The following is a 56,519-nucleotide window of genomic DNA, read 5'->3' as shown; positions in this document are numbered from 1 at the left end:
ATCGGCGCGCGGATGCGCACGCCGGCGACCTCAGTGTCGAAGGCGCGCTCGTATTCGCCGTCGTAATGAGCGACGTCGGTCGAGGTGCCGCCCATATCGAAGCCGATGACTTTTTCGAAGCCGGCGAGCTTCGCCGTCTCGACCATGCCGACGACGCCGCCGGCCGGGCCGGACAGCAGCGCGTCCTTGCCCTGGAACATGTCGGCGGCGGTCAGGCCGCCCGACGACATCATGAACATCAGACGCGGGCCGGCGCCCAGCTCTTCCGCCACACGCTGCACATAGCGCGACAGGATCGGCGACAGATAGGCATCGACCACGGCGGTGTCGCCGCGGCCGACCAGCTTGATCAGCGGCGAGACCTCGTGGCTGACTGAAATCTGGCTGAATCCGATCTTGCGGCAGACTTTTGCCACGGCTTTTTCGTGATCCGGGTATTTCCAGGCATGCATGAAGACGATGGCGACCGCGTCGATGCCATCGGCCCTGGCCTGCTCGATCGCCGGGCGGCAGGCCGCGATGTCGAGCAGCCGCTCGACGCAGCCGTCGGCGCGCACGCGTTCATCGACCTCGATCACCCGCTCATAGAGCTGCTCGGGCAGGATGATCTCCTTGGCGAAGATGTCCGGCCGCGCCTGATAGGCGATGCGCAATGCGTCGCGAAAACCCTTGCTGATGAGCAGCAGCACGCGGTCGCCCTTGCGCTCGAGCAGCGCATTGGTGGCAACGGTCGTGCCCATTTTGACGTCGCCGATCGCGTCGGCGGAAATGACGGCGCCGGCCTTCAGACCCAACAGCTCGCGGATGCCCTGAATGGCGGCGTCCGCATAGGCCTCGGGATTCTCGGACAGGAGTTTTCGAGGGTGCAGCCGGCCTTGCGGATCACGGCCGATGATGTCGGTGAAAGTGCCGCCGCGGTCGATCCAAAAATCCCATTTCCGTGTTTCCGCGGCTGCCGGCATTCTGCTTGTCCACCCATATCTGCGTGCGCATGTTCTGTTAGTTCGGGATTTCCCCGCCAGCAATTGCAAGTTGATGTTACATATCGAAATGCAACGTTACGAAACCGGCGAGCCTGCTGATGCATTTCCTCTGCGACCGCTCACCGAAACGTGAGCGTCTGTTGAAGGAGAGATACCATGAAGAAGCTCATCTTGGCGTCTGTTTCGGCGCTCGCCCTGCTGGGGGTCGCGGCTTGCAGCGACAATGGCACCGACAATACCACCACCCAGAGCACCAATCCGCCGGCCAACGAGCAGCCGATGAAGCCTGCTTCGCCCGACGCTTCGAAGCCCGCTGAACCGGCTCCGGCAACAAATCCGGCTCCTGCCGCGCCTGCGCAGTAAGAGCCGACCACATAGATGCAAGGAAGGCCGGCAATGCCGGCCTTCCTTTTTGCTCCATCGCTCCCGAAGATCGCCATTACCTGCGGCATTGTCCAGGCTTGATAGAACCGCCCGGTTCGCTCTATGAAGCCGGCATGTCGATTTGGGACCGCCTTGGCGACTTCATCGCTCGTGTTTCGTCGTCGGCGTCCTCGGGCGTCGCGGATGTCGTGGAAGCCGTGCGCACCGTGTTTTCCGGCGATCCGGACCTGCGCCGGCGCGTTGCCTTCTCTGTGGCCATGATCGCGCTGTCCGCCAAGATGGCCAAGGCAGACGGCATCGTCACCCAGGACGAGGTGCGCGCCTTCCAGGAAATCTTCGAGGTGCCGCCGAGCGAGACACGCAACGTGGCGCGCCTGTACGATATCGCCAAGCAGGATGTCGCCGGATTCGAGATCTATGCCCAGCGCATGGCGCAGCTATGCGGCTCCGGCCATGCAAACTGCATGATGCTGGAAGACATTCTCGACGGGTTGTTCCACATCGCCAAGGCGGATGGCCTCATCCACGAGCAGGAAGGGCAATTCCTGCATCGGATCGCGGAGATTTTTCAGATCGACGAGGTGCATTACGAGGCGATCCTGTCCAGGCACGTCGATCTTGGCGCCGCCGATCCCTATGTCGTCCTGGGGATCGAGCGGGGCAGGCCGTTCGAGGAGATCAGGAAACGCTATCGCAAGCTGATCTCGGACAATCATCCCGATCGGCTTATCGCGCGCGGCTTGCCGCAGGAATTCATCAAGATCGCCACGACCAGGGTCGCCGCGATCAATGCCGCCTATGAGATGATCGAGCGGGGCCTCAGGCACGCATGAGCGGTTTTCTGCCCGACCATCCAGAGGCGGAGGTTCGGGTCTCGCCCAATTTCGGCCCGCGCCGCGAGACGCTTCGGCCCGACATGATCGTGCTGCACTATACCGGCATGGCAAGCGGCGCCGGTGCCGAGGCGTGGCTGTGCGACCCGGCGAGCGAGGTATCCTCGCACTACCTCGTTCATGAGGACGGCCGTGTCGTGCAAATGGTGCGCGAGAGCGATCGCGCCTGGCATGCCGGCAAGAGTTCCTGGCTCGGGCGAACCGACATCAACTCCTGCTCGGTCGGCATCGAGATCGTCAATCCCGGGCACACGCTGGGCTACAAGGCCTTCCCGCGGCGGCAGATCGGCGCCGTGATCGAGTTGTGCGCGGGTATCGCGGAACGCCATTCCATTCCCGCGGCAAGGGTGCTCGCCCATTCGGACGTGGCGCCGGGCCGCAAGGTCGATCCGGGCGAGAAATTCCCCTGGAAAGCACTGTTCGCGGCCGGTGTCGGTCACCTCGTGCCGGCGGCGCCGATAAAGGCGGGCGCTGCGCTGAAGGCCGGCGATGCCGGCTTGGATATCGAGGCGCTGCAATCGATGCTGGCGCTCTATGGCTATGGTGTCGAGACATCGGGTGTTTATGACCGGCAGACGGAAATCGTGGTGGCGGCCTTCCAGCGACATTTCCGCCGGCGGCTGGTCGACGGCGTGGCGGACAATTCGACGATCCGCACGCTGCAGAGGCTCCTGGCTTCCGTAAAGGCAACTCCCGTCAAATAGTTGCGCCGGGATCGTTAAATTACAATCTGTCACTCAAAGTGAATTGCGCCGCCTTCATTGCCGCCAATTCCGCCTGCAAATGCCCGTCCCGCAAGTTGTCGGGCGTCTATCCCCCCAAGACACCCGATGTTGAGTTGACCCAACTGCGCGAAGTTCTTCGCGCGGCTCTAACAGAACAGGACTACATGCAAAAATTGACCGTTGTAGCGGCAGCCGTTGCTGCCGGAGTGATAAGTTTTGCCTTCAACCAGGCCAACAGTGCCCCGTTGAGCCCCAGGGCGGACAACGGCTTCGCAGCCGTGACCCCAAAGGCCGCCTCGAGCCCCAAGACGGCAAAAACCGCGCGGGCTGCTCCGGCAAGGGTTCAGAAGGCCGCCGCAACCCGGGTGACAAAATCGACGGCGAAGCGCGCAAGGCGCGGCGGAAAGGCTATCGATCTCACCACAACGGCCTCTATCCCTCGCGGCAGGATCGCAGTGGCGACGCCGGCTGCAGCCGGTGACGGCCAGTATTCGGCGATCATCGCCCGTTATGCCGCGAGCTATGGCGTGCCGGTGTCCCTGGCCAAGGCCGTCATCAAGATCGAAAGCAACTATCGGCCGAACATGGTCGGCGGCGCCGGCGAGATCGGCCTGATGCAGATCAAGCCGGCGACGGCGCGCATGATGGGTTATACCGGTTCGGCCAAGGGATTGTTCGATCCCGACACCAACATCAAATACGGCATGAAGTACCTCGCTATGGCGCGGGACCTTGGCGGCGGCACCACCTGCGGCACGATCCTGAAATACAATGCCGGCCATGGAGCGACGCGGATGAACCCGGTCTCTGCCGCCTATTGCAGCAAGGTGAAGGTGCAGATGGTGGCGCTGGGCTCGCCGGCCTGATGCTATGCAGCGCGGCGGATTTGGGAAACGCGCGCTTTATGCACGTCGTTGCCCCAATCCTCCGCGCATTTGGGACGAGGCGCTTTTTCGTTTGCGTTTTCAGGCGGGAATCCCTTTATACGCGCTTGCCAGCTGGCCGGGCGGCCGCGCCCGCGAGAACCGAAAGGTTGCGGGTGAGGAAAGTCCGGGCTCCATGGAGACACGGTGCCGGCTAACGGCCGGCGGGGGCGACCCCAGGGAAAGTGCCACAGAAAGCAAACCGCCGCGGTTTCGGCCACGGCAAGGGTGAAAGGGTGGGGTAAGAGCCCACCGCGCGACTGGCAACAGGAGCGGCAGGGCAAACCCCACCGGGAGCAAAACCGAATAGGGGCGGTGCGAGGGGAAACCTTCGAGGGCTGTTTCCGGCTCACCGTCCGGGTAGGTTGCGTGAGGCGCATGGCAACATGTGCCCAAGATGAATGGCCGCCACGTTCTCGCCGCGAGGCGAGGGCCATACAGAACCCGGCTTACAGGCCAGCTGGCAATTTTTCTCCCCACGGCGATAGCGATAGAAAATCAAAAGGTTGCGCCGGAAGGCGCAGCTTTGGATTCAGCGTCCGTGTCCCGGCTCCGAGTGCGGGCATAGATTCGTTCAACTGCCGACCTTGTCCAACGACGCCTCGATCGCCTGCCAAAGCTCCTCGACCGGCTCGCAACCCACCGACAGGCGCACGAAGCCCGGCGGCACGGCGTCGCCGCGCTTCGAGCGCCGCTCGGCCGAGGTGTGCACGCCGCCGAAGGAAGTCGCCGATTCAATCAGCGCGCAATTGTCGATGAACGCCTCGGCCTTCTGTTCCGAGGCCAGTTCGAACGAGATCAGGGAGCCGAAGCGATCCATCTGGGCGCGGGCCAGATTGTGCGAGGCGTCGCCCTCGAGCCCGGGATAGCGCAGGCCGCTGACCGCGCGGTGATCCTTCAGCCGCCGCGCGATGGTTTCGGCTGACGAACACATCCGGTCGAAACGCACCTCCAGCGTTTCCAGCCCGCGATGCACAAGCCAGGCCTCGAAGGGGCCGGGAATACCTCCGACCAGGCTGCGCCAGTCGGTCACCTTGGCGATGATGTCGGCATCGCGGCTCGCGACATGGCCGAAAAGCACGTCGGAGTGACCGTTCACCGCCTTGGTGTCGGCGGAGACGACGATGTCGGCGCCGAGGTCGAGCGGACGCTGGCCGAAGGGCGTCATCGTCGTGTTGTCGACGACCAGCAGTCCATCCTGCCTGTGAACGGCTTCGGCCACCGCCGTGATATCGCAGATGTCCAGCCGGGGATTTGACGGCGTCTCGGCAAAAACCAGCCGGTAACCATCGAAGCCGCCGTCGAGGAAGGTTGGCGTCGGCCTGGTGTCGCAGGCAATGCCGAGGGGGTTGAGAAAGCGCTCGGCCATGGCGCGCGTGGCGTGATAGCCGTCTGACGGCAAAAGCACGCGGTCGCCTGATTTCAGCAGCGCGAAAAACACCGACGAGATTGCGCCCATTCCGGACGGGAAGGCGACGCACTGCGCGCCTTCGAGGTGGCCAAGCGCGTGCTCGACGGCGCGCCAGGTCGGATTGTCGTAGCGGCCATACTGATCGAAGCCGACTTCTGCGCCCGGCGTGTGGAAGATCGATGCCATGGTCAGCGGCAGAGGGATCGGGTCGCCCTTGGCGAAATCGCGGCTGCGCAAATGGGCAAGCGCCGCGGCGCGGGACTTCGCTTTCTCGGACATCAGGCTTCATCCCTTCGGCTGAATAGAAATTGCCCGCGACGCTATGCGTGCCGGCTGTTTGGGGCAAGCAGCGTCCTTTTGGGCCAGAGGGCTCTAAACGCTTCGTTAGGCTTAATGGACGATAAAGACGAGACGTGCCTTCAGCCTGCGCTTTGTGGTTGTGATGCGCGTGTTTGTGATGCCTGTTCCCGTTGACGCCCATAGTACCCCATGATATCCCGTTCACATCATCAAGCTTTCGTTCCGCGTCAGGGTGAAGCGTACGCCAATCGGGCAGCCGCGGCGGCTGCGCGTTTGCCGGTTTTCGCCCCGGTGAATGAAGCGATTTGCCGCGAGCGCGGCGAGGGCGCGGAGAACAACATGGGAAGGGGTGCGGCGGCGGAAGCGGCTGTAGCGTTCATTGGACCGATTTCTGTCAAACGCGGTAAACAGGATCGATGCGAAGGGGCGGGTCTCCGTTCCGGCGCATTTCCGCGCGGTGGTTCAGAAACGCGGCTATTCGGAGCTTTACGCGCTGCGCTGCCTGGACCTGCCGGCCATGGATGTCGGTGGACTCGACCTGCTCGACCGCTACGAGCAGCGGATCGCGCTGGAGGATCCCTTTCTGCAGACGGCGGACGACATGTCGTTCTTCTGCCACGGCGACGGGACGTTCCTGAAGCTCGATCAGGATGGCCGCATCACCATGAGCGACTTCATCCGCGAGCATACGGGCATCTCGAACGAGGTGGCCTTTGTCGGCCGCGGCAATTTCTTTCAGATCTGGGAGCCGGGACGGCTTTCCGCCTATGGGGCGCAGGCGCGCGCCAGGCTTTTGCAGCTTCGGCAGGGGACGAAGCCCGGGGAGCGATCGGAATGATGGCTGGCCACGGCGATGATCCTCACGCCGTTGGCGGACCGGCCCGCCACATTCCGGTCCTCCTTGCCGAGGTGCTCGACGCGCTCGCGCCGAAGGCCGGCGAGACGATCGTCGATGGGACATTCGGCGCCGGCGGCTACACCAGCGCGATCCTCGATCGCGGCGCCTCCGTCGTTGCCATCGACCGCGACCCGGATGCGATCGCGGCGGGCAGGGCGCTGGAGCGGCAGGCCGGCGGCCGGCTGAGGCTTGTCCAGGCGCCGTTCTCGGCGCTGGACGAACATGTCGAGGGCGCCGACGGCGTGGTGCTCGACATCGGTGTTTCCTCCATGCAGCTCGACCAGGCGGAGCGCGGCTTTTCCTTTCGCGCCGATGGGCCGCTCGACATGCGCATGGCGCGGTCGGGGCTTTCCGCCGCCGACGTTGTCAACACCTTCAAGGCCGGCGACCTTGCCCGCATCTTGGGCTTTCTCGGCGAGGAGCGCCATGCCGGCCGCATCGCGCGCATGATCGAGAGCCGGCGTGAGAAGAAGCCCTTCGAGCGCACGCTCGATCTCGCCGACGCCATTGAAACGCATATCGGGAGAGGGCCGAAGGACAAGATCCATCCGGCCACGCGCGTCTTCCAGGCGTTGCGCATCTTCGTCAATGACGAGCTTGGCGAGCTTGCAAGGGCGCTGCTGGCGGCCGAGCGGGCACTGAAGCCCGGTGGCCGGCTTGCCGTGGTGACCTTTCACTCCCTGGAAGACCGCATCGTCAAGCGCTTCATCGCCGACCGTTCCGAAGCCGCCAGCGGCTCGCGACACATGCCAGACGCACCCCAGCGCGATCCGACTTTCCGTAAAGCTGGCGGCGGTGTGACGCCGGGGGAGGCCGAGACAGCGGCCAACCCGCGAGCGCGCTCGGCCAGGCTGCGCGCTGCGATCCGCACAGATGCCCCGGCGCGTGCGGGCGATTTTTCGATCTTCGGCCTTCCAAAGCTTCCCGCCGTCGAACGGCCGGGAGAGAGGTGAGCACGTGTTTCGTACCAGCGACATAGTCCTGATCGCCGTCATGGTCTCGGCCGCGGCCCTGACCTACAAGACCAAGCGCGAGGCCGAGGAGCAACTGGCGGCCGTGCAGAAGATCCAGGCACAGATCCGCTACGAGGAAGACACGATCGATCTCCTCAAGGCGGATTGGAGCCTGCTTACCCAGCCATCGCGGCTGCAGAAGCTTGCCGACATCTACAAGAGCCAGCTCGGGCTCGAACCGGTCGGCGCCCGCCAGATCGGCGGCCTTGACGACATTCCGGTGAAACCGGTGACCATCGAGGACCTCTCCTCGCAGCGGCTTGGCGGCATGGCCGATAGTTCCGGCAATGGACCAGCGGACGACAAGGATCCGGTCGTCACGGGGAGCACTGTGCAATGATCGGCAGGCTTCCAAGGATCGGTGAGCTGCTGAAGCGTCGGAAGAAGACCGCCGAGGACGGCTCGATCGTCGTCGACGCGGCGCGCAAGGCGACGGGCGGCAAGGCCAGGACCCGCATCGTCATGACGATGGCGGTGTTCTTCACCCTCTATTCGACGATTGCCGGCCGGCTTGTCTATCTCGGCCTGCAGAATCCGGACCTGTCCGACGGCCCACAGAGCAGGGTCACCGCGTCGCGTCCCGATATCGTCGACCGTAACGGCGAGGTGCTGGCGACCGACATCAAGACAGCGTCGCTGTTTGCCGAACCGCGGCGCATCGTCGATGCCGACGAAGCGATCGAGAAATTGTCGACCGTGCTGCCGGAGATCGACTACGAGCAGACCTACCGCAAGCTCAAGAGCGGCGCCGGCTTCGTCTGGCTGCAGCGCCAGCTAACGCCGAAGCAGCAGGCCGACATCATGGCGCTGGGCGTTCCCGGCCTCGGCTTCCGCACCGAAAAGCGCCGCTTCTATCCGAGCGGCGAGACCTCGTCCTATATCGTCGGCCTGACCAATATCGACAACCAGGGCATCTCTGGCATGGAGAAGTATATCGACGAGCAGGGGCTGAGCGACCTGCAGGCGTCGGGCCTTGCCATCGCCAAGGACCTCAAGCCGGTCAGGCTTTCGATCGATCTGCGCGTCCAGCATGTGGTGCGCGATGAGATCGCCGCCGGGCTGGAGCGCTATCGCGCCATGGGCGCCGGCGCCGTCGTGCTGAACATCAAGACGGGCGAAGTGATGGCGATGGCCTCGGTGCCGGACTTCGACCCGAACAATCCCTACAATGCCCAGGACAAGGACCGGCTGAACCGCATGTCGGCGGGCCTCTACGAGATGGGCTCGACCTTCAAGAGCTTTACCTCGGCGATGGCGCTCGATTCCGGCAAGGCGACGATGAACAGCCGCTTCGACGCGTCGCATCCGATCCGGGTCGGCCATCAGGCCATTCACGATTTCCACGGCAAGAACCGCGTGCTGTCGCTGCCGGAGGTGTTCCTCTATTCGTCCAACATCGGCTCGGCCAGGGAGGCAGAGCTTGTCGGCATCGAGGGGCACCGCGAATTCCTGCATCGCCTCGGCATCCTCGACAGGATGCAGACCGAACTGCCGGAGGTCGCGCGCCCGACCGAACCCAAGGTCTGGAAACAGGTCAATTCGTTCACCATCGCCTTCGGCCATGGCGTGTCGACGACGCCGCTGCAAGCCGCCGTCGGCTGCGCGGCGCTGATGCAGGGCTATCTGATCCAGCCGACATTCCTGGTCCGCAGCGAACAGGAGGCGATGGCGGTGGCCAAGAAAGTGGTCAGCGACAAGACGGTCGAAGGCATGCGCTATCTCTATACGCTCAATGCCGAGAAGGGCTCGGCCAGAAACGCCAGGGCCCCTGGCTACCGCGTTGGCGGCAAGACCGGAACGGCCGAGAAGGTCATCAACGGCCGTTACTCCAAGGAGTTGAATTTCAACACCTTCGTCGCCGCCTTCCCGATGGACGATCCGCAATTTCTGGTGTTCACGATCGCCGACGCCCCGCATCCGGAAAAGCCGGGGATGACGGACGTCGCCGCCAACAATGCGGGGGTTATCGCCGGCAATATCATCAGGCGCTCGGCGGCCATGCTTGGCGTGAAGCCAGATTTCAGCCATGAAAATGGTGCAACGCTGGTTTCCTATCAGTGATTCTTGGGGCGCGCCGGCAACTGCGCGCTATTTTGTTGCAGTGAACGGGACTCAATGCATCTAAAAGATCTAGCCGGTATCCTGCCTGTCGAGGGAACAGCTTCCCGCGATCTGGAGGTTACCGGACTTTCCTCCGATTCCCGCACGGCCAAGACCGGCGTCGTCTTCTTTGCGCTTGCCGGCAGCAAGGCCGATGGCGCCGCCTATGCCGCCGATGCCGCCAGCCGGGGTGCCACCGCAATCGTCACAGGCAAGGGCGCGGCGGTGTCCGGCCTGTCGATCCCGGTTCTTGCCGTCGATGATCCGCGCCATGCGCTGGCGCTCGCCGCCGCCCGCTTCTTTGGCCGCCAGCCTGAGACCATGGTCGCCGTCACCGGCACCGCCGGCAAGACATCCGTCGCCGCCTTCACCCGCCAGATCTGGGAGCAGGCGGGGTTCGCCGCCGCCTCGATCGGCACGACCGGCGTGGTGGCGCCCGGCCGCAACGAATATGGCTCGCTGACCACGCCCGACCCGGTGGCGCTGCACCGGTTGCTCAAGGAACTGGCGGATGCCGGCGTGACCCATGCCTCGATGGAAGCCTCCAGCCACGGCCTCGACCAGCGTCGTCTCGACGGCGTGAAGCTTGCGGCCGGCGCCTTCACCAATCTCGGCCGCGACCACATGGACTACCATCCGACGGTCGAGGATTATCACCGCGCCAAGCTGCGCCTGTTCGACACGCTGCTGCCGAAGGGCGCGCCCGCGATCGTCTTTGCCGACGACCCGTGGTCGGAGCCGACCATCAAAGCCGCAAAGGCGGCGGGTCTCAACGTCCTGACCGTCGGCCGCCATGGCGATTTCCTGACGCTGAAGCGGGTCGAGCACGAGCGCCATCGCCAGCGCGCCGAGGTCGTGGCCGACGCCGTGCTCTACGAAGTAGACCTGCCTTTGGCCGGCGATTTCCAGATCGCCAACGCGCTGGTCTCGGCCGGGCTTGCCATCGCGACTGGAACGCCGATGGATAAAGCTTTGGCCGCCCTGGAAAAATTGAAGGGTGCGCCCGGCCGGCTCGACCTCGTCGGCGCCACCGCCGCCGGCGCTCCTGTCTATGTCGACTATGCCCACAAGCCCGACGCGCTGGAGAACGTGCTGACCTCGGTCCGGCCTTTCACCACGGGCCGCGTCGTCGTGGTGTTCGGCTGCGGCGGCGACCGCGATCGGGGGAAAAGGCCGATCATGGGCGAGATCGCGACGCGGCTCGCCGACATCGTCATCGTCACCGACGACAATCCCCGCACGGAAGTGCCCGAGACCATCCGCGCGGCCATCCTCGCCGCGGCGCCCGGCGCTATCGAGATCGGCGACCGCCGCAAGGCGATCCATGAGGCGGTGGCGATGCTGCGCGCCGGCGATACGCTCATCGTCGCCGGCAAGGGGCATGAGGAAGGCCAGACCATCGGCGCTCAGACCTTCCACTTCTCCGACCACGAGGAAGTGCGCGATGCGCTGAAGGAGCGCGCCGCATGAACCTGCTGTGGACGTCGGAAGCGCTGGTCGAAGCCATGGAAGGCAGGCCCATCGGCTCGCTGCCGGCGGGCATCACCGGTATTTCGATCGACAGCCGCAGCCTGGAGCCGGGAAACGCCTTCTTCGCCATCAAGGGCGAGGCGATGGACGGCCATGATTTCGCGACAGCCGCGGTCAAGGCCGGAGCGGCCGTGCTGGTCGTCGCCGAGGGCAAGCTGCCCTCGCTCGGCCGGCTGACGGCGCCGATGATCGTCGTTCCAGATGTGCTTGCGGCACTCGAGAAACTCGGCGTCGCGGCCCGGGCGCGTTCGAGGGCCCGGATCATTGCCGTCACCGGCTCGGCCGGCAAGACGACCACCAAGGAAGCGCTGCGCCATGTGCTGTCGGCGGTCGGCAAGGTGCACGCCTCGGCGCAGTCGTTCAACAACCATTGGGGCGTGCCGCTGACGCTGGCGCGCATGCCGCAGGATTGCGACTACGCGGTCTTCGAGATCGGCATGAACCATCCGGGCGAGATCAGGCCGCTGGTCAAGATGGTCAGGCCGCATGTCGCCATCGTGACGATGATCGCCGCCGCGCATCTCGGCTTCTTCAAGAATCTGGACGAGATCGCCAGGGCGAAGGCGGAGATCTTCGAGGGCTTGGAGCCCGACGGCGCCGCGGTGCTCAATCGTGACGACCAGCGCTGGAAGCTGCTTGAGAAGATGGCGAAGGAGGCCGGCGTCGAGCACGTCTTCGGCTTCGGCGAGAATGCCCGTTCAACCTTCCGACTGACCGGCTGCGAGCTCTCCGCCGATCACTCAGACATCACCGCCAAAATCGGCAAGCAGGATGTTGCAGCGCGTGTCGGGGCTCCCGGTCGCCACATGGTGCAGAATGTATTGGCCGTGCTGGGTGCTGCCAAGCTCGTCGGCGCCGATCTCGACAGGGTTGCGGCGGCGCTTGCCGACCTGTCGGCCGAACGCGGGCGTGGCCGGCGCCATGTCCTGCACCATCCAGACGGGCCGATCACGCTGATCGACGAGAGCTACAACGCCAATCCGGCGTCGATGGCGGCGGCGATGGCGCTACTCAACGCCACGCCCGTCTCGGGCGAGGGCCGGCGCATCGCGGTGCTGGGCGACATGCTGGAGCTCGGCAGCCATTCGGTGAAGCTTCATGCGGCGCTCGCCGAACTGATCGTCGGCACCGGCACGCGCAACGTCTTTCTCGGCGGGCCGGAAATGCAGGCGCTGGCCGAGGTTTTGCCGGCCGAAGTCCAGACCGAGTACCGGGCAGGCGTCGAGGAACTGAAACCGATCGTGATCGCTGCGCTCAGGCCCGGCGACGTGGTGATGGTCAAATCGTCGAAAGGCATCGGGTTTTCAAAGCTGGTCGACGCATTGCTCGGCAAATTTCCGGCGGAAGCCACAAACATTAAGCCGGCCTAGGTCGGGCTCCGGGGGACGGAAGGACCATGTTCACACTGCTCGTCGATTTCGCGGACAAGATCTCGTTCTTCAACGTCTTCCGCTACATCACCTTCCGCACCGGCGGCGCGCTGATCACCTCAGCGCTGATCGTCTTCATTTTCGGGCCGACGATCATCAATTCGCTGCGCCTGCGTCAAGGCAAGGGCCAGCCGATTCGCGCCGATGGCCCGCAGACGCATTTCAAGAAGGCTGGAACGCCGACCATGGGTGGGCTGATGATCCTGTCAGGCATCATCGGTTCGTCGCTTTTATGGGCAAATCTTTCCAGCATCTATGTCTGGGTTGTGCTGCTGGTCACCGTCGGCTTCGGCTCGATCGGCTTCTATGACGACTATCTCAAGGTCACCAAGCAGTCGCATCTGGGCTTCTCCGGCAAGGCGAGGCTGGCGATCGAATTCGTCATCGCGGCCATCGCCGCGTGGGTGATCATGCATAATGGCCAGGCGCCGTTCTCGTCGTCCCTGACCTTCCCCTTCGCCAAGGAGTTGCTGATCAACCTCGGCTGGTTCTTCGTGCCGTTCTCCTGCTTCGTCATCGTCGGCGCCGGCAATGCGGTCAACCTGACCGACGGCCTCGACGGCCTGGCGATCGTGCCGATCATGATCGCGGCGGCGTCTTTCGGAGTCATCGCCTATCTCTCGGGCAACGCGGTCTTCGCCGAATATCTGCAGATCCATTTCGTTCCCGGCACCGGTGAGCTCGCCGTCGTGCTCGGCGCGGTGATCGGCGCCGGGCTCGGCTTCCTCTGGTTCAACGCCCCGCCGGCCGCGATCTTCATGGGCGACACCGGCTCGCTGGCGATGGGCGGCCTCATCGGCACCATCGCCGTCGCTACCAAGCACGAGATCGTGCTGGTCATCGTCGGCGGCCTGTTCGTGGTCGAGATCTTCTCGGTCATCATCCAGGTCGGCTACTTCAAGATGACCGGCAAGCGCGTCTTCCTGATGGCGCCGATCCATCACCATTTCGAAAAGCTCGGCTGGACCGAAAGCCAGGTGGTGATCCGCTTCTGGATCATTGCCGTCATCCTGGCGCTGGTCGGCCTCTCCACTCTCAAGCTCAGATAGGACCAGCCCGCTTGATCCCCGCCGCTTCGTTCTCAGGCAAACGCGTTTCGCTCTTCGGGCTCGGCGGCTCGGGGATAGCCACCGCGCATGCGCTGATCGCGGGCGGCGCCGAGGTGCTGGCCTGGGACGACAATCCTGAAAGCGTCGCCCGGGCAGCGGCCGCGGGCATCGCGACGGGCGATCTGCGCACCGCCGACTGGCCGCGCTTCGCCGCCTTCGTGCTGTCGCCAGGGGTGCCGTTGACGCATCCGAAGCCGCATTGGACGGTGGAGCTGGCGCGCGGCGCCGGCGTCGAGGTGATCGGCGATATCGAGCTGTTCTGCCGCGAGCGCATCAGCGACGCGCCGGCAGCACCCTTCATCGCGATCACAGGCACCAACGGCAAGTCGACGACCACGGCTCTGACGGCGCATATATTGAAGTCGGCGGGCCGTGACACGCAAATGGGCGGCAATATCGGCCGCGCCATCATGACGCTCGATCCGCCCGAACCGAAGCGGCACTATGTGGTGGAGTGCTCCTCCTATCAGATCGACCTCGCGCCCTCGATCAACCCGACCGCCGGCATCCTGCTGAACCTGACGCCCGATCATCTCGACCGGCACGGCACGATGGCGCATTACGCCTCGATCAAGGAAAGGCTGGTCGCCGGCTCGGACACCGCGATCGTCGGCGTCGACGATTCCTGGGGCGCCCAGATCGCTGACCGACTCGAGCGGGCAGGGCGGCAGGTCATCCGCATTTCCAAGCGCCTGCCGCTGACCGACGGCTATTTCGCCGACGGCACCAATCTGATGGAAGCCGTGCATGGCCGCTACAGCCGCGTCGCCTTCCTCGAAGGTATCGGCTCGCTGCGCGGCCAGCACAATGCCCAGAACGCGCTGGCCGCCGTGGTCGCCTGCCTCAAGGTCGGGCTCGAGCTCGGCGAGATCCAGGCAGGGCTCGAAAGCTTCCCCGGGCTGGCGCACCGCATGGAACAGGTCGGCCGCAAGGGCCATGTGCTGTTCGTCAACGATTCCAAGGCGACCAACGCCGACGCGGCTGCACCCGCGCTGTCAAGCTTCCCCAGCCGCATCTACTGGATCGCCGGCGGCCTGCCCAAGGAGGGCGGCATCGAGCCGCTGCGCGGCTTCTTCCCGCGCATCGCCAAGGCTTATCTGATCGGCGAGGCGGCGCCCGCCTTCGCGGCGACGCTGGGCGAAGCGGTGCCCTACGAGATATCGGGAACGCTGGCGGCGGCGGTCGAGCATGCCGCCCATGACGCGGCGAGCGACGCCGGCGGCGAGGCGGTGGTGCTGCTTTCGCCGGCCTGCGCCAGTTTCGACCAGTTCAAGAATTTCGAAGTTCGCGGCGAAGCCTTCAGGCAAGCTGCGACTGCTATTGATGGTGTGAAACCCATCGGAGGGCCACGTTGATGCAAAGCCGTCTCGACAAAAGTCCTGTCGCCACCTGGTGGTGGACCATCGATCGCTGGTTTTTGGCGGCGTTCCTGTCGCTGATGGGGCTGGGCATCGTGTTGTCCTTCGCCGCCAGCCCGGCGGTCGCTGAACGCATCGGCCTCAGCAGCTTTCACTTCGCCACCAGGCAGATCATCTTCACCATCCCGGCGCTTGTCGTGATGCTGGCGGTCTCCTTCCTGCAAGCGAGGCAGATAAGGCGCATGTCGCTGGTGCTGATCTGTGTCATGCTGGTGCTGATGGTGGCGGTGCTCTACGTCGGCGTCGAAGTGAAGGGTGCACGCCGCTGGGTGTCGCTCGCCGGCCTGTCCATCCAGCCGTCCGAGTTCCTCAAGCCGGCCTTCGTCATCATCTGCGCGTGGCTGTTTGCCGAGCATAAGCGCCAGCTCGATATCCCCGGCAACCTGTTCGCCCTCTTGCTTCTGGTTCTCGTGGTTTCTCTTCTGGTCGCTCAGCCCGATCTTGGCCAGACCATGCTGGTCACCGGCACCTGGGGCGTTATGTTCTTCATGGCCGGCCTGCCGTGGCTGTGGATCATGGCCCTCGGCATCACCGGTGCGACCGGCCTGTTCGCCGCCTATACGGTGTTCCCGCACGTTGCCTTGCGCATCAACAAGTTCCTGACCGGCGAGGGCGATACGTTTCAGGTCGATATGGGGCGCGAGGCGCTGATCAACGGCAGCTGGTTCGGCGTCGGGCCGGGTGAGGGAACCGTGAAGCGCATCGTTCCGGATGCCCATACCGACTTCGTGTTCTCGGTCGCGGGCGAGGAGTTCGGCCTGATCATGTGCTTCTTCATCATGTCGATCTTCGCCTTCATCGTGCTGCGCGGCCTGAGCATCGCGCTCAAGGAGCATGACGATTTCACCCGCTACGCGGTGGGCGGTCTTGTCACCATCTTCGGCTTGCAGTCGGCCATCAACATGTGCGTGAACCTGCAGCTGATGCCCGCCAAGGGCATGACGCTGCCCTTCATCTCCTATGGCGGCTCCTCGCAGATCGCCATCGCCGTCTCGATGGGCATGGTGCTGGCATTGACGCGCAAGCGTCCGGAAAAGCGCAAGCAGATGGGCTTCGTCCTCGCGCAGCGCGCAATCCCGGCGGAATGAGGCGGGATGGCGAAGGGTGTCATCCTGCTTGCAGCCGGCGGAACGGGCGGACACCTGTTTCCGGCCGAGGCGCTCGCGCATGAGCTGATCGAACGCGGCTGGAAGGTGCATCTTGCCACGGACCGGCGCGCGGAGCGCTATTCCGGACAGTTTCCCGCCGCCGACATCCACGCGATCCCGTCGGCGACACTGGGCTCGAAAAACCCGGTCGCCGTGGTCTCGGCTTTCTGGAAGATCTGGCAGGGCGTGCGCGAAGCAAGCCGGATCATCGCCCGGATCAAGCCGGAGGCGGTCGTCGGCTTCGGCGGCTATCCGACGCTGCCGCCGCTCTATGCGGCGACAAGGCGCAAGGTGCCGACGCTGGTCCACGAGCAGAACGCCGTCATGGGCCGCGCCAACAAGGCGCTTGCCGGCCGCGTCGACGCGATTGCCGGCGGCTTCCTGCCGGAAGGCGCGAGCGCCAATGGCGCAAAGACGGTAACCACCGGCAATCCGGTCAGGCCGCAGGTGCTCGAGGCAGCGAAGACGCCCTATGCGGCATCGAACGAAGGCGAGCCGTTCCGCCTGCTGGTGTTCGGCGGCAGCCAGGGCGCGCAGTTCTTTTCCGATGCGGTTCCGGCGGCGGTCGCGCTGTTGCCGCAAGACCTGCGCAAGCGCCTGGTGATCACCCAGCAGGCGCGCGCGGAGGATGTGGCGCGGGTGAAGGCGGCTTATGCCGAGCTCGGCGTCGACGTCCAGGTCTCGCCCTTCTTTACCGACATGGCGGCGCGCATGGCGGCGGCGCATCTGGTGATGTCGCGCTCCGGCGCCTCCACGGTTTCGGAGATCGCGGTCATCGGCCGGCCGGCGCTGCTGGTTCCCTATCCGCACGCGCTCGACCACGATCAGGCGGCGAATGCCGCGGCCCTTGCCGCAGCCGGCGGCGCCGAGCTCCATCCGCAGTCTACGCTGTCGGCGGAGCGGATTGCGCAACTGGTCGGCGCACTGATGCAGGACCCGGATCGGCTGGTGGCCATGGCCGCCGCTGCCCATTCGGCCGGGAAACCGAACGCGGCGCGGTTGCTCGCCGATCTGACAGAGGCTATTGCGTCCGGCAAAACGGTTTCGGACTATAGGAGGACGCGCGCATGAAGATGCCGCAGACGATCGGCCTTGTGCATTTCATCGGCATTGGCGGCATCGGCATGAGCGGCATCGCCGAGGTGCTGCACAATCTCGGCTACAAGGTGCAGGGTTCCGACCAGGCCGATGGCGCCAATGTGCAGCGGCTGCGCGACAAGGGCATCGAATGCTTCGTCGGCCACAAGGCGGAAAATCTCGGCGATGCCGAAGTCGTCGTCGTTTCGACCGCGATCAAGAAATCCAACCCCGAGCTCAAGGCCGCGCGCGAGAAGCTTTTGCCGATCGTGCGCCGGGCCGAGATGCTGGCCGAGCTGATGCGTTTCCGCCAGGCGGTCGCCATCGGCGGCACGCACGGCAAGACGACGACCACCTCGATGGTGGCGACGCTGCTCGAAGCCGGCGGGCTCGACCCGACCGTCATCAATGGCGGCATCATCAACGCCTATGGCACCAACGCGCGGATGGGCGACGGGGAGTGGATGGTAGTCGAAGCGGACGAAAGCGACGGCACCTTCCTCAAGCTGCCGGCGGACATCGCCGTCGTCACAAATATCGATCCCGAACACCTCGACCACTATGGCAGCTTCGACAAGGTACGCGAGGCCTTCCGTCAGTTCGTCGAGAACGTGCCGTTCTACGGCTTCGGCGTGATGTGCACGGACCATCCGGAGGTGCAGGCGCTGGTCGGCCGCATCGAGGACCGCCGCGTCATCACCTATGGCGAGAACGCGCAGGCCGATGTTCGCTTTACCAACCATCGCATGCTGGGCGCGACCTCGGAATTCGACGTGGTGATCCGCGACCGCAAGGGGCGCGGGACCGCGACGATAACCGGCCTGCGCCTGCCGATGCCGGGCAAGCATAATGTCTCCAACGCGACGGCGGCGATCGCGGTCGCGCACGAACTCGGCCTGTCGGATGAAGCGATCAAGAAAGGTCTGTCGTCCTTCGCCGGCGTCAAGCGGCGGTTCACACACACCGGCTCGTGGAACGGTGTCGAGGTGTTCGACGATTACGGCCATCATCCGGTGGAGATCGCGGCGGTGCTGAAGGCCGCGCGCAGCGCCACCAAAGGGCGCGTGATTGCCATCGCGCAACCGCATCGCTTCACCAGGCTGCACGATCTGTTCAACGAATTCTCCGTCTGCTTCAACGACGCGGATACGGTGATGGTGGCGCCGGTCTATGCGGCAGGCGAGGAGCCTATCGAAGGCGTGACCTCCGATGCGCTGGTTGCGCGCATCCGTTCCGGCGGCCATCGCGACGCGCGCTATATCGATGGCCCGGCGGCGATCGCGCCAGCCATTCGCGAGCTCGCCAAGCCCGGCGATTTCGTCGTCTTCCTCGGCGCCGGCAACATCACGCAATGGGCTTACGCGCTGCCCAAGGAACTTGGCGGGACGCCCTCATGATGCGCGGCCAGGATCTTATCAACAAACTCGGCGACAAGCTTTCGGGCCTGCGCGGCCGCATCACGCCGAACGCCGAGATGGACAAGATCACCTGGTTCCGCGCCGGCGGCCTGGCGGAGGCGCTGTTCCAGCCGGCCGACGAGGAAGACCTCGCCGCCTTCCTGCGCGCCGTGCCGGAAGAGGTGCCGGTCATGGTGGTGGGCGTCGGCTCGAACCTCCTGGTGCGAGACGGCGGCATTCCGGGTTTCGTCGTCAGGCTCTCGGCCAAGGGTTTCGGCGAGGCCGAGGCCACCGGACCGACCACGATCAAAGCCGGTGCGGCGACGCCTGACAAGCGTGTCGCGGCCGTGGCGTATGAAGCCGGCATCGGCGGCTTCCATTTCTACCACGGCATCCCCGGCGCCGTTGGCGGTGCGCTCAGGATGAATGCGGGCGCCAACGGCGTCGAGACCCGGGAACGGGTCGTCGAGGTGACGGCGCTGGACCGCAAGGGCAATCTCCACACGCTCAGCAATGCCGATATGGGTTATGCCTACCGCCACTCGTCCGCGCCCGCCGGACTGATCTTCACCTCCGCCATTTTCGAAGGGTTTCCGGAAGACAAGGCGGCGATCAAGGCGGCAATGGATGCGGTGCAGAACCATCGCGAGACGGTGCAACCGATCCGCGAGAAAACCGGCGGCTCAACCTTCAAGAATCCGGAAGGCACCTCCGCCTGGAAGGAAATCGACAAGGCCGGCTGCCGCGGGCTGATGATCGGCGGCGCGCAGATGTCGCCGATGCATTGCAACTTCATGATCAACACCGGCACCGCGACCGGCTATGATCTCGAATATCTTGGCGAGACGGTGCGCGCGCGTGTGCTCGAGAATTCCGGCATCCGGCTGCATTGGGAAATCAAGCGCCTCGGCAATTTCCGGCCTGGACATGAGGTGCAGGAGTTCCTCGGACAGCTGCTTTAGCGCCTGTTGAAGTTCATGTGATGCTTGAACTTCCGCACCTCGCGGCGGCGTCAACCGTTGCTGCAAAGACTCAACAACACACTTTTCTCGGCTGTTTTCGAGGAAAGTGAATCTCTCGGAATCATAGGCACTTGCCAGCGAATCAACTCTCTGATTCTCTGCCCTGAAGCGTTTCCTGATTTGAGTCGTTCAACGCGTTCAGCCGCGTTTTCCGTCTGGGGGGCAACCTGCCGGAAGACTCGGACTCAATGCTTGGGAATGCGGTGCGGGAATATCGGTTGCAGGCCCGGCGTGAGAGGGGATGACGGGAAATGAAGAAGAAGCATGTGGCTGTTCTCCTCGGTGGATTTTCCTCGGAGCGGCCCGTGTCTCTGTCCTCGGGGAAGGCGTGTGCGGATGCGCTCGAGACTGAAGGCTATCAGGTTACCCGCGTCGATGTTTCGCGCGATGTCGGGTCCGTGCTTGCGGAGCTCAAGCCTGACGTCGCCTTCAATGCGTTGCATGGCCCGTTCGGCGAGGACGGCACCATCCAGGGAATTCTCGAATATCTCGCAATTCCCTACACCCATTCGGGCGTGCTCGCTTCAGCGCTGGCTATGAACAAGGAACAGGCCAAGAAGGTTGCCAAAGCGGCCGGCATTCCGGTCGCGGAATCCAAGGTGGTCAATCGCTTCGCCATCAAGGACGTGCATCCGATGAAGCCGCCTTATGTGGTCAAGCCGGTCAATGAGGGGTCGAGCTTCGGTGTCGTCATCGTGCATGAGGGGCAGTCGCATCCGCCGCAGGTGATCGGCTCAACCGAATGGCAATATGGCGAGACCGTCATGGTTGAGCGCTACATCCATGGGCGCGAATTGACCTGCGCGGTGATGGGCGATGTGGCGCTCGGCGTCTGCGAGATCATCCCGACCGGGCATTCCTTCTACGACTACGACTCAAAATACGTGCCCGGCGGATCAAAACACGAAATCCCTGCTAAAATTTCACCGAATATTTACCAAAAAATACAGACACTGGCCCTCAAGGCTCATCTTGCCATTGGTTGCCGGGGCGTCTCCCGATCGGACTTCCGTTACGACGACCGTCACTCCGAAAACGGCGAGGTTGTCTGGCTCGAGGTCAACACTCAGCCGGGCATGACGCCGACGTCTCTGGTGCCCGAAATCGCCGCGCAAGCGGGACACTCGTTCGGCGATTTGTTGAGTTGGATGGTGGAGGACGCTTCGTGTCTGCGTTGAGGTGGGGACAGGGTAATGGCGGCAACGCGGCTGGTCCCGCGCTGTTCGGCGTGCCGCTGTCATTCGACCGTTTCGTCTTGCCGCGTCAGCTTCGCCGGCCGGTGCGCGTGCTGGCGCGCCTGTGCGGTGGCGAGTATGAGGCGCCGCGCTTTTCGGCGGCGATCCTTTCCGCCGCGCTCATCGCGTCGAGCAGCGCCTATGGCGCTTTTCTTGGCGGCTACTCCGACAGCGTCGTGCAGGGCATCACGGCCCGCACCGGCTTTGCCGTCGACCAGATCAAGGTGGTCGGCAACCGTCAGACATCCGAGATCGATGTGCTCGACCGGCTCGGCCTCGACGGCTGGACCTCGCTGATCGGCTTCGATGCCGAGGCTGCGCGCGAGCGCATCGCGACGCTGCCCTGGGTCGAGGGCGCGGCGGTGCGCAAGATCTACCCTCATACGCTGGAAGTGCGCATCGAGGAGCGCGAGCCCTTCGCGCTCTGGCAGCAGGGCGCATCAGTTTCGGTGATCGAGCGGTCCGGCGAGGTGATCGCGCCGTTCTCGGGCGGCAAGCAGGCGCTGCTGCCGTTGATCATCGGTAGCGGCGCGCCGGCCATGGCGCCGGCCTTCCTCGACAAGATCAAGCGCTATCCCGAGCTGGCGGCCCGGGTCAAAGGTTATATCCGTGTCGGCGAGCGGCGCTGGGACCTGAGGCTTGAGAACGGCATCACGATCAAGCTCCCGGAAGACGATGAGGACCAGGCGATCGCCGAGCTCGTCAAGATCGACCATGACAACGGGCTTTTGATGCGCGACATCGCCGCCGTCGACATGCGGCTCCCCGACCGGCTGGTCGTGGAGCTCTCGCCGGAGGCGGCCACGCAGCGCGAAGCCGCGCTCAGCGACAAGCCGAAGAACCTGGCCAAGCGCAAGACGGGGACGAAGATATGAGCTGGCTTGGCGGCGGCAGCGACGCTTCTTCGCGCCGGTCGGGCATCCTCACGGTGCTCGACGTCGGCTCCAGCAAGGTTTGCTGCGTGGTGGCGAAGCTCAAGCCCAACGAGGACGGCAAGCTTCTGCGCGGACGCTCGCATCGTATCCAGGTGATCGGCATCGGCCACCAGAAATCGCAGGGCGTGAAGTCCGGCGTCGTGGTGGACCTCGATCGCGCTGAGCATGCCATCCGGCTTGCCGTCGACGCCGCCGAGCGCATGGCCGGGCTCACGGTCGATTCCCTCATCGTCAACATGACGGCGGGCCGGCTGAAGAGCGAAGCCTTTTCGGCGACGATCAATCTCGGTGGTCATCAGGTCGAGGAAGTCGACATCAAGCGCGTCCTCGCGGCCGGCGCCAAGCAGGCGCTGAGGGCCGAGCGCGAAGTGATCCATTCGCTGCCGGTCGGCTTCTCGCTCGACGGCGAGCGCGGCATGCGCGACCCGCGCGGCATGGTAGGCGACGCACTCGGCGTCGACATGCATGTGCTGACGGGCGACGCGGCGCCGATGCGGAATCTCGAGCTTTGCATTAACCGCTCGCATCTGTCGGTCGAGCGCATGGTGGCGACGCCCTATGCCAGCGGGCTTGCCTCGCTGGTCGACGACGAACTCGAAATGGGCGCCGCCTGCATCGACATGGGCGGCGGCACGACGACCATCTCGGTCTTCTCGGAAGGCAAGTTCATCCATGGCGACGCCATCGCCATCGGCGGCAACCATGTGACGCTCGACATGGCCAAGGGCCTGTCGACCTCGCTCGATGCCGCGGAGCGGCTGAAGGTGATGCATGGCTCAGCGCTGCCCGGAAGCGCCGACGACCGCGACCTCGTCTCGATCCAGCCGATCGGCGAGGAAGGCGATGTGCCGTCGCAGATACCGCGCTCGGTGATGACGCGCATCATCCGTGCGCGCATCGACGAAACGCTCGAGCTTTTGCGCGATCGGCTGAACAAGTCCGGCTACGGCAATGCCGTGGGAAAACGCGTCGTGCTCACCGGAGGCGCCAGCCAGCTCGCCGGCCTGCCGGAAGCGGCGCGCCGCATTCTCGGGCGCAATGTGCGCATCGGCCGTCCGCTCGGCGTGGCGGGCCTGCCGGAGGCGGCGAAGGGACCGGCGTTCTCGACCCCGGTCGGACTGATGATCTACCCGCAGATGGCGAGCTTCGAGAGCCATTCGGCGAAAGGACTTTCCGGTTTCAGGATGACCGGAACGGGCGGAAGACTGCATCGCATGAGTCAGTGGTTGAGAGACAGTTTTTAATTTGACGGGGACAGCCCCATAGGCGGCCGCAGCGGCGAGGCGGCGGGAAAGGCAAAGGACGGAGACAATGACCATCAATCTGCAAAAGCCGGACATCACCGAGCTCAAGCCCCGCATCACCGTGTTCGGTGTCGGCGGCGGCGGCGGCAATGCCGTCAACAACATGATCACCGCCGGTCTGCGCGGGGTCGAATTTGTCGTCGCCAACACCGACGCCCAGGCGCTGACCATGTCGAAGGCCGAGCGGCTGATCCAGCTCGGCGCGCATGTCACCGAAGGCCTCGGCGCCGGCTCTCAGCCGGAAGTCGGCCGCGCGGCGGCGGAAGAGTGCATCGACGAGATCATCGATCATCTGTCCAACACCCATATGTGCTTCGTCACCGCCGGCATGGGCGGCGGTACCGGCACGGGCGCCGCCCCGGTCGTTGCCCGCGCGGCGCGCGAGAAGGGCATCCTCACCGTCGGCGTCGTCACCAAGCCGTTCCACTTCGAGGGCCAGCGCCGCATGAAGACGGCCGACATGGGCATCGAGGAACTGCAGAAATGCGTCGACACCCTGATCGTCATCCCCAACCAGAACCTGTTCCGGCTGGCCAATGACAAGACCACCTTCGCCGATGCCTTCGCCATGGCCGACCAGGTGCTCTATTCGGGCGTCGCCTGCATCACCGACCTGATGGTCAAGGAAGGCCTGATCAATCTCGACTTCGCCGACGTGCGCTCGGTTATGCGCGAGATGGGCAAGGCGATGATGGGCACCGGCGAAGCTTCGGGCGAGGGGCGCGCGATGGCCGCTGCCGAAGCCGCGATCGCCAACCCGCTGCTCGACGAGACCTCGATGAAGGGCGCCAAGGGCCTGCTGATCTCGATCACCGGCGGCCGCGATCTCACGCTGTTCGAGGTGGACGAGGCCGCGACCCGCATCCGCGAGGAGGTCGACCAGGACGCCAACATCATCCTGGGCGCCACCTTCGACGAGGAACTGGAGGGCGTGATCCGCGTGTCGGTCGTTGCCACCGGCATCGACAAGTCGGCGGCCGAAATCGCCGCGGCGCCGATCTCGATCCGCGCTCCGCAGAAGCCGGCCGCCCGTCCGGCGGCGGCTCCGGCCGCTGAAATCCGTCCGGCACCGGTTCCGCAGCAGGTCTACGAGCCGCGCGCGGTCGATCCGGTCGCCGAGGCGATCCAGCTTGCCGAGGCAAACGCAGCCGCCATGGCGCAGCCGCGCCCCGCGCCGGTCGACGACTTCCGGCCGCAGAGCAAGATCTTCCAGGCTCCGCCAGCCCAGCCGCAACCGCAGCCGCAGCCGGTGATGCAGCCGCAGGTCATGCAGCAGCCCGCACCGCAGCGCGAGATGCCGCAGCCGGTGACCGCCGCTCCGCAGCGTATGCCACGCGTGGAGGATTTCCCGCCGGTGGTGAGGGCTGAGGTCGAAGCCAAGACCCGCCCGGCGGACCATGAGAACAGCGGTCCGATGGGGCTGATCAAGCGGCTGACCAACGGCCTGACCCGCCGTGAGGAAGAGCCGGCCCGGCTCCAGCCGGCGCAGCCGCGCGAACCGAAGCTGCGCCAGGCAGCGCCCGAGATGCGCCGCCTCGCCAGCCAGGATCCTGCGCTCTACGCGCCGCGCCGCGGCCAGCTCGACGACCAGGGCCGGCTGACGCCGCAGGCCCGCACGGTCCAGGAAGATGATCAGCTGGAAATTCCGGCCTTCCTGCGCCGCCAGGCCAACTGAGCGATACGGCGCACCGCCGATCGTTAACGATATATAACGGTTGTTAACAGGCAGACGAGAAATCGTCTGCCTGTTGTTTTTGTAAAAACCATGGAAAACAATGGCTTATCAGCTGTTTCTGACGCAATCCCGTGGTTACACGGGGTAAGAAACCGTGATTTGGAGTCTACAGGGCGGGCCACTATCTTCGCCACGGACTAAAGTCGGTTTGCCGGGATTCGGGGAGTAGCCCTGCCTGCCGATAACACAGAGCCGCGTGCTCTTGCTTATTTTGCCGCATTCCATGCGAGCGCCAGACTGTTCACCTGGCTGCAAGATACCCAAGGCCGATGGAGCGGACGCAGGCATTTTGGGCGTATGGGGTTACTCTTGCACGACTATCAGACGACAGTGAAATCGCGCGCGACGCTGACTGGCATCGGCGTCCATAGCGGCAAGACCGTCACCGTTCATTTCCTGCCGGCCGACGCCGATACGGGCATCGTCTTCCATCTTTCGAACGGCGGCGAAACCCGTGAGCTTCGCGCCCTGGTCGCGGAAGTCGGCGCCACCGATCTTTGCACCATGCTCGGCGATCCGGCCGGCGCGCATATCGGCACCGTCGAGCATCTGATGGCGACGGTGTTCGGCCTCGGCATCGACAATCTCATCATCGAGATCGACGGCTCGGAAGTCCCGATCCTCGACGGCAGCGCCATGGCTTTCGTCGAAGCCTTCGACCTCGCGGGCATCGAGACGCTGGCGGTGAAGCGCCGCTATATCCGTGTGGTCAAGCCAGTGCGCGTGGAAGCCGGCGCGTCCTGGGCGGAATTCCGCCCCTATGACGGCACGCGATTCGAGGTCGAGATCGATTTCGAGAGCCCGGCGATCGGCCGCCAGCAATTCGCCTCCGACATCAACCCCGATATCTTCCGCCGCGATATCGCACGGGCGCGGACCTTCGGCTTCATGAAGGATGTCGAGAGGCTTTGGGCCGCCGGCTACGCGCTCGGCTCGTCGCTGGAAAACTCACTGGTCATCGGCGACGACAACCGCGTCATCAATGTCGGCGGGCTGCGCTATCCCAATGAGTTCGCCCGCCACAAGACCCTCGATGCCATGGGCGATCTGGCGCTGGCCGGCGCGCGCTTCATCGGCTGTTTCCGCTCCTATCGCGGCGGTCACCGGATGAACGCGTCCGCGTTGCGCCGGCTGCTTTCCGACCACACGGCCTTCGAGATCGTCGAGACCCGGCGCCGCGAGCGTGGCCGCGTCGCCGAGATGATTGCCGTCAGCCGGCCGGTCTACGCACCTTGGGTGATCTGATTTTTAACCGTTTTCTGGCGTTGTAGTCAGGCTGTGTTGCACGATTGCATCACGAATCGCTGAAATTGCACAAGCTCGGGCGCAGCGCCGGGCCGCCACAAAAATGTGCGATTGGCCGGACATAGCGTTGCCGGGCAAGGGGATAATGGTTTATGGCTTCGGCCCGGACCGAAACGACGCCGAAGGGGCGGAATCCAAACATGTTTTTTTCGCGAGTTGGTCAATCGGTAGCGCCGCGTCGGGGTGTTTTGCTGGCGCTGTCGGTGGTTGCTCCCGCGCTTGTTCTTTCGGCCTGCATGTCCTCCGAGAAGGACGTCAACCTGGCGACCTATGTCGATCAGACCGAGCCGGCCGACGTCCTCTACAACCAGGGTCTGGCCAATATGAATGCCGGCCGCCTCGACGAGGCGAGCAAGAAATTCGATGCCGTCGACCGCCAGCATCCCTATTCGGAATTCGCCCGGAAATCGATGGTGATGGGCGCCTTCGCCGATTATCGCGCCGGCAAATACGATGAGGCGATCGGCACCGCGAAGCGTTATCTGACGCTTTATCCGACGACCGACGACGCGCCCTACGCGCAATATATCATCGGCTTGAGCTACTACCGGCAGATCAAGGATGTTACCCAGGACCAGAAGGAAGCGCGCCAGACAATCCAGACCATGCAGGATCTGGTGACGCGTTGGCCGGACTCCGAATATGTCACCGACGCCAAGGACAAGATCCGCTTTGCCAACGACCAGCTTGCCGGCAAGGAGATGCAGGTCGGCCGTTACTATCTCGAGCGCCGCGAATACATCGCCGCCGTGAAGCGTTTCCGCACCGTGGTCGAGACCTATTCCAATACCCGCCATGTCGAAGAGGCGCTCGCGCGCCTGACCGAGTCCTATTATGCCATGGGCCTGACCTCGGAAGCGCAGACGGCCGCGGCGGTGCTCGGCACCAACTATCCGGACAGCCAGTGGTACAAGGATTCCTACAAGCTCCTGCAGAGCAACGGGCTTGAGCCGCGCGAGAATGCCGGATCGTGGATCTCCAAGGCTGGGAAGATGATCACCGGCGCCTGAAGCTTGCGATGCTGTCCAGACTGTCGATCCGCGATATTGTCCTGATCGAGAAGCTGGACATCGACTTCCTGCCCGGGCTTTCTGTGCTGACCGGCGAAACCGGCGCCGGCAAATCCATCCTGCTCGATGCCTTGTCGCTGGCGCTCGGCGCGCGCGGCGACGCCTCGCTCGTGCGCCATGGCGCGGCGCAGGGCCAGGTCATCGCGGTGTTCGACGTGCCGCGCAACCATCCGGCGCGCGCGCTGCTTGCCGAAAACGACATCGAGGATGACGGCGACATCATCCTGCGCCGTGTGCAGACCGCCGACGGCCGCACCCGCGTCTTCGTCAACGACCAGCCTTCCAGCGTCACCTTGATGCGCGATGTCGGCCGCGCGCTGGTCGAGATTCATGGCCAGCATGACGAGCGCGCGCTGGTCGATCCCGGCGCGCATCGCGAATTGCTGGACAGTTTCGGCGGCCATCTGGGCGCCGTGCGCGGCACAGGCGAGGCCTGGCGCTACTGGCGAAACTGCGAACAGGAGCTTTCCCGGCATCGCGCCAAGGTCGAGGCGGCGGCGCGCGAGGCCGATTATCTGCGCGCTTCCGTCGCCGAGCTTGCCAAACTCGACCCGCAGCCGGGCGAGGAGACGGAGCTTGCGGAACTGCGCGCGCAGATGATGCGCGTCGAGAAGATCGCCGCCGAGATCCATGACGCGCAGGATGTGTTGTCGGGACCGTCCTCGCCGCTGCCGCAGCTTGCCAGCCTTTTGCGCCGGCTGCAGCGCAAGGCAGGCGAAGCGCCGGGCCTGCTCGACGACGTGGTGAAATCGCTTGACGAGGCGATGATCTCGCTCGATGCGGCGCAGTCGGGCGTGGAAGCCGCGCTTCGCGCCACTGAATATGATCCGCAACGCCTGGAGAAGGCGGAGGAGCGGCTTTTCGCGCTGCGCGCCGCCTCGCGCAAGCACAATGTCGCGGTCGACGATCTGGCGCAGCTGCGCGACACGATGGTGGCCGATCTTGCCGACCTGGATGCCGGCGAGGAGCGGCTGCACACGCTGGAAAAGCAGGCAGCCGCGGCGCGCGAGGCCTACGATGTTTCCGCGGCGCAGCTTTCGTCGCTGCGCCAGGCGGCGGCTGCGGGGCTGACCAAGGCGGTGATGGCCGAATTGCCGGCGCTGAAGCTCGAACGGGCCGAGTTCATCGTCGAGATGGGAAGCGACGCCGAAAGCCGCATGGAAGAAGGCATCGACCAGGTGGAATTCTGGGTGCGGACCAATCCGGGCACCAGGCCGGGGCCGATGATGAAGGTCGCCTCGGGCGGCGAGCTCTCGCGCTTTCTTTTGGCACTGAAGGTGGCGCTCGCCGATCGCGGCTCGGCGCCCACCCTGGTTTTCGACGAAATCGACACCGGCGTCGGCGGCGCGGTGGCCGACGCCATCGGCCAGCGGCTGGCGCGGCTGTCGAAGCGCGTACAGGTGCTTTCCGTCACGCATGCGCCGCAGGTTGCGGCACGCGCCGCGACGCATTTCCTGATCTCCAAATCCGGCGGCAAGGACCGTGTCGCCACCGGCATCGCCGAAATGGACCGCGCCGCGCGCCAGGAGGAGATCGCGCGCATGCTGGCCGGCGCCGTCATCACCGACGAAGCGCGCGCCGCGGCGGAGCGGCTGCTGCGCGAGAATACGGCCGCGGCCTAGGCTGTGCTGATATTCAGGTGAGGCCGGTCTGCGAACGGCGGCTTCCTGCGCTTCCGGTGCTCACGTACTTCAAGTACGCTCCGCTCCGGTTCTCGGAAGCCACCCTTCTCGACTCGGCCTGACCTGAATCTCAACACATCCTTTGGTTCTCCCAGCCTGCAGGTTGAGTCAGCAGATGGCTGCATCCCGCTGTTCAGCAATGATTTCTTCGCAATCCGACTCCCTCGCAACGAATCCTGATTTATAGTAGCCCGCCGCCAAGCGCGCTGCGCTCGGCGGTTGTTGTTTTATGCATGTCGTTATCCCAAAACCGCACGACACTTTTGGGCGAAATGCATTGTTCGAGGACCGCGTTTCATGTCGGAAAAACCAGTCGAATCGCTGAGCGAGGGTGAGGCCGCGGAGGAGTTGAAGCGGCTCGCGGCGGAGATCGCCGAGCACGACCGGCGCTACCACACCGAGGACGCCCCGACGATCTCGGACGCCGAATATGACGCCTTGGCGCGGCGCAATCTCGCGATCGAGGAGCGCTTTCCCGATCTCGTGCGCGAGGATTCGCCGTCGCGCCGGGTCGGCGCGCCACCGGCCGAAGGCTTTGCCAAGGTCCGTCATGCGGTGCCGATGCTCAGCCTCGCCAAGGCCTATACCGACGAGGACGTCGCCGATTTCATCGAACGCGGCCGGCGCTTCTTCGACCGCGACAAGGACCTCGACATCGCCTTCACCGCCGAGCCGAAGATCGACGGCCTGTCGGCCTCGCTGCGCTATGAGAACGGCGTGTTCGTGCAGGGCGCGACGCGTGGCGACGGCGCAGTCGGCGAGGACATCACCGCCAATCTGAAGACGATTGCCGATATCCCGAAGAAGTTGCAGGGCTCGGGCTGGCCGGAGGTCATCGAAATCCGTGGCGAGGTCTATATGACCTATGCCGAATTCGAGGCGCTGAAGCAGCGCTCGGCGGCTACAGGCGGTCAGGATTACGTCAATCCGCGCAACACGGCGGCCGGGTCGCTGCGCCAGAAGGACCCGTCGGTCACCGCCAGCCGCAACCTCAAATTCTTCGCCTATGCCTGGGGCTACACCACCGCCGATCCGGCTCCGACGCAGTACGATTCCGTGCAGAAGTTCAAGGAGTGGGGATTCAAGGTTAGCCCGCTGATGGTGCGGGCGAAGTCGATCGACGAGCTCATCGCGCAGTACCATCATATCGAGGAATTGCGCTCGTCCTTGGGCTACGACATAGACGGCGTGGTCTATAAGGTCGACCAGCTCGAGCTGCAGCGCCGCTGGGGTTTCGTCACCGGCGAGCCGCGCTGGGCGGTCGCCCACAAATTCCCGGCCGAGCAGGCGATGACGACGGTCGAGAAGATCGACATCCAGGTCGGCCGCACCGGCACTCTGGCGCCCGTGGCGCGGCTGGCGCCCGTCACGGTCGGCGGCGTGGTGGTCGAGAACGTCACGCTGCACAATGAGGATTATATCAAGGGCTTCGACAGCAACGGTCAGCCGATCCGCGACGGCATCGACGTTCGCATCGGCGACACCGTGGTCATCCAGCGGGCAGGGGACGTCATCCCGCAGATCGTCAGCGTCGTCATCGACAAGCGGCCGGCCAATGCCGTGCCTTACGAATTTCCGCATACCTGCCCGGTCTGCGGCTCGCCGGCGACGCGCGAGATCAACGAGAAGACCGGCAAGGAGGATTCGCGGCGCCGTTGCACCGGCGAGCTGATCTGCGCCGCGCAGGCGGTGGAAGGGCTGCGCCACTTCGTGTCGCGCGGCGCGATGGATATTGAGGGCCTCGGCGCGGAAAACATCGACCTCTTCTTCAATGCGGGGCTGGTGAAGACCGCCGCCGACATCTTCACGCTGAAGGATCGCCGCCCGGCGGTCACCAAGGCTCTGGCCGAGCGGCGCGAGGAGCAGGCGCGGCTGCGCGAGGAAGCCTCGGGCAAGACACGCAAGAATGTGCGCAGCGTCGAGGAGCGCAACTATGAAGGCCTCGACAAGCTCTTCGCCGCCATCGACGCTCGCCGCGAGCCCGAGCTCGACCGCTTCATCTTCGCGCTCGGCATCCGTCATATCGGCGAGACGACGGCAGCGGTGCTTGCCCGTCAGTTCTCGACCATCGAAGAACTGATCCGCGTGGGCAAGGAGACGGCAAAGGCGGAGGATCCGCACAGCGTCTTCCCGTCGATCAACGGCATCGGCGACACGGTTATCAATGCGCTGCGCGACTTCTTCGGCAATGAGCGCAACGACGACGTGCTGGATGCCTTGCTCGCGCAAGTCCACCCCAAGCCTTATGTCATGGAAATCTCGGCCGGCAGTGAAGTCTCCGGCAAGACGGTGGTGTTCACCGGCACGCTGGAAAAGATGACGCGCTCCGAGGCCAAGGCGATGGCCGAGCGGCTCGGCGCCAAGGTGGCGGGCTCGGTTTCGGCCAAGACCGACCTGGTGGTGGCAGGGCCGGGCGCCGGCTCGAAGCTGAAAGTTGCAAGCGAGCTCGGCATCGAGGTGATCGACGAGGACACCTGGCTGCAGCGCATCGGCAGGGCCGGCTGATGACCGGCGCGTTCAAGGGGTTCGGGCCGAAGGCCATTCCATTCCTGAAGGCGCTCGATTTCCACCAGAGCCGGGAATGGTTCCAAGAGAATCGCGACCTCTTCGACAGCGAGTTGCATGGGCCGTTCTGCGATCTCGTCGAGACGCTCACCACGCGCTTCGAAGCAGCCAAGCTCGGCTTGCGCGGCGACCGCAAGAGGTCGCTGTTCCGCATCAATCGCGACGTGCGCTTCTCCAAGGACAAGCGGCCCTACAACCGGCATCTCTCGGCGATCCTTTCGCCCGACGGCACCAAGATGGAGCAGGGCGTCTTCTATGTGCACATCGGGCTCGAGCGCTGCTTCGCCGGAGTTGCCTGGTGGCAGCCGGCGCCCGAACTGCTGCAGGCCATGCGCAAGGCGATCGTCACCAAGCCGGCCGCGTTCCGCGCCATGGTCTCGTCGCTCAAGAAGGCCGGGCTGGAACTCGATGCGGAAGATCGCCTGAAGCGGGCGCCGCGCGGTTTCGAGCACGTCGCCGACGAGGATCTCGCCCAAGCGGTGCGCAACCGGCATTTCGTGGTCCGGCACGACATCGATCCGGCGACGATCCATTCGCCGGCGCTGGTCGACGATCTCGTCGACTTCACGCTTCGCGCCAAGCCGCTGCTCGACTGGGGCAGGGCGATCCAGGGGACGGCCGCTGCTGCCTGACGCCGCCGTTCGGCGGTCGTCAGGGCTTACATCCGCATCAACAGGCCGCCATCGACGGCGAGCTCGATGCCGGTGATGTAGCTCGCGGCGTCGGAGAGCAGGAAGAGCGTGGCATTGGCCATGTCCTGCGGCGTGCCGATGCGGCCGAGCGGCGCGTAGCTCGCCACGGCGGCGCGTTTTTCCTCGGTGTCCCAGCGTGCCTGCAGCGGCGTCAGCGCCATGCCGGGGCAGATCGCGTTCGAGCGGATGCGCTCGGCGGCAAGCTGCATGGCGAGCGACTTGGACAACGCGCACACGCCGGCCTTCGAGGCCTGATAGGCATCCTGCGGGTTGGGATCGCCGCGATACCACTGGATGGTCGAGAAATGCACCATGGCGCCGCCGCGCCCGCCGGCGCGCATATGGGGAACGACTGCGCGCGCCGTGTGCACGAAGGATTTCAGGTTGATGTTGAAGACGTCGTCCCAGACGCCGAGATCCATGTCGAGCGCCGACTTGTCGCGGCCGAACCACAGCACGCCGGCGACATTGGCGAGATAGTCGATGCCGCCGCGCTCGCGGCCGGCGGCGCCGATGACCTGTTCGACGAAAGCGGCGTCGGTCAGGTCGCCCTGCGCGAAGGTCAGGCGATCGTCATAACCGGCAAGCGAGGCCGGACGTGTTTTCACATCGATGGCGGTGACGGAAGCGCCGGCATCGAGCAACGCAAGCGCGATAGCCTCGCCCATGCCTCCGCCCGCGCCGGCCACCACCGCATGCCTGCCGGTGAAATCAAAGACGACCATCCGTCACCCCTCTCGATGTTGGCGCCAAGGCGCGATGGCGGGACAATAGGGGCGGACAAAAATTCCATCAAGCCGTATTCGAAAAAATTTGCCAAAATGGAAAATCGCGATATCGTGCCGCGATTGACGGCTTTCCTTTTGGGTGGATTCCAAGACCATGAACCTGCATTCCGGCGCGCGGACCTTCTCGGTGACCTCTCCTGTCGACGGCTCTATCTACGCCACGCGAAACTATGCCGACGGCGCGGCGATCGAGGCCGCGGTCGCCCGCGCTCGCGCGGCGTTGCCGGGCTGGCGGCGCACGCCGCTGGCCGAGCGCCTGGCGATCCTTCTGCGCTTCGGCGAGGAGATGAAGGCGCGCGCCGTCCCGCTTGCCGAAGCGGTGGCGTGGCAGATCGGCAGGCCCTTGTGGCAGGCCGACGAGACGCCCCGCTTGGCCCTGATCGGCGAACTGCTTGCAGGCGCTGCCCCGGAGACCTTGGCCGACATGCCGTATCCCTCGGATGAGAGCATCCGCCGCTACGCCAAGCCGATGGCCGGCGGTCTGCATCTGTCGATCTGCGCCTGGAACTATCCGACCGCCATGCTCGGCTACCTGGTCACGTCGCCTCTTGCGGCAGGCAATGTGGTGATCTTCAAGCATTCGCCGCAGACGCCGTTGATCGCGGAGCTTGCCGAGGAGGCTTTCCGCGCGGCCGGCGGACCAGAAGGCGTGTTCCAGAGCCTGCATCTTGATCATCCGGACGCCGAGCGGCTGATCGCTTCCGGCGTCCTCAACGCCGTCAACTTCATCGGCTCGGTCAATGGCGGCCGGCGCGTGCATGCGGCCGCCGCCGGCACCTTCACCCAGGTGCATCTGGAACTCGGCGGCAAGGATCCGACCTATGTGCGCTCCGACGCCGATCTCGAAGCGGCGGTTCCGCTGATCGCCGAAGGCACCTATTCCAACGCTGGCCAGTCCTGCTGCTCGGTCGAGCGCATCTATGTCGATCGCTCGATCCATGACCGTTTCGTCGAGGCGCTGGTCGCCGAGACGGCGAAATGGTCGATCGGCCATCCGATCGGCGAAAAGCCGATGGTCGGCCCGGTGGTGCGCGGAGTTGCCGCCGACACCATCCGCGGCCTCACCGAAAGCGCAGTGCGAGCAGGGGCGAAGCGCCTGATGCCGCCAGATGGCGCCCTCAAGGCGGCAAGCCTCGGAACCGCCTATGTCGCGCCGGAGGTGCTGACCGGCGTCGATCACAGCATGCAGATCATGCGTGACGAGCTGTTCGGGCCGGTGGCCTGCGTTCAGGCGGTCGGCGGCGACGACGAGGCGATCCGGCTGATGAACGATAGCGACTACGGCCTCAGCGCCTCTATCTGGACGCGCGATGTCGAGCGCGGCGTGACCTTGCTCGACGAGGTCGAGGCCGGCACGGTCTATCTCAACCGCTGCGACCACGCGGACCTCTATCTGCCCTGGGGCGGCATCAAGAATTCCGGTCTCGGACGCACCAATGGACGCGCTGGCCTGATCGAGGCGACGGCGGCGAAGGCCTATCATGTCCGCTCTGTCATCGCCTGAGCGCCAAGGGCATCCGGTCGTGCGGGACCTTGAAAAGCTGGGCGATGCGGCCGTCGCGGCGCTTGCAGCGGCCGGCGTGGAACGGTTGCTGCCGGATGCAGCCAGCCCCTATCTCCTGATCGCCGAGCATGCCGGCAATGTCGTGCCGGGGCCGTGGCGAGATCTTGGCCTGGCGGAGCCCTATCTGGGCACGCATTTCGCGGTCGACATCGGGGTCGATGCGCTCACACGGCGGCTCTCGCGAACACTGCGCGCGCCGGCCGTCATCGCGCGCTATTCGCGGCTGTTCCTCGACTATAACCGCCCCGCCGATGAGTGGGACTTCATGCGGCCGGATCTCGGGGGCATCCCGGTGCCGGGCAATCTCGCCGTCGAAGCGGCGGATGCGAGGCTGCGCAAGCTTGTCGCCTGGGCGCCGGTCGAACGGGCGATCATCGAAGCCGCCGCCGGCAGGCGCGCGCTGATTTCGGTGCACTCCTTCACGCCGGTGATGGGCGGGGTGAGGCGCGATGTCGATATCGGCGTGCTGTGGCGGGAACAGTCGCCCTTCGTGAACTCGGTGCTGAAAACGCTCAGGACCCAGGGCACGGAAGCAGGCTTCAGGATCGGCGACAACGAACCCTACGACTGGCGCCAGGCCGTGGGCTACACGCTGAACCGGCATGGGCTGCAGCAGGGCCGGCCCTGCCTCTATCTCGAGGTCCGCAACGATCTCCTGGCCGATTCCGAAACATTCGAACGTATCAGCCGCACCCTCGAGGCTGCTTTTGCCACCGTCGCAATATCCCTATGGCCGCAGTCAGCCGTAGCCGTCTAAAGGCTGGGCGCTCAAAGGGCGCGCCGCCTCAAAATCAAGAAATGGGGCATGATGTCGTCCGAAAACCGCTTCACACCTTTCAGCATCATGTTCTAGAGCTTGTCGAATTGGAAACACGACAGCCAAGGGCGTGGACGATGCAAGGCAATGTGGGTAGCAAGATCCGCGATGCGCGCAAGCAGCAGAACATCACCTTGCGCGACCTCAGCGAGCGCTCCGGCCTTTCCGTTTCGCAGCTGTCGAAGCTGGAGAACGGCAAGGCCAGACTGACCGTCGACATCGCGCTGATGATAGCCGGCGTGCTGCATGTGCCGGTGGCCTCCTTCCTGTTCAGCCCGAAGCCGGGACCGCAGGCGCGCCGCTCGATCACGCGCGCCGGCAGCGGCATTCTGCATGAAGGCAACGCCATGGAATTCGAGGTCTTGTGCAGCGATTTCCGCGACAAGACCAACATTTTCTGGCGCGTCACGCTACGCGCGAGAAGTTTTGAGGAAAACGGCGGCTGGCGCAGCCATTCGGGTGAGGAGTTCATCCATGTGCTGAGCGGCAGCCTGCAATTGCACACGCTCCATTACGACCCGACCGTGCTGCAGCCAGGCGACAGCATCCTGTTCGACGGCGAGATGCAGCACGCCTATGTCGCGCTCGGTGACGAGCCCGTCATCATGCTGATGTCGAACACGGTGCCGCGCGACGGGCTGGCGCCAGGAGCAGGCGTCTGACCGACGCGCTACGACCTTCCGTTCAAGAATTTTTCTAAAATGGAAAAAAATACTTGTTATGGAAAAGTCGGAGGACTAGCATCCTTTTGACCGGCCGACAGGAGAACAGCCAGCGGCCGGAATGGGAGAAATGACCGATGCTGTCGGTTGAGGCAGTCAGCAAGACATTCGGCGGCGTGCAGGCGTTGCGCAGCGCCTCGCTGAGCTGCGAGGCCGGCGAGATCCTCGGTCTCATCGGTCCGAACGGCGCTGGCAAGTCGACGCTCGTCAACGCCATCTCCGGCGTGCTCAAGCCGGACAGCGGCAGCGTGCGCCTGGCGGGCGAGGAGATCACAGGCCGCGGCCCGGAGCATTGCGCGCGGGCAGGGGTCGGCCGCACCTTCCAGACCATCAGGCTGTTCAAGGATCTGACGGTGCGCCAGAATGTCGAGGTCGCGCATATCACCTGCCGCGCCGTACGCCCCGATGCCGCCAAGCGGATCGGCGTCGATCAGCTGCTGCAGCAATATGAGCTGGCGGGCTTCGCCGAAAGCCCGGCCGGAACGCTGCCCTATGGCAGCCAGCGCCGGCTCGAGATCGCCCGCGCGCTGGCGCTGGGGCCGTCGCTTCTGCTGCTCGACGAACCGGCGGCCGGACTCAATGAGGCCGAGTCGGAGACGCTGGCGATGGCGATCGAGGGCATTCGCCGCGACGTCGGCTGCGCGACCATCGTCATCGATCACGATCTGCGCTTCATCAACCGGCTCTGCGACCGGCTTTGCGTGATGGACCAGGGCCAGGTGATCGCTTCGGGCGAGACGGAAGACGTGTGGCGCGATCCGCGCGTCATCGAGGTCTATGTCGGGCAGTCGGAAACAGCCTGAGGGCCGGAAGAACAACCACAATGAGAGGAAGGAGGGGTAGAATGGAAAAGATTTTGCTGGGAGCAGCGGTGCTGACCGCGGGGCTGCTGCAGGCAGGGCATGCGGGCGCGGCGGATCTCAAGATCGGCCTTGCGGTCGCCATGACCGGCGCCTACGCACCCTATAGCGAAGCCGAGGGCGCGCGCTGCATGGCCGACAGGCTGAACAAGGCTGCCGGCGCCAACGACCCCAAGGTCGAGCTGATGATCGAGGACAACCGGTCCGATCCGCAGCTTTCGGTCTCGCTCGGCCAGAAATTCCTCGATGCCGGCGCGCAGGTCATCACCGGCGTGCCGTTCCCGGATGCTCTCATCCCGATGTCGCAGACCGCGCAGCCTTACGGCGCCACCGTGTTCTCGGCGCCGAACACGCAGCTCGAGATGCAGCAGGCCGGGCTCGACAATTTCATCGCCGGGGCGGTGCCCGATCCGATCAATGCCTCAGCCACCGCCAACGCGCTTTACGGCAAGGGTGCGCGCACCGTGGCGCTGATGGTTTCGCCCGACGCCGGGTCCTACTCGGAGAAGCTGCCGGAATGGTTCGGCGAGGTGTTCGAGCATCTCGGCGGCAAGGTGGTCGGCAAGTTCAACTATTCCTACGGCACCACCGACTGGTCGCCGCAGATCGCCTCGATCAAGGCGCTGCCGCAGAAGCCGGACGCCATCCATATCTGCGCCGTGCTGCCCGATGTCGGCATCCTGATCCGGCAATTGCGCGCCAATGGCTATGACGGCTGGGTGGCCGGCTGCGACGCCTTCGACGACAAGTCGCTGGAAGGCACCGTCGGCGATCCGAAATCGCTGGAAAAGGTGATGTTCGCGACCCATGGCGCGACCGGCGTCGGCGGCCCGATCGACAAGTTCCTCGCCCAGTGCAAGGCCGACGGCTACAAGATCAACGGCATCTTCGACGCGCTCGGCGCCGACATGGTGCAGATCAGCTATGAAGCGGCGAAGAAGGCCGGCACCGTCGACCCCGCCGCCTTGCGCGAGGCGATCCGCGCTCCCGGCGGTTATCCGGGCACCACAGCGCCGACGATCTCCTTCGCCGAGAAGAAGGGCTATCCGGTCAAGGCCGTTCCGGTGATGGGCTTTGCCGACGGCAAGCGGGTGCTGATCACCGACACGCCGCCGACCTTCGTTCCGGCACTGAACTAAGCGGGGCGGGAAGACGTGCTGAAGGTCGAGAAGCTTGTCGTGCGCTATGGCGCCGTCACGGCGGTGCGCGAGCTGTCGCTCGAGGTCGGGCAGGGCGAGCTGGTCGCCCTGCTCGGACCCAACGGCGCCGGCAAAAGCTCGACCATCAACGCGCTGACCGGGCTGGTCACGCCGGCTTCGGGGCGCATCGTGCTTGACGGCAAGGACATCTCGCATGTCCGCACCGAGGACCGCATCCGCGCCGGGCTGACCTCGACGCCGGAAGGCCGGCACATCTTTGCCAATCTCAGCGTCGGCGAGAACCTGCGGCTGGGGGCCGCGACAAGGCGCGACCCTGCCGGCGTGCGCCAGGACATCGATCGGTTCCTGTCGCTGTTCCCGGTCCTTTCCGAGCGCTACGGCCAGGCGGCCGGCACGCTTTCGGGTGGCGAGCAGCAGATGCTGGCGATCGCCCGCTCGCTGATGTCGCGGCCGAAGCTGTTGTTGCTCGACGAGCCGTCGCTGGGGCTCGCGCCCAAGATCGTGGCGCGCATCTTCGATTTCATCGGTGAGCTGAAGGCGCAAGGGCTGACGTTGCTGGTGGTCGAGCAGAACGCCAAGCAGGCGCTGCGCTTCGCCGACCGCGTCTATGTCGTGAGCTCGGGCACGCTGCGCTATGACGGACCGCCGGCCAGGCTCGCCGACGAGCACGGCCTGTTCAACCTCTATATCGGCGGGTAGGCGGCGATGGATTACGCCTTGCAGCAACTCCTCAACGCGCTCGCCTTCGGCGCCGAATATTCGCTGGTGGCGCTCGGGCTGGCGGTCGTCTTCTCGATCATGGGGCTGGTGAATTTCGCGCATGGCGAGATCATCGGCGTCTCAGCCTACAGCGTGTTCCTGGCTGCCGCGCTCGGGCTGACCTCGCCTTTCGTCGCGGTGCTGCTCGCCGTCGGCATGGCGGCGCTGGCGGCGGTGGTGTTCGAGCGCGTCGCCTTCCGGCCGGTGCGCTACGCGCCGACCACGACCGGGCTGCTCACCGCCTTCGGTGTGTCGATCGTGGTGCAGAACCTTTTCATGCTTCTGATCTCGCCCAAGCCGCAGTCAGTCTCGGTCCTCAACGGCTTGAACCAGATGTGGTTCTTCGGCCCCTTTGCCGTGTCGTCATTGCAGGTGATGGAGCTGATCGTGTCGGGCCTGACCATCCTGGCCCTGGTGCTCTTCCTCAATCGCTCGACGCTCGGGCTCGCCATTCGCGCCGCCTCGCGCGACTTCGCCACGGTGCGGCTGATGGGGATCAAGGCAAACCGGGTGATTGCCACGGCGTTTGCGATTTCCGGCGCGCTCGCGGGTATCGCAGCCGTGTTCATCCTGGCGCGGCGCGGCAGCGTCTCGCCCGATCTCGGCTTCGGCCTGGTGCTGAAGGCATTCGTCGCCTGCGTCATCGGGGGCTTCGGCTCGCTGCCGGGGGCCGCGGTCGGCGGCATGCTGCTCGGCTTCATCGAAGTCGGCCTGCTCGTCGCTTTGCCCCAGGAATATGCGGGTTTTCGGGATGCGCTCACCTATGCGATCATCGTCGCGCTGCTCGTCTACCGGCCTGAAGGCTTGCTCGGCCAGCGCGTCGAACTCGGCGATAAGGAGATCTGACGTGGCAGGCTCCGAACTCTCGCAAGCGGTCGAACAGATGGCGGCTCCGGCTGGCGCAACCCAATCCGGCAATGCGCTTCTCCGCTCGCTGATCGGCGGGCTGGTGACGGCGCTGCCGGTGCTGGTGATCGGGCTTCTGGTGCTGAATTTCGCGCCGACCTACTACACCTTCCTGGCGCTCGGCGCCTTCGTGAACCTGATCGTGGTGGTCGGCCTGCAGGTGTTCATGGGCAATTCCAACATCGCCAATCTCGGCCACAGCGCCTTTGTCGGCCTCGGCGCCTATGGTGTCGCCATCCTGTCGACGCCGCTTGCCATGAAGAAGCTGTCGATCCCCAACGCGCCTTTCGGTTTTGCGACGCTGGAGCTCGATCCGGTTTCCGCGGCGCTAATCGCGCTTTTGGTCGTCGGCATCGTGGCGCTGGTCAGTGGCAAGGTGATCAGCCGGCTGTCGGGTGTCGCCGCGACCATCGTCAGCCTGGCGCTGCTCATCATCGTCCATTCGGTGTTCCTCAACTGGACCGACCTGTTCAAGGGCAACCAGGCCTTCTTCGGCATCCCGAAAGTGGTCGGCCTGCCCTGGATGCTGGTCTTCGCGGTGCTGGCGATCGTCGCGGCGCGGCTGTTCAAGGACAGCCGCTGGGGCCTGCAGTTGCGCGCCAGCGCGCAGAGCCCGCAGGCTGCGGCGGCACTAGGGATAGACGCCAAGAAGCTGCGGCTCATGTCGTGGGTGCTCTCGGCGCTGATCTGCGGCCTTGCCGGCGTGCTCTACGCCTATTTCGCCGGCACGATCAGTCCGAAGCTTTTCTACTTCCAGATGATCTTCAACACGCTGGCGATGCTGATCCTCGGCGGCATGGCGACGGTGACCGGGGCGGTCACCGGCGTCATCGTGCTTTCGATCGGGCTGGAATTCATCCGCAGCATCGAGTCCGGCGTGAGCGTCGCCGGTATCCAAATGCCGCAATTGCTTGGACTGTCGGGCGTGGCGCTCGGCGTGGTCATCGTGCTTTGCATGGCGTTCCGGCCAAGCGGCATCAGCGGCCGGCATGAGCTCGACGAGCTTGTGTCGCTTCTTTTCCGGCGCAACGCCAGATAGCGTCGCATTTCCTGGTGGAGGGTTGAACGTGGAATTTGAGGACAGGGTGGCGGCGTATGCGCCGAAGCTCGAGGCGCTGCAGGCCGAGCTTGCATCGCGCGGTGTCGAGTTCGTCGAGGTGCATACCGTCGATACGTCGGGCGTCGTGCGTTCCAAGATAGCGCCGCTGAAGCTTTCCACATCCGGCGAGTCGATCAATGCCATCCTCTATTGCGTCACCCATGGCGATGGCCAGCCGATGGGCGACGTCGCCTTCGCTTCGCCAAGCGCCAATGAGGAGAACGGCTTTCCCAACATCAAGGGCATCATCGATCCGGATACGGTGGTGCAGCATGGCTGGAAGCCGAAATTCGCCTCCGCCATCACGCGCTCCTACATGCTCGACGGCGCGCCTTGCGCCTACGATCCGCGCAACGTGCTTGCCCGTGTCGAGGAGCGCGCCAGGGCTCTCGGCTACGAGCCGAAATTCGCCCTCGAATACGAGTTCGGCATTTTCCACGCCGACCACGATCTGATGCGCGCCGGCCGCTATCGCGAGCTGAAACCGTGGGGCCATTCGCTGATCAACTACGACCTGGTGCGCAGCGGCGAGTACCAGGATTTCGCCGCCGAGTTCATCACGCGCCTGAAGAGCATCGACATCGGCGTCGCATCGCTGGTCACCGAATATGGCTATGGCATGTATGAATATGCGCTGACGCCGAAGAGCGCGCTTGCCGCGGCGGATGCCGCCATGCGCGCCAAGCTGCATCTGCGCGAACTGTGCGCCGAGCGCGGGCTGGTCGCCACCTTCATGACGCGCTTCCAGCCGCCGGGCAAGGAAAGCGCCTGCGGCGCGCACCACCATGTCAGCCTGTGGCGGGACGGCAAGCCGGCCTTCGCGGCCGGACCCAACCGGCTGACGCCGGTCGCCGAGAAATTCCTCGCCGGCGTGCTCAACCGCATGCAGGAGACGCATATCTTCTTCCGGCCGACCGTCAATTCCTACCGCCGCTTCGATCGTGGCGCCTGGTCGCCGGAAGATGTCGCCTGGGGCTTCGAGAACCGCACCGCGCCGATCCGCGCCATCACCACGCCGAACGATGCCGCCTGCCGGTTCGAGCACCGGGCGCCCGGCGCCGACGTCAATCCCTACCTGTCGATCGCCGCCATCCTGGCGGCCGGCTGCGAAGGCATCGACAAAGACCTGCCGCTCGAGCCGCCGGTGACGAGCAACCTTGCCAATCTCGACAAGCCGAAGCTGCCGCGCACGCTGAACGCTTCCATCGAGGCCTTCGCCGCATCCGATTTCTGCGCCGACGCCTTCGGCGAGGCATTCCGCGACAATTATGCCGAGAGCCGCCGCGCCGAGCAGGCGGCCTTCGATGCCTGGCAGGCGTCGCATATCACCGACTTCGAATGGCAGCGCTATTTCGTCAGCTGAGCCGCCAGATTTTCGACGCTTCGCAACCCGGCGATCAGTTCCGCTGATCGCTGGGTCAAGCGAATTGGTGTGACATCGAGGACGACGCTCCCTAAATGAGGCCGCTCAAGGAGCGGCGCATGGTAACGGAAGCAATCTCTGAGAGCAGGACCGGCGGCGATTTCTGGGACGGCGTGCGGTTGTCGATGCCGGTCGTGGTCGCCTCTGCGCCGTTCGCGATCCTGTTCGGCGCGATCGCCGTCGACAATGGTTTCTCGGTGCTCGAGGCCTTCCTGATGAGCGCGCTGATCTTCGGCGGCGCGAGCCAGATGGTCGGCATCGAATTGTTCGGCCAGCATGTCGCGCCATGGCTGATCGTGCTGTCGATCTTCGCGGTGAATTTCCGCCATGTGCTCTATTCGGCCGGCATCGGCAGGCGCATCGCGCATTGGCCGCTGCTGCAGCAGGCGCTGGGCTACTTCATCCTCACCGACCCGCAATTTGCCGTGGCGGAGGCCAGGGCCGTGTCAGGCAAGCCGGTCGGGTTCGTCTGGTATCTCGGACTTGGCCTGCCGGTCTATGTGTTTTGGGTGATCGAAAGCGGGTTGGGCGCGGTGTTCGGCAAGCTCATTCCGGATACTCATGCGCTGGGTATCGATTTCCTGCTGCCGATCTATTTCCTCGGCCTCGTCCTCGGTTTCCGCAAGCGGCCGCTCTGGCTGCCCGTTGTCGCCGCAAGCGCGGCCGCGTCGATCATCGCCTACAAGACGGTCGGCTCTCCCTGGCATGTCTCGATCGGCGCAGTCGCCGGCGTGCTGCTGGCGGTGATCCTGCCACCGCATCACAGCGGAATAGGGGAGCGGCCGTGAGCACGACCTTCTGGATCATCCTGGCCGGCGCGATCGCCACCTATCTGACCCGGGTCGGCGGCCACCTCGTCATCTCGCGCTTCGAGAATATCCACCCGCGCGTCGAGGCGGGGCTGAACGCCGTGCCTGCCGCAGTGCTGACGACGCTGGTCGCGCCGGCAGTGCTTGGCGCCGGGCCCGCCGAATGGGCGGCGCTGGTGGTCACCGCTTTGGTCTCGCTACGCGGCGGGTTGATGTCGATGTTTTTGGCGGGCGCAGCGGTGCTGATCATCGCGCGGCAGTTTGTGGGGTAGGAGTCCGCCGGACGATATTTTCGAAGGGCAGGTGCTGCCCCTCATTGCCCTGCCGGCATTTCTCCCCGCAAATGGGCTACGGCTTGCTTGTCGCATGCATTGTCCAATGTAGCGCTGGTCGACCCCCACTCCGTCTCGGCTTCGCCGAGCCACCTCTCCCCCGATCGACGGGGTAGAGGAAGGCGCCAGGCTTTTTGCCGTCGACGCTCCTCCAGCAAGGCTCCCTTCCTTTCCCTCCGGAGGGGGGGAAAGGTGGCGCTGCGAAGCAGCGACGGATTGGGGGAACCACGTGGCAATCAAGCCTCAGGTCGATCAGTCACGCCAGTCACAGAAGATGTGTGCACAGCTAGCGTAAACGGGAGAAAGAAGCCCATCTCAAATTTTCGCGTCGTGCGGCAGCGGCGCGGTGGCTTTTTCCAGCCAGGCCAGCGTTTCGCCGTCGACCATCGGGCCGATCTCGGCCAGCACCCATGCATGATACTGGTCGAGCCAGTGCAACTCGTCGCGGGTCAAGAGATCGCTGCGGATGAGTCGCTTGTCGATCGGCGCCAGCGTCAGCGTCTCGAAGCCATGCATGGCGATGTCGCCGCCTTCGATCTGTTCCGCCGGCGTGACCAGGATCAGGTTCTCGATGCGGATGCCGTAGGCGCCTTCCTTGTAGTAGCCCGGCTCGTTGGACAGCATCATGCCGGCCAGCAGCTTTTCCGTGCCGGTGCGGGCGATGCGCTGCGGCCCTTCATGCACGGCAAGGTAGGAGCCGACGCCATGGCCGGTGCCATGGGCGAAGTCGCAGCCATGCTTCCACAGTGCCACGCGCGCGACGGCGTCGATCTCCGAGCCGCGCGTGCCGGCGGGGAAACGCAGCATCGAGATCCCGATCATGCCCTTCAGCACGAGCGTGAAGCGCTCGCGCATCTCCTGCGTCGGCTCACCGATCGGAACGGTGCGGGTGATGTCGGTGGTGCCGTCCTGATACTGACCGCCGGAATCGAGCAGGAACAGCTCGCCGCTCTCAAGCTTGCGGCTGGTGGCGCGCGAGACGCGGTAGTGCATGATGGCGCCATTCGGGCCGGCGCCGGAAATCGTGTCGAAGGAGATGTCGCGCAGCGGCATCTGGGTTTCCTCGCCGGTCTGGCGGCGCACTTCCTCCAGCTTGGTGACGACGGCGATTTCGTCGAGCGTGCCCGGCTTCTGGCGGTCGAGCCAGCACAGCAGCTTGGCGACCGCAGCGCCGTCGCGGCGATGCGCGGCGCGGCTGCCGGCGATCTCGGCCTGGTTCTTCGTCGCGCGGGGAATACGCGCCGGGTCAGCCGCCAGGACAACCGTGCCGCCATTGTCCTCGGTCAGCATCCGCAGCTTGTCCGCCGCCAGCACCGGGTCCAGCGCAATCCTGGCGCCGTTTTTGGCCAGCTCGACGATTGCCGCTTCGAACTCGCCCGGGTCATGCAGATCGGCAAGCTGAGTGAGATAGGCCGCGACCTGGCGCGGGAATTTGCGCTGGTCCATGAACAGCTGATGCTTGCCGTCGGCGGCGAGGATGGCAAAGCCGAGCGCCAGAGGCGTGTGCGGCACGTCGCCGCCACGGATGTTGAAGCTCCAGGCGATGGAAGAGGGATCGGTCAGCACCGCATGGGTGGCGCCGTCCTTCTGGATGGCGCTTGCCAGCCGCACAAGCTTGTCCTTGGTGAGCTCACCGGCAAAATTGAGCTCTTGCAACTCCACCGGCGCCCGCGGCGGCTCGGGCTGGTCCTTCCAGATGATGTCGATGGGGTTCCTGTCGAGCGGCACCAAGGTCGCGCCGGATTGCTCGGCGGACGCCTTCAGCGCCCTGACCTCGCCGATCGTGTGCAGCCAAGGGTCGAAACCGAGCCTTGCGCCCTTGCCGAGATTGTCCTTGATCCAGCTGGCTGGCGGATTGTCGATGAGGCTTTCGACGGTGAAGATGCCGAGATCAACTTCGTTGCGAACCTGCAGCGTGTAGCGGCCGTCGACGAAGATAAAGGCGCGGTCGCGCAGCACGATCGCGACGCCGGCCGAACCGGAAAAGCCGGTCAGCCATTTCAGCCGCGCCGAGCGGTCGGCGACATATTCGCCCTGGTGCTCGTCGGCGCGAGGGACGATGAAGCCATCCAAGCCATTGTCGGCCAGCCATTGCCGCAGCAGCGCCACGCGCGGCTTGCCGACGGCCGGATCGCCAGCGGAATCAAAGGTCTGGAACATGGTGGCCTCTCCTCGGATGCTTGTCGCGAACCTAAAACGCGTCGCGATCTTTCAGATTCGCTCCATGAGCTTTTAGGTTTTTGATCTTACGCATGTCTTTATCCCGAAACCGGTTCCCACTTTCGGGAGACATGCTTTAGAGCATTTCGTGTGCCAATTGAAACGGATCTGTCACCAGACGCCATATGATCCAGATATGCTGAAGCGACGACGTGCAAGCCAGGCGCGCGCCCGTGTCTTTGCGCATGGACGCTATGCAGAATCGTTGATTTCCAGACAGGTCGGCAGAGCTTAGTCTCCCAAATGTGGAGGAATGAATGCTGTTGTCCTGCGAAGGAGACTGTCATGTCCACGCTTTCAGCCAGACGCGGATTTTTCAGAAACGCCATGAGCGCGCTGATCGAAGCTCGCCGGCGCGAGGCGAGCCGCTACGTCAACGGGGCGCTGCTTTGTCTCGACGATGAAACGCTGAACGCCAATGGCTACGATCGCGAAGAGCTGAAGAAGGCGGCAAACTCGCTTTATGTGTGAGTAAGCGCCTCAGCGCTTGAGGTGGATGGTCACCCAGCCCTCGCGATGCAGCGTGCGCAAGTGGCGGAAGCTCTGTCTGACATAGGCCGAGATCACCGCGTCGCGCTGCCGGTCGAGGATGCCGGAGAGCACCAGCGAGCCGCCGAGCCGGATGTGCTTTGCCATCTCCGGTGCGAGCCGCATCAGCGGCCGGGCGAGGATGTTGGCGACGATGAGGTCGAAGGGCGCGCGCCTGGCGAAGATCGGGTTATGGAAGCCCGGCGCCGTCACCGTTTCGACCAGCGCCTTGACATGGTTGAGGCGGGCATTGGCGGCGGCGACGCGGACGGCGATCGGATCGATGTCGGTCGCCAGCACCGGGATATGAACGAGCTTGGCGAGCGCGATGGCAAGCACCGCGCTTCCCGTTCCGAGGTCGAGCGCGTTGCGCGGCCGTTCGCGCAGCACGACCTGCTCCAGCATTTCGAGGCAGCCGGCGGTGGTGCCGTGATGGCCGGTGCCGAAGGCAAGGCCTGCCTCGATCTCGATGGCGAGATCGCCGGCGTGGCGCTTGGCGCGGTCGTGCGAGCCGTGGACGAGGAAGCGGCCGGCGCGCACCGGCTTCAAGCCTTCCAGCGAGCGCGACACCCAGTCGATGTCGGGAAGGACTTCACGCTCGACGGGCTTGGGCAGGCCGAGACCGGCGAGGATATCCCTGACTCGCGCTTCGAGGGGATCGACGTCGCCATCGGCATAGAGCGACACTTCGTGGATGTCTTTTTCCTCGTCGAGCTCCAGCACGGCGATCGGCAGGCCGTCATCCTCGAAGGCGGCGTCCAGCGCCGCGAAGATGCGGTCGGCCTCGAGCTTGCTGGCGATGAGGTGCAGCCTGGTCTGGCCCATCAGAAAGACTCTTGCTTGAACATGATCTTTTCCGAAAACCGGTTCCCACTTTTTGCGGTCGCTGACCTTCGGTTCGGGATCATGTTTGCCCACCAGCCGCCAGCCGCTTCAGCTTGGCGACGGCGGTGTCGGCGCTCTCGCCATAGGCGATGGTGCCGGCGAAATCGCCCTTGGCGTTGAGCAGCAGCACCGAGGCCGTATGGTCCATCGTGTAGTCGCCGTCGCCGGTGTCGACCTTCTTCCAATAGATGCCGAAGGCCTTGGCCATGGCATGCACCTTGTCCGGATCGCCGGTGATGCCGGTAATGCGGTCGGAGAAGTTGCTGACATAGGTGTTCATCGTCTCCGGCGTGTCGCGCTCCGGATCGACGGTGACGAAATAGGCGTTGAGGTTCTTGCCGCTGTCGCCCATCGTCTTCAGCCAGCCGGCCAGCTCGAACAGGGTTGTCGGGCAGACTTCCGGGCAATGGGTGAAGCCGAAGAACACGACGCTCGGGTGGCCCCTGAAGGCGGCTTCGGTGATCGGCGCGCCTTTCTGGTCGACCAGCGTGAAGGGCGCGCCGAAGGGCTCGCCGCCATAATGGCCGCGGTACCAGTCGAACGTCAGCCAGCCGATGCCCGCCGCCATCAGGACGAGAATGCCGACCAGGATTGAACGCATCATCAGTGAATGTCCGTCGTGATTGCCTTGGGGCAAGTTTGGCGACACTCTTAGCGGGTCTGCGCCGGGCACGCAAAGATGCCGCGTTGCCGCAAGCAGAGATCCAGGTGGGGCACAAACCCCGTGTCGGGCGGCTTGCAAACGCCACGATCTTGTCCCACCTGACATCGGCAAACGCCAACCCAGGAGGCAACCTTTGCGAAAACTGATCGGCTTGTTCGCCGCATGTCTTGCTCTCAGCGCCGGCGCGGCCATGGCCGACGAGGTGGGCAAAGTGGGTGTCGACTGGGTCGGCAACGACATCATGATTGACGCCATCAAAGACCCGAAGGTCGACGGCGTCACCTGCCATGTCGCCTATTTCGACCGCAGCATCATCGACCGGCTGCATAAGGGCAACTGGTTCGAGGATCCTTCCGATTCCTCGATCTCCTGCCGCCAGACCGGGCCGATCACCATCGGCGACATCGATATGGGCGAGGGCGGCGAGGAAGTGTTCAAGCAGGGCCTCAGCCTGATCTGGAAGAAGCAGGTGGTGAACCGTATCTACGACAGGAAGAACGAGACGCTGATCTATCTGTCGCATTCGCGCCAGGTGCAGAACGGCTCGGCGAAGATGTCGGTCACCACCGTGCCGCTCTACGGCCAGAACGTGGTGTGGACCAAGGGCAAGCCGCAATAGGTTCGAGCGGATTATCTGTCCCGCTTGCAGGGTCAATCGCTCGGGCGTAAAGCCCGAGCATGGACCGTTCTGAAAACCTTGTCCTGAAGGATCCCGAGCCGCGCATCCATCCGACCGCCGAGCTCAAAGGCTGCAAGCTCGGCCGCTATGCCTCGATCGGCGAGCGGGTGATCCTGCGCGAGGTGAGCGTCGGCGACTTTTCCTATTTCGAGCGCCATTCGGAAGCGATCTACACGACGATCGGGAAGTTCTGCTCGATCGCCGCCAACAGCCGCATAAACGCGCTCGAGCACCCGATCGAGCGGCTGACGCAGCATAAGGTCAGCTACCGGCCGAACGAGTATTTCCGCTGGCTGGGCGTCGACACTGAATTTCGCGCGCGCCGGCAAGCCAAACCGGTCAGTCTCGGCCACGATGTCTGGATCGGTCATGGCGCGGTCGTCATGCCGGGAGTCTCGATCGGCAACGGCGCCGTCATCGGCGCCAATGCGGTGGTGACGCATGACGTCGCGCCCTACACGATCGTCGCCGGCGTTCCGGCGAAGCCCTTGCGCGAACGCTTCTCAGCGGCAGTCGCAGCGCGTATCGAGGCCCTGGCCTGGTGGGATTGGGCGCCGGAGAAACTGGCGAGCGCAATCCCCGACATGCAAGCCATGCCGATTGAGGCCTTCCTCGATCGCTGGGAAGGCTATACTCCCTGATATAAAAAACGCGCCCCTTCCGCCATGCGGGGGTGGCGCGGCGGAAGGGGCTGGAGGCAAACCGCTGTGAGGCGGAAGGAACAGGCTCTCTTGCCTGCACCGGCACTGTTGCAGGCAAACCGATAAGGTGTTTCTTCACGCGCCTGCGCTTCCTGCGTGTGTCCGATTGCGGCCGCGTGTAGGCACCAAAAATCAGACACTTGGAACCCGAAGCGGCGGCAGCTTGTTTCTCCACAAATGCTCATACATCGACAGTTTTCGAAGGACTTGCATGATAGAGAGAGCTTTTAGCAAGGCAGCCAATTGGGTGGCGCATCTGGCTGGCCTGCCGTGGACTTTCGTCATCTGCGTGCTGATCGTGGTCGTATGGGCGGCAAGTGGCCCGATCTTCGGGTTTTCAGACACTTGGCAACTCGTCATCAACACGGGCACCACCATCGTCACCTTCCTGATGGTGTTCCTGATCCAGAACACGCAGAACCGCGACGGCGCGGCGATCCAGGCCAAGCTCGACGAGCTGATCAGGGTCAGCCGCGCCCACAATCATTTCATCGGCATCGAGCACCTGACGGAATCCGAGGTCGAGGAGATCCGCGCCAAATGCGAGGCGGCGGCGAAGCGGCACGACCGCAAGATCGCCGAAACGGCGGCCAACAAGGCCGTGGCCGGAAAGAACGGCACGCGGCATGCGGCCAAGACCACCGGCGCGGCCGCAAAGAAGCCTGCGGCCGCGAAGAACGCCTCCAAGAAGAAAGCGGCGGCTTGAAAGGGCCGTCAGTATTTTGCTTTTGCGCAATTCCGGACGGAAAACCGCTATGCACTTTTCCTGGAATTGCTTAGCGGTTCATGAAGACGGCGAAAGCATCCTTGTGATCGGGATGCCAGCGCGACAGGGCAGGGCGGTTCTCGATGATGTCGCCAATCGCCCAGGCCATGCGCTTTTCATCCATCGGCCGCGCCACCTCGTTGTCGGGGCAAAGGATGTAGAAGTCATCGTCGATCAGCGATGCCAGCATGAAGTCGATCACCTGCTCGCCGGTCCAGGCGCCGGCGGGCTTTTCCGTCGCGCCTTCGGTCAGGCCGGTGTAGGTGAAACCGGGGATCAGCAGATGCGCCGACACTTTCGCCCCAGGCTCGTTGCGCAGCGCGTGCGCCAGCCCTTCGGTAAACGTCTTCACGCCGGCCTTGGAGACGTTGTAGGCGAGATTGCCGGGCGGCGTGGTGATGCCCTGCTTGGAGCCGGTGTTGATGATGAGCCCCGGTTTTCCAGCTGCGAGCATGCGCGGCGCGAAGGCCTCGACGCCATGCACGACGCCCCAGAAATTGATGTCGAGCAATCGCTTCCAGGCGTCGCGGTTCTCCCAGGGCTTGCCCGGATTGTTGCCGACCCCGGCATTGTTCATCAGCACCGACACCGCACCGAAGGCGCCGTAAGCGAGGTCCGCCAGCCGGTCGACCTCTTCGGCCTTGGAGACGTCGGTGGGGATTGGCAGCACGGCGTCGTCGCCGGCGATCGCCGCGACCGCCTGCTTCGCCTGGTCGAGGCGCACGCCGCCTATGTCGGCCAGCGCCACCTTCATGCCCATCGCCGCGAACCGTTTCGCGGCAGCGAGGCCGATGCCGCTGGCGCCGCCGGTGATGACGGCGACGTTGCCGGAAGCGAAAGCGGGCAGGGCGGTTTGGATTTCGGTGTCGCTCGTCATGGTTTCGATCCTTGTTCGGTCGGGCCGAACTTAACGCCGCACGTCGGCGAGGCAAGGCTGGTTCGTCCCGATAAATGATCGCGACGGCCGCAACGGGTTGACCATCGCCGCGCCTGCCGCGCATGCTGTCCAGAAAAGGAGCCCGGCATTTGACCGATTGGATCGGAATTCTCAAAGAGCAGACCGCCAATGGCGATGAGATGAGCCGCGAGGTGCCGACGATGCTCGCCAATCCCGATATCAGCGAGACGCAGGTGAAGACACTGTTCGCGGCGCTGGAGAAGCAGGCGGATTTCGCCGAAAAGCTGCGGCTTGCGCTGGAGAAGTTCGGGCACGATTTCCCGATCATCAAGGCGGCCGAGCGGCTGGAGGAGCGCTATGCCGACCTTGCCGCCTCGGTGGCCGAGAAGTTGAAAGCGATGCGGAAATAGATTCCTATTTTTCGATCAGCCTCTCGAAGCGCTTGTCGGGCGCAAACCAGATCGCCGCAACAAGCACGTAGATCGCCACGCTGATCCATTGGTTGAGAAAGCTGAGCAGGACGGCGGCGGTGTAGAGCGCCAGTGAAATCTTGCCTTTCTCGTCGTGACCTACTGCCTTGGCAAAGGTCGTGTCGGCGCCATGCAGATGGCGCAGCTTGATGACCAGAATGGTGTAGGCAACGGCGCAAAGCACCAGGTCGATGCCATAGACGGCGACCGGAACCGGGGCGAAGTGGTTCTCTCCCATGAAGGCCGTGGTCACCGGCATCAGCGACAGCCAGAACAACAAGTTCAAATTGGCCCACAGCACGCGCCCGTCGACGCGCTGCACAGTGTGGAACATGTTGTGCAGGTTGTTCCAGTAGATGCCGACATTGATGAAGGAGAGCACGTAGCAGAAGAACACTGGCCACAGCGGCAAGAGCGCGGAAAAATCCTCGCCATGCGGCACTTTCAGCTCCAGCACCATGATGGTGATGATGATGGCGACGACGCCATCGGTGAATGCCTCGACCCGTCCCTTGCCCATGATTCTTCCCCCGCTCTGCGTAGACGTTAAGGGAGGATGCCGCGGCTGACCATCCTGCCAGAACTGTCAGGAGGGCATCCGCAGGTTGGAACAGCGCCATTATATGCGCGTTGGGCTTGCAACCCTCGGAGGTCGCCATGACCAGCTACGCTCAAACCATGACGCGTAACCATGAGCTTGGCGGGAGGGCCGCGAAGGCCGCCGTCGCCGCCATGATCGCCGCGCTTTTTGCCGGCAGCACCGCGCTGACCCCGCTCTACATCATCTACAAGCAGGCCTTCGGCTTCTCGCAGGTCACGCTGACTCTGGTTTACGCCGTCTACGTTGTCGGCAATCTGGGGGCGTTGCTGTTCTTCGGCCGGGTGTCGGATGTGATCGGCCGCCGTCCCGCCGCGCTCGCCGCGATGGGGGTTGCCTTGGTCAGCGCGTTGTTCTTCCTCTTTGCCGAAAACCTCGCCTGGCTCGACATCGCCCGCATTCTGAGCGGGCTCGGCATCGGCGTCGGCGCGGGTGCGGGCACCGCCTGGCTGGCCGAGCTGATCGAAGGCAAGGACAAGTCGCGCGCCGCTATCATCACCACCAGCACCAACTTCATCGGTCTCGGCGTCGGCGCGCTCATGGCGGGGCTGCTCGCCCAATATGCGCCCTGGCCGCTCAGGCTCACATTTGCCGTCTATCTCGTCCTGCTTGCGTTGGTGACCGTGCTGATCTGGCGCACGCGGGAAACGGTCTCCAGTCCGGGGCGGCTCTCGGATGTCTCGCTGCGGCCTCGGCTTTCGGTGCCCGACAATATCCGCGCGCAATTCGTGGCGCCGGCGGTGACCGGCTTCGGCGCCATGGCGCTGGTCGGCTTTTATGCCGCGCTGGCGCCGAGCATTCTCGCGCAGCAGCTGCACGTGACCAATCATGCCGAAGCCGGCGGGCTTTTTTTCGAATTGTCGATTGTGGCGGCCGTCACCATCGTGGCCACCGCCCGGCTTGCTAGCCGCTTGACCATGCTCGCGGCGCTCGTCCTGATGATCCCGGCCGTGGCGCTGGTCGTCGCGGCGCAAATCTACGCCTCGATGGTGCTGATGATCGCGGCGACCGCGGTCTGCGGCGCGGCGGCGGCGCTCGGCTATCGCGGCGGCCTGCAGGTGGTGAATCAGATCGCGCCGGCCGACCATCGCGCCGAGGTGGTCTCGGTCTTCTTCATCTGCTGTTTCTGCGGCAATGCGCTGCCGGTGATCGGCATCGGCGTGCTGTCCAGCTTGGCCAACGCCGCCGTGGCAAGCCTGGCGTTTGCCGGCATGATTATCGTCTTCTCGTTGGTGGCGCTCGGTTTCGGCGCCAAATACACGCGCTAGAGCGCTTCACCGTTTCATGGAAACGGCAAACCGCTCTATCTCCTTGTTTTTACGCAATTCCGGACGGAAAACCGCCCACACTTTTCCTGGAATTGCTCTAGATCTCAGCTGGCCGGTGTCTCAGGCGCAAGATTGGCGCGCTGGCGCGGCACGCCGAGGCCGGTGTCGGGCGGCTCGCCGGCCGCGGGCCGGCCCTCGATCATATGCGTGGTGCGCCAGCGGCCGAGGCGATAATAGGCGGCGGCGAGCACGAGCGAGGCGATCGAGCCGGCCGGAAAGCTCCACCACAGCGCTTCCTGGCCGAGGACGCTGCGCATCGAATAGGCAAAGCCGGTGCGAATGAACAACACCGAGATGATCAGGATGATCAGCGGCGGCATGACGGCGCCGGTGGCGCGCACCGTGGCGAAGAGCACGATCGTGATGCCGAACAGGATGAACGACCAGGACGCCACCCTGTTGATATGAGTGGCAATGTAGATCGCGGTGCTGTCACTGCTGAGGAAGAGGCTGAGCACCGGGCGGTCGAAGACGAAGAGCAGCGCCACCAGCGCGCCGGTCAGCACCAGGTTGAAGCCGACGCCCGAGGCGGCGACCTTGCCGATGCGGTCCCAGCGGCCGGCGCCGACATTCTGCGCCGCCATCGAGGAGACGGCGGCTCCGATCGCGAGAGCCGGCATCTGAATATAGGTCCAGAGCTGCGCCGCGATGCCGTAAGCGGCGGCGACCTGCGAGCCGTAGGAGTTGACGATGCCCATCACGGTGAGCGCCGCGGCCGAGATGACGATCATCTGCAGGCCCATCGGGATGCCTTTGAAGACGACGATGCGCAGCAGCGCCGGGTCGGGCTGCAGCAGAGTGAGGTCGGCGCCTGCCAGCCGCAGCGGGTGTTTGCGAACATAAAGCACGATCAGTATGGCGATGACGCTCACCGTCTGACCTATGAGCGTCGAGGTCGCCGAGCCGGCAATGCCGAGCTCGGGGAAGGGGCCGATGCCGCGGATCAGCAGCGGATTGAGCACGACGTCAAGAACGACCGCCAGCGCCATCAAGACGAACGGGGTTCGCGAGTCACCGGCGCCGCGCAGCACGGTCATGATGAAGGACAGGAGGTTCATCATCGGCACCGCGACGAAGATGATGCGCAGGTAGCTGCGCGCCAGCGGCAAGGCGTCCGCCGGCGTGCCGAGCCCGGTGAGGATGGCATCGACCCAGATCCAGCCGCAGACGGCGAACACGACCGAGACCAGGAAGAAGAAGGTGGCGCTGGTGCCGACGATACGCTTCGCCTCCGGCAGGTCGCGGGCGCCGACCGACTGCGCCACCAGGATGGTCGCAGCCATGCCGATGCCGAACACCGTGCCGAGGATCAGGAACAGCACGAGATTGGCGTTGGAGGTGGCGGTCAGCGCCGCCTCGCCGAGGAAGCGGCCGACCCAGACCGCGTTGATCGAGCCGTTGAGCGACTGCAGCACGTTGGAACCCAGCACCGGCAGCGCGAACAGCAGCAGCGTGCGCGGGATCGGGCCGCTGGTCAGGTCGCTGACGCGCGGGCGGGCAGGCTTTTTGTCGTTCATGGCAGGCACCGGAATGAGTCAGGCCCGCGATGCTATCGCAGGCCTGAGACACATGCACCCTTTTCCGGGCGAGCCAGATCACCAGCCCACCTTACTGTGTGTTGCTGGAAAGGCCGGGCAGCGTGACCTGATAGACCAGGAAGGTGGTGTCGACGTCGGCGCCATCCTCGGCCTTGTAGGGCGCGCCGACCTGGAAGCCGTCCTGGGTGAGGAAGTCGTTGTCGTTGGCGACGAACAGGAAATAGTCGTCGGGCAGTTTTGGATCGAGGACGGGCGCCAGCGACATAGCCTCCCACTTCTCGGAAAGGTTGTTCCTGTCGTTCGGCGCGCCATTGTGCAGACCGAAGCGGCCAAGCTCGCCCTTGTCGTTGATGTCGATGAACGGCGTCAGCTTGGCCGGCGTCACCGACGGATCGAGCACGCCCTTCGGCGCGACCGGCTTGTCGGCGGCGTCGAACGGACCGTTGCCGATGTCGGTCGCGCTGGAAAGGTCGACGATCTCGATCTTGCGGTAAAGCGATTCGTCGCCCTTCAAGCCCTGGCCGTTGCCGCTGTCGCGCGCCAGCATCAGGAAGCTCTTGTCGGAGAGCGCGACGATCTCGCTCTGCGCGGCGACCTTGGTCTTGCCCTTGGCGTCCTTGAACACCGGCAGCGGCACGACATATTCATGCGCCAGCTTGAGGTGGGCGAGGTCGGAAGCGTCATAGACCAGCGCGCGGGTGTTCTGGCGCGTCGAGCCGGAATCGCCACCGTCCTGGCGGGCCGCCGACTGCAGCACGGCGATCAGGAACTTGCCGTCCGGCGTCATCGACATGCCTTCGAGGCCCTGGTTGTTCTGGCGGCCGGTCTCCGGGTCCTTCGGATCTGGCTCGGCCGCGCCCGGTCCCGGATTGTCGGAAGCGAAGTTCGGCTTGCCGTGGCGCATCGGCACCAGGGCCGCCGGCGGCTGCGTCGCCGACATCAAGCGGCCTTCGGCCGAGAAACGGTAGATGTTGGGGCCATATTCGTCGGAGATGAACATGGTGCCGTCGGGCAGGCGCACGACCGCCTCGTCGTCCAGCGCAAGCTTGCCGTTGTCCGCCTGAGGCAGGATCGGCATGTCGCCAGCGGCGGGGCGCACGCCGTTCAGCGGGTCGAGGCCGGTGGCGTCGGCGCCCTTGTCATCGGTCAGAAGCATGGTGTCAGCGAGCGTCGCCTTGACGGCGGTCTGTTCCTGTCCGGCGGCGGGGGCCGCGCCAGGAGCGGTCGGGGTCAGCTCGATCGCGATGGTGTTGAGGCGCGGGCGATAATCGGTGGTGCCGACGACATTGTAGCCGCGATCCGGCAGCAGCCAGAGCGAGCCCTTGTAGCCGGCGCCGTCGCGCGCCCAGGACTTGGTGTCGATCGACATGCCGGAACCCGAACCGAACGTCTCGCCGAACTTGTCCTTTTGGCTGGCCGGAATGCGGCCGACGCCGACGAGCCCCTTGTTGACGTAAGCGACGCCGTCGGCGAGCGCCGGCGTCATGGCGGTGAACAGGGCGAGCAGCGCGCCGAGCGCGGCGGTTCGGTTGAGATGTTTCATGGAAATCCCCTTCGTGACGAGCAGAGCGGCCATTGGCTCAAAAGGGCACGGCACCGACGATGCGGGCAGCCCTTGCCGTCGAGCGGTCTAGGGCCTGAACGTGATGGTTGCGTGACAGTTCTTCCTTCTCCCCTTGTGGGAGAAGCGCAACCATTAGCTTAGGCGGCGTGGTTTGCGG

51 protein-coding genes, 1 other RNA gene and 1 pseudogene (1 of these 53 running past the window's edge) are annotated in these 56,519 nt (G+C 64.7%); 43 read left to right on the top strand and 10 right to left on the bottom strand.

The genetic code is table 11. The annotated features are described in order from the left end of the window. Positions 1-962 carry the beginning of a hydantoinase B/oxoprolinase family protein gene (locus E5X34_RS17280; RefSeq protein WP_292567086.1) on the bottom strand. 2,671 nt of this gene lie to the left of the window's left edge, so only the first 962 of its 3,633 coding nucleotides appear in the window; it begins with the start codon at positions 960-962; its stop codon lies beyond the left edge, outside the window. 177 nt (positions 963-1,139) lie between these two features. Between E5X34_RS17280 and E5X34_RS17275 the strand changes: the two genes are divergently transcribed. The 5 genes from E5X34_RS17275 (at position 1,140) to rnpB (ending at position 4,376) form a co-directional block, all read left to right on the top strand. Then, on the top strand, positions 1,140-1,346 hold the full coding sequence (locus tag E5X34_RS17275) for a hypothetical protein (protein WP_095815664.1): 207 nt from the start codon (positions 1,140-1,142) through the stop codon (positions 1,344-1,346). Between the two features lie 134 nt (positions 1,347-1,480). Continuing rightward, complete coding sequence (locus E5X34_RS17270) at positions 1,481-2,200, top strand: DnaJ family molecular chaperone (protein ID WP_292508243.1); 720 nt, start codon at positions 1,481-1,483, stop codon at positions 2,198-2,200. After that, a complete protein-coding gene (locus tag E5X34_RS17265; RefSeq protein ID WP_292567079.1) occupies positions 2,197-2,964 on the top strand; it encodes an N-acetylmuramoyl-L-alanine amidase in 768 nt (255 codons plus the stop codon). Before E5X34_RS17270 ends, E5X34_RS17265 begins: the two co-directional genes overlap by 4 nt. 185 nt (positions 2,965-3,149) lie before the next feature. Next, a complete protein-coding gene (locus E5X34_RS17260) occupies positions 3,150-3,851 on the top strand; it encodes a transglycosylase SLT domain-containing protein (RefSeq protein WP_292567076.1) in 702 nt (233 codons plus the stop codon). Between the two features lie 128 nt (positions 3,852-3,979). Continuing rightward, positions 3,980-4,376, top strand: an RNA gene (rnpB, locus tag E5X34_RS17255) — RNase P RNA component class A. Positions 4,377-4,482: 106 nt separating this feature from the next. Here the strand turns inward: rnpB and E5X34_RS17250 are convergent. Continuing rightward, entirely contained in the window at positions 4,483-5,598 is a 1,116-nt protein-coding gene (locus E5X34_RS17250) for a cystathionine gamma-lyase (protein ID WP_292567073.1), read from the bottom strand. A 400-nt stretch (positions 5,599-5,998) separates the two neighbouring features. Here E5X34_RS17250 and mraZ point away from each other — a divergent pair, with 400 nt between their 5' ends. The 21 genes from mraZ to E5X34_RS17145 all read left to right on the top strand — a co-directional run bounded on the left by mraZ (position 5,999) and on the right by E5X34_RS17145 (position 32,224). After that, on the top strand, positions 5,999-6,457 hold the full coding sequence (mraZ, locus tag E5X34_RS17245; RefSeq protein WP_127250282.1) for a division/cell wall cluster transcriptional repressor MraZ: 459 nt from the start codon (positions 5,999-6,001) through the stop codon (positions 6,455-6,457). Further along, the gene (rsmH, locus tag E5X34_RS17240; RefSeq protein WP_292567070.1) at positions 6,454-7,470 is read left to right on the top strand and encodes a 16S rRNA (cytosine(1402)-N(4))-methyltransferase RsmH; all 1,017 of its coding nucleotides are present in this window, start codon (positions 6,454-6,456) and stop codon (positions 7,468-7,470) included. The genes mraZ and rsmH overlap by 4 nt, the downstream gene beginning before the upstream one ends. Positions 7,471-7,474: 4 nt before the next feature. Further along, on the top strand, positions 7,475-7,870 hold the full coding sequence (locus E5X34_RS17235) for a hypothetical protein (protein WP_127306210.1): 396 nt from the start codon (positions 7,475-7,477) through the stop codon (positions 7,868-7,870). Next, a complete protein-coding gene (locus E5X34_RS17230; RefSeq protein WP_292567066.1) occupies positions 7,867-9,591 on the top strand; it encodes a penicillin-binding protein 2 in 1,725 nt (574 codons plus the stop codon). The genes E5X34_RS17235 and E5X34_RS17230 overlap by 4 nt, the downstream gene beginning before the upstream one ends. 54 nt (positions 9,592-9,645) lie before the next feature. Further along, entirely contained in the window at positions 9,646-11,100 is a 1,455-nt protein-coding gene (locus E5X34_RS17225; RefSeq protein ID WP_292567063.1) for a UDP-N-acetylmuramoyl-L-alanyl-D-glutamate--2,6-diaminopimelate ligase, read from the top strand. Then, positions 11,097-12,530, top strand: coding sequence for a UDP-N-acetylmuramoylalanyl-D-glutamyl-2,6-diaminopimelate--D-alanyl-D-alanine ligase (locus E5X34_RS17220; protein WP_292567060.1), 1,434 nt, complete (start codon positions 11,097-11,099; stop codon positions 12,528-12,530). Before E5X34_RS17225 ends, E5X34_RS17220 begins: the two co-directional genes overlap by 4 nt. A gap of 26 nt (positions 12,531-12,556) precedes the next feature. Next, positions 12,557-13,639, top strand: a complete 1,083-nt coding sequence (gene mraY / locus E5X34_RS17215; RefSeq protein ID WP_292567057.1) for a phospho-N-acetylmuramoyl-pentapeptide-transferase — start codon at positions 12,557-12,559, stop codon at positions 13,637-13,639. Between the two features lie 11 nt (positions 13,640-13,650). Beyond that, positions 13,651-15,054, top strand: a complete 1,404-nt coding sequence (murD, locus tag E5X34_RS17210) for a UDP-N-acetylmuramoyl-L-alanine--D-glutamate ligase (protein ID WP_292567054.1) — start codon at positions 13,651-13,653, stop codon at positions 15,052-15,054. After that, positions 15,054-16,205, top strand: coding sequence for a putative lipid II flippase FtsW (ftsW, locus tag E5X34_RS17205; RefSeq protein ID WP_112127195.1), 1,152 nt, complete (start codon positions 15,054-15,056; stop codon positions 16,203-16,205). The genes murD and ftsW overlap by 1 nt, the downstream gene beginning before the upstream one ends. 6 nt (positions 16,206-16,211) lie before the next feature. Continuing rightward, positions 16,212-17,336, top strand: a complete 1,125-nt coding sequence (murG, locus tag E5X34_RS17200) for an undecaprenyldiphospho-muramoylpentapeptide beta-N-acetylglucosaminyltransferase (RefSeq protein WP_292567050.1) — start codon at positions 16,212-16,214, stop codon at positions 17,334-17,336. Next, positions 17,333-18,739, top strand: a complete 1,407-nt coding sequence (gene murC, locus E5X34_RS17195) for a UDP-N-acetylmuramate--L-alanine ligase (protein WP_292567047.1) — start codon at positions 17,333-17,335, stop codon at positions 18,737-18,739. Before murG ends, murC begins: the two co-directional genes overlap by 4 nt. Beyond that, positions 18,736-19,701, top strand: coding sequence for a UDP-N-acetylmuramate dehydrogenase (murB, locus tag E5X34_RS17190; protein WP_292567044.1), 966 nt, complete (start codon positions 18,736-18,738; stop codon positions 19,699-19,701). The genes murC and murB overlap by 4 nt, the downstream gene beginning before the upstream one ends. Positions 19,702-20,012: 311 nt before the next feature. Further along, complete coding sequence (locus E5X34_RS17185) at positions 20,013-20,939, top strand: D-alanine--D-alanine ligase (RefSeq protein ID WP_292567041.1); 927 nt, start codon at positions 20,013-20,015, stop codon at positions 20,937-20,939. After that, entirely contained in the window at positions 20,927-21,871 is a 945-nt protein-coding gene (locus tag E5X34_RS17180) for a cell division protein FtsQ/DivIB (RefSeq protein WP_292567038.1), read from the top strand. Before E5X34_RS17185 ends, E5X34_RS17180 begins: the two co-directional genes overlap by 13 nt. Continuing rightward, complete coding sequence (gene ftsA, locus E5X34_RS17175) at positions 21,868-23,175, top strand: cell division protein FtsA (RefSeq protein ID WP_292567035.1); 1,308 nt, start codon at positions 21,868-21,870, stop codon at positions 23,173-23,175. Before E5X34_RS17180 ends, ftsA begins: the two co-directional genes overlap by 4 nt. Positions 23,176-23,242: 67 nt before the next feature. Further along, positions 23,243-24,910 (top strand): cell division protein FtsZ, encoded by a 1,668-nt coding sequence (gene ftsZ, locus E5X34_RS17170; RefSeq protein ID WP_292567033.1) that lies wholly within the window; start codon positions 23,243-23,245, stop codon positions 24,908-24,910. Positions 24,911-25,267: 357 nt separating this feature from the next. After that, on the top strand, positions 25,268-26,215 hold the full coding sequence (gene lpxC, locus E5X34_RS17165; RefSeq protein ID WP_292567030.1) for a UDP-3-O-acyl-N-acetylglucosamine deacetylase: 948 nt from the start codon (positions 25,268-25,270) through the stop codon (positions 26,213-26,215). A gap of 200 nt (positions 26,216-26,415) precedes the next feature. Continuing rightward, positions 26,416-27,285, top strand: a complete 870-nt coding sequence (locus tag E5X34_RS17160; protein ID WP_095815848.1) for an outer membrane protein assembly factor BamD — start codon at positions 26,416-26,418, stop codon at positions 27,283-27,285. 8 nt (positions 27,286-27,293) lie between these two features. Then, positions 27,294-28,967, top strand: a complete 1,674-nt coding sequence (recN, locus tag E5X34_RS17155; protein ID WP_292567027.1) for a DNA repair protein RecN — start codon at positions 27,294-27,296, stop codon at positions 28,965-28,967. A 357-nt stretch (positions 28,968-29,324) separates the two neighbouring features. Further along, the gene (ligA, locus tag E5X34_RS17150) at positions 29,325-31,532 is read left to right on the top strand and encodes an NAD-dependent DNA ligase LigA (RefSeq protein WP_292567025.1); all 2,208 of its coding nucleotides are present in this window, start codon (positions 29,325-29,327) and stop codon (positions 31,530-31,532) included. Continuing rightward, entirely contained in the window at positions 31,532-32,224 is a 693-nt protein-coding gene (locus tag E5X34_RS17145; RefSeq protein WP_292567022.1) for a TIGR02453 family protein, read from the top strand. The genes ligA and E5X34_RS17145 overlap by 1 nt, the downstream gene beginning before the upstream one ends. 26 nt (positions 32,225-32,250) lie before the next feature. Here the strand turns inward: E5X34_RS17145 and E5X34_RS17140 are convergent, their stop codons facing one another. Continuing rightward, on the bottom strand, positions 32,251-33,009 hold the full coding sequence (locus tag E5X34_RS17140) for an SDR family oxidoreductase (protein ID WP_292567020.1): 759 nt from the start codon (positions 33,007-33,009) through the stop codon (positions 32,251-32,253). A 157-nt stretch (positions 33,010-33,166) separates the two neighbouring features. Here E5X34_RS17140 and E5X34_RS17135 point away from each other — a divergent pair, with 157 nt between their 5' ends. The 11 genes from E5X34_RS17135 to E5X34_RS17085 all read left to right on the top strand — a co-directional run bounded on the left by E5X34_RS17135 (position 33,167) and on the right by E5X34_RS17085 (position 43,463). After that, complete coding sequence (locus E5X34_RS17135) at positions 33,167-34,576, top strand: aldehyde dehydrogenase family protein (protein WP_292567017.1); 1,410 nt, start codon at positions 33,167-33,169, stop codon at positions 34,574-34,576. Further along, positions 34,554-35,393: an N-formylglutamate amidohydrolase gene (locus E5X34_RS17130; RefSeq protein WP_292567014.1), complete on the top strand. Its 840-nt coding sequence runs from the start codon at positions 34,554-34,556 to the stop codon at positions 35,391-35,393. The genes E5X34_RS17135 and E5X34_RS17130 overlap by 23 nt, the downstream gene beginning before the upstream one ends. A gap of 137 nt (positions 35,394-35,530) precedes the next feature. Continuing rightward, entirely contained in the window at positions 35,531-36,115 is a 585-nt protein-coding gene (locus E5X34_RS17125) for an XRE family transcriptional regulator (RefSeq protein ID WP_041011982.1), read from the top strand. A gap of 137 nt (positions 36,116-36,252) precedes the next feature. Beyond that, the gene (locus E5X34_RS17120) at positions 36,253-36,978 is read left to right on the top strand and encodes an ABC transporter ATP-binding protein (protein ID WP_292567011.1); all 726 of its coding nucleotides are present in this window, start codon (positions 36,253-36,255) and stop codon (positions 36,976-36,978) included. Between the two features lie 41 nt (positions 36,979-37,019). Beyond that, positions 37,020-38,174: an ABC transporter substrate-binding protein gene (locus tag E5X34_RS17115; RefSeq protein ID WP_292567008.1), complete on the top strand. Its 1,155-nt coding sequence runs from the start codon at positions 37,020-37,022 to the stop codon at positions 38,172-38,174. A 15-nt stretch (positions 38,175-38,189) separates the two neighbouring features. Beyond that, positions 38,190-38,894 (top strand): ABC transporter ATP-binding protein, encoded by a 705-nt coding sequence (locus tag E5X34_RS17110; protein ID WP_292567005.1) that lies wholly within the window; start codon positions 38,190-38,192, stop codon positions 38,892-38,894. A 6-nt stretch (positions 38,895-38,900) separates the two neighbouring features. Then, positions 38,901-39,800 (top strand): branched-chain amino acid ABC transporter permease, encoded by a 900-nt coding sequence (locus E5X34_RS17105; protein ID WP_292567002.1) that lies wholly within the window; start codon positions 38,901-38,903, stop codon positions 39,798-39,800. 1 nt (position 39,801) lies between these two features. After that, positions 39,802-40,899 (top strand): branched-chain amino acid ABC transporter permease, encoded by a 1,098-nt coding sequence (locus tag E5X34_RS17100; protein ID WP_292566999.1) that lies wholly within the window; start codon positions 39,802-39,804, stop codon positions 40,897-40,899. 28 nt (positions 40,900-40,927) lie between these two features. Continuing rightward, positions 40,928-42,322, top strand: a complete 1,395-nt coding sequence (locus E5X34_RS17095) for a glutamine synthetase family protein (RefSeq protein ID WP_292566997.1) — start codon at positions 40,928-40,930, stop codon at positions 42,320-42,322. Positions 42,323-42,441: 119 nt separating this feature from the next. Beyond that, positions 42,442-43,170, top strand: coding sequence for an AzlC family ABC transporter permease (locus E5X34_RS17090; RefSeq protein ID WP_292566994.1), 729 nt, complete (start codon positions 42,442-42,444; stop codon positions 43,168-43,170). Beyond that, positions 43,167-43,463, top strand: a complete 297-nt coding sequence (locus tag E5X34_RS17085; RefSeq protein WP_126082017.1) for an AzlD family protein — start codon at positions 43,167-43,169, stop codon at positions 43,461-43,463. Before E5X34_RS17090 ends, E5X34_RS17085 begins: the two co-directional genes overlap by 4 nt. Before the next feature lie 375 nt (positions 43,464-43,838). Here E5X34_RS17085 and E5X34_RS17080 read toward each other — a convergent pair whose 3' ends face one another. Continuing rightward, positions 43,839-45,683, bottom strand: coding sequence for an aminopeptidase P family protein (locus tag E5X34_RS17080; protein ID WP_292566991.1), 1,845 nt, complete (start codon positions 45,681-45,683; stop codon positions 43,839-43,841). 345 nt (positions 45,684-46,028) lie between these two features. Between E5X34_RS17080 and E5X34_RS17075 the strand changes: the two genes are divergently transcribed. After that, positions 46,029-46,214 carry a hypothetical protein gene (locus tag E5X34_RS17075; protein ID WP_292566988.1) on the top strand — a complete coding sequence of 62 codons (186 nt, stop codon included), beginning with the start codon at positions 46,029-46,031 and terminating at the stop codon, positions 46,212-46,214. A 9-nt stretch (positions 46,215-46,223) separates the two neighbouring features. Here the strand turns inward: E5X34_RS17075 and E5X34_RS17070 are convergent, their stop codons facing one another. Together E5X34_RS17070 and E5X34_RS17065 are read right to left on the bottom strand one after the other, a co-directional pair. Beyond that, entirely contained in the window at positions 46,224-47,096 is an 873-nt protein-coding gene (locus tag E5X34_RS17070; RefSeq protein WP_292566986.1) for a 50S ribosomal protein L11 methyltransferase, read from the bottom strand. 79 nt (positions 47,097-47,175) lie between these two features. After that, positions 47,176-47,760: an SCO family protein gene (locus E5X34_RS17065; RefSeq protein ID WP_126060113.1), complete on the bottom strand. Its 585-nt coding sequence runs from the start codon at positions 47,758-47,760 to the stop codon at positions 47,176-47,178. Between the two features lie 250 nt (positions 47,761-48,010). Between E5X34_RS17065 and E5X34_RS17060 the strand changes: the two genes are divergently transcribed. The 3 genes from E5X34_RS17060 to E5X34_RS17050 all read left to right on the top strand — a co-directional run bounded on the left by E5X34_RS17060 (position 48,011) and on the right by E5X34_RS17050 (position 49,906). After that, a complete protein-coding gene (locus E5X34_RS17060; protein ID WP_108702807.1) occupies positions 48,011-48,439 on the top strand; it encodes a CreA family protein in 429 nt (142 codons plus the stop codon). A 59-nt stretch (positions 48,440-48,498) separates the two neighbouring features. Then, complete coding sequence (locus E5X34_RS17055; protein WP_292566983.1) at positions 48,499-49,140, top strand: DapH/DapD/GlmU-related protein; 642 nt, start codon at positions 48,499-48,501, stop codon at positions 49,138-49,140. A gap of 271 nt (positions 49,141-49,411) precedes the next feature. Further along, the gene (locus E5X34_RS17050; protein ID WP_292566981.1) at positions 49,412-49,906 is read left to right on the top strand and encodes a low affinity iron permease family protein; all 495 of its coding nucleotides are present in this window, start codon (positions 49,412-49,414) and stop codon (positions 49,904-49,906) included. 70 nt (positions 49,907-49,976) lie between these two features. On the opposite strand, the gene E5X34_RS17045 is transcribed toward E5X34_RS17050, so the two are convergent. Next, positions 49,977-50,843, bottom strand: coding sequence for an SDR family NAD(P)-dependent oxidoreductase (locus E5X34_RS17045; protein WP_292566978.1), 867 nt, complete (start codon positions 50,841-50,843; stop codon positions 49,977-49,979). Positions 50,844-50,992: 149 nt separating this feature from the next. Here E5X34_RS17045 and E5X34_RS17040 point away from each other — a divergent pair, with 149 nt between their 5' ends. Continuing rightward, entirely contained in the window at positions 50,993-51,274 is a 282-nt protein-coding gene (locus E5X34_RS17040; RefSeq protein ID WP_292566975.1) for a hypothetical protein, read from the top strand. A 4-nt stretch (positions 51,275-51,278) separates the two neighbouring features. On the opposite strand, the gene E5X34_RS17035 is transcribed toward E5X34_RS17040, so the two are convergent. Further along, positions 51,279-51,854, bottom strand: a complete 576-nt coding sequence (locus E5X34_RS17035; protein ID WP_292566971.1) for a TMEM175 family protein — start codon at positions 51,852-51,854, stop codon at positions 51,279-51,281. Positions 51,855-51,946: 92 nt separating this feature from the next. Between E5X34_RS17035 and E5X34_RS17030 the strand changes: the two are divergent. After that, positions 51,947-53,200 (top strand): annotated as a pseudogene (locus E5X34_RS17030) (MFS transporter); the annotation flags it as partial. 104 nt (positions 53,201-53,304) lie between these two features. Here the strand turns inward: E5X34_RS17030 and E5X34_RS17025 are convergent. Together E5X34_RS17025 and E5X34_RS17020 are read right to left on the bottom strand one after the other, a co-directional pair. After that, positions 53,305-54,777: an MATE family efflux transporter gene (locus tag E5X34_RS17025; protein ID WP_292566968.1), complete on the bottom strand. Its 1,473-nt coding sequence runs from the start codon at positions 54,775-54,777 to the stop codon at positions 53,305-53,307. A gap of 91 nt (positions 54,778-54,868) precedes the next feature. Beyond that, positions 54,869-56,341, bottom strand: coding sequence for an esterase-like activity of phytase family protein (locus E5X34_RS17020; RefSeq protein WP_292566966.1), 1,473 nt, complete (start codon positions 56,339-56,341; stop codon positions 54,869-54,871). Positions 56,342-56,519 lie beyond the last annotated feature (178 nt).

Source organism: Mesorhizobium sp. (genome assembly GCF_004963255.1).
GTDB lineage: Bacteria > Pseudomonadota > Alphaproteobacteria > Rhizobiales > Rhizobiaceae > Mesorhizobium.
This window is presented reverse-complemented; position numbering and strand designations above follow the sequence as displayed.

What these genes read in the sequence shown, in the direction of transcription:
- E5X34_RS17275 (WP_095815664.1), top strand. Translation starts at nt 1,140, where the DNA reads ATGAAGAAGCTCATCTTGGCGTCTGTTTCGGCGCTCGCCCTGCTGGGG.
- E5X34_RS17270 (WP_292508243.1), top strand. Translation starts at nt 1,481, where the DNA reads ATGTCGATTTGGGACCGCCTTGGCGACTTCATCGCTCGTGTTTCGTCG.
- E5X34_RS17265 (WP_292567079.1), top strand. Translation starts at nt 2,197, where the DNA reads ATGAGCGGTTTTCTGCCCGACCATCCAGAGGCGGAGGTTCGGGTCTCG.
- E5X34_RS17260 (WP_292567076.1), top strand. Translation starts at nt 3,150, where the DNA reads ATGCAAAAATTGACCGTTGTAGCGGCAGCCGTTGCTGCCGGAGTGATA.
- E5X34_RS17250 (WP_292567073.1), bottom strand. Translation starts at nt 5,598, where the DNA reads ATGTCCGAGAAAGCGAAGTCCCGCGCCGCGGCGCTTGCCCATTTGCGC.
- rsmH (WP_292567070.1), top strand. Translation starts at nt 6,454, where the DNA reads ATGATGGCTGGCCACGGCGATGATCCTCACGCCGTTGGCGGACCGGCC.
- E5X34_RS17230 (WP_292567066.1), top strand. Translation starts at nt 7,867, where the DNA reads ATGATCGGCAGGCTTCCAAGGATCGGTGAGCTGCTGAAGCGTCGGAAG.
- E5X34_RS17225 (WP_292567063.1), top strand. Translation starts at nt 9,646, where the DNA reads ATGCATCTAAAAGATCTAGCCGGTATCCTGCCTGTCGAGGGAACAGCT.
- E5X34_RS17220 (WP_292567060.1), top strand. Translation starts at nt 11,097, where the DNA reads ATGAACCTGCTGTGGACGTCGGAAGCGCTGGTCGAAGCCATGGAAGGC.
- mraY (WP_292567057.1), top strand. Translation starts at nt 12,557, where the DNA reads ATGTTCACACTGCTCGTCGATTTCGCGGACAAGATCTCGTTCTTCAAC.
- ftsW (WP_112127195.1), top strand. Translation starts at nt 15,054, where the DNA reads ATGCAAAGCCGTCTCGACAAAAGTCCTGTCGCCACCTGGTGGTGGACC.
- murG (WP_292567050.1), top strand. Translation starts at nt 16,212, where the DNA reads ATGGCGAAGGGTGTCATCCTGCTTGCAGCCGGCGGAACGGGCGGACAC.
- murC (WP_292567047.1), top strand. Translation starts at nt 17,333, where the DNA reads ATGAAGATGCCGCAGACGATCGGCCTTGTGCATTTCATCGGCATTGGC.
- murB (WP_292567044.1), top strand. Translation starts at nt 18,736, where the DNA reads ATGATGCGCGGCCAGGATCTTATCAACAAACTCGGCGACAAGCTTTCG.
- E5X34_RS17185 (WP_292567041.1), top strand. Translation starts at nt 20,013, where the DNA reads ATGAAGAAGAAGCATGTGGCTGTTCTCCTCGGTGGATTTTCCTCGGAG.
- ftsA (WP_292567035.1), top strand. Translation starts at nt 21,868, where the DNA reads ATGAGCTGGCTTGGCGGCGGCAGCGACGCTTCTTCGCGCCGGTCGGGC.
- ftsZ (WP_292567033.1), top strand. Translation starts at nt 23,243, where the DNA reads ATGACCATCAATCTGCAAAAGCCGGACATCACCGAGCTCAAGCCCCGC.
- lpxC (WP_292567030.1), top strand. Translation starts at nt 25,268, where the DNA reads ATGGGGTTACTCTTGCACGACTATCAGACGACAGTGAAATCGCGCGCG.
- E5X34_RS17160 (WP_095815848.1), top strand. Translation starts at nt 26,416, where the DNA reads ATGTTTTTTTCGCGAGTTGGTCAATCGGTAGCGCCGCGTCGGGGTGTT.
- recN (WP_292567027.1), top strand. Translation starts at nt 27,294, where the DNA reads ATGCTGTCCAGACTGTCGATCCGCGATATTGTCCTGATCGAGAAGCTG.
- ligA (WP_292567025.1), top strand. Translation starts at nt 29,325, where the DNA reads ATGTCGGAAAAACCAGTCGAATCGCTGAGCGAGGGTGAGGCCGCGGAG.
- E5X34_RS17145 (WP_292567022.1), top strand. Translation starts at nt 31,532, where the DNA reads ATGACCGGCGCGTTCAAGGGGTTCGGGCCGAAGGCCATTCCATTCCTG.
- E5X34_RS17140 (WP_292567020.1), bottom strand. Translation starts at nt 33,009, where the DNA reads ATGGTCGTCTTTGATTTCACCGGCAGGCATGCGGTGGTGGCCGGCGCG.
- E5X34_RS17135 (WP_292567017.1), top strand. Translation starts at nt 33,167, where the DNA reads ATGAACCTGCATTCCGGCGCGCGGACCTTCTCGGTGACCTCTCCTGTC.
- E5X34_RS17130 (WP_292567014.1), top strand. Translation starts at nt 34,554, where the DNA reads ATGTCCGCTCTGTCATCGCCTGAGCGCCAAGGGCATCCGGTCGTGCGG.
- E5X34_RS17125 (WP_041011982.1), top strand. Translation starts at nt 35,531, where the DNA reads ATGCAAGGCAATGTGGGTAGCAAGATCCGCGATGCGCGCAAGCAGCAG.
- E5X34_RS17120 (WP_292567011.1), top strand. Translation starts at nt 36,253, where the DNA reads ATGCTGTCGGTTGAGGCAGTCAGCAAGACATTCGGCGGCGTGCAGGCG.
- E5X34_RS17115 (WP_292567008.1), top strand. Translation starts at nt 37,020, where the DNA reads ATGGAAAAGATTTTGCTGGGAGCAGCGGTGCTGACCGCGGGGCTGCTG.
- E5X34_RS17105 (WP_292567002.1), top strand. Translation starts at nt 38,901, where the DNA reads ATGGATTACGCCTTGCAGCAACTCCTCAACGCGCTCGCCTTCGGCGCC.
- E5X34_RS17090 (WP_292566994.1), top strand. Translation starts at nt 42,442, where the DNA reads ATGGTAACGGAAGCAATCTCTGAGAGCAGGACCGGCGGCGATTTCTGG.
- E5X34_RS17080 (WP_292566991.1), bottom strand. Translation starts at nt 45,683, where the DNA reads ATGTTCCAGACCTTTGATTCCGCTGGCGATCCGGCCGTCGGCAAGCCG.
- E5X34_RS17075 (WP_292566988.1), top strand. Translation starts at nt 46,029, where the DNA reads ATGTCCACGCTTTCAGCCAGACGCGGATTTTTCAGAAACGCCATGAGC.
- E5X34_RS17070 (WP_292566986.1), bottom strand. Translation starts at nt 47,096, where the DNA reads ATGGGCCAGACCAGGCTGCACCTCATCGCCAGCAAGCTCGAGGCCGAC.
- E5X34_RS17065 (WP_126060113.1), bottom strand. Translation starts at nt 47,760, where the DNA reads ATGATGCGTTCAATCCTGGTCGGCATTCTCGTCCTGATGGCGGCGGGC.
- E5X34_RS17060 (WP_108702807.1), top strand. Translation starts at nt 48,011, where the DNA reads ATGGCCGACGAGGTGGGCAAAGTGGGTGTCGACTGGGTCGGCAACGAC.
- E5X34_RS17055 (WP_292566983.1), top strand. Translation starts at nt 48,499, where the DNA reads ATGGACCGTTCTGAAAACCTTGTCCTGAAGGATCCCGAGCCGCGCATC.
- E5X34_RS17050 (WP_292566981.1), top strand. Translation starts at nt 49,412, where the DNA reads ATGATAGAGAGAGCTTTTAGCAAGGCAGCCAATTGGGTGGCGCATCTG.
- E5X34_RS17045 (WP_292566978.1), bottom strand. Translation starts at nt 50,843, where the DNA reads ATGACGAGCGACACCGAAATCCAAACCGCCCTGCCCGCTTTCGCTTCC.
- E5X34_RS17035 (WP_292566971.1), bottom strand. Translation starts at nt 51,854, where the DNA reads ATGGGCAAGGGACGGGTCGAGGCATTCACCGATGGCGTCGTCGCCATC.
- E5X34_RS17025 (WP_292566968.1), bottom strand. Translation starts at nt 54,777, where the DNA reads ATGAACGACAAAAAGCCTGCCCGCCCGCGCGTCAGCGACCTGACCAGC.
- E5X34_RS17020 (WP_292566966.1), bottom strand. Translation starts at nt 56,341, where the DNA reads ATGAAACATCTCAACCGAACCGCCGCGCTCGGCGCGCTGCTCGCCCTG.